The sequence below is a fragment of the Acetobacter indonesiensis genome, from assembly GCF_000963945.1.
Lineage (GTDB): Bacteria > Pseudomonadota > Alphaproteobacteria > Acetobacterales > Acetobacteraceae > Acetobacter > Acetobacter indonesiensis.
In genome coordinates this window covers 1-57671 of record NZ_BAMW01000015.1, presented here as the reverse complement: position 1 = coordinate 57671, position 57671 = coordinate 1, and the positions used below count along the sequence as shown (strand labels likewise).

The window sequence follows — 57671 nt, the reverse complement described above, 5'->3', positions numbered from 1 at the left end:
TGCGTGTGGTGGGGCCACCAACGTTGGTACCCGGGGCCATTCGCCATCTGGGTGTTGATATCTTCCACACCATGGAGGAAGGCCTGCGCGATGTTGATGTGGTCATGATGCTGCGCCTTCAGCGTGAACGCATGTCTTCAGGCCTTATCCCCAGTGCGCGCGAATATTTCCGCTTCTATGGGCTGGATAACAGGCGGCTGGCGCTGGCCAAGCCCAAAGCCTTGGTCATGCATCCCGGCCCTATGAACCGTGGGGTGGAAATTGACAGTCAGGTGGCCGATTCAGACCAGAGCGTTATTCAGGAACAGGTTGAAATGGGCGTGGCCGTTCGCATGGCCGTGCTTGATCGGCTGACCCGCAGCAGGCATTCCGCATGAGCACCCTTCTTTTTGAAAACGTCCGCCTGCTTGACCCCGCATCAGGGCTGGATGAGCCCGGCCGCCTGCTGGTGCGCCATGGTAAGATTGAAGCAACCGATAAAGCCGGAACCGAAGGCACGCCCGATGGCGCGCAGATTATCAATGGTCAGGGTGCTGTGCTGTGCCCCGGTCTGGTGGATATGCGCGTCGAAATTGGCGAACCGGGCCACGAATACCGTGAGACTATAGCCTCCGCCGCCCGTGCCGCATCGGCTGGTGGCATCACGACCATTGCCATTCTGCCAACCTGTGAGCCCGCTATTGATAACCCGGCACTGGTGCGCCTGCTCCGCACCCGTGGTGAGGAAACGGGGGCCATCACCATTCTTCCCTACGGAGCCCTGACAAAAGGCTGCAAAGGGCAGGAACTGGCAGAAATCGGCCTATTGCATGAAGCCGGGGCCGTTGCCTTTACCGATGGTGCCCGTGCCATTGATCCTGCCAAACTGATGCGCCTTGCCCTATCTTATGCAGGTGGGTTTGGGGCCATGGTTGTGCAGCACCCCGAAGACCCCTCATTGGCAGGTTCAGGCTGTGCCACTGCCGGAGAACTGGCAACCCGTCTGGGCCTTCCCGGTATTCCGCCCGTAGCCGAAGCCATCATGATTGCGCGTGACATCCGGCTGGCCGAACTGACAGGGGGCCGTCTGCATTTCGGCCATGTTTCAACCGGCGAGGGTGTTGACCTTATTCGGCAGGCCAAAGCACGTGGGGTTGCAGTCACCTGCGACACGGCCCCCCCTTATTTTGATCTGAACGAAAACGCGATTGGTGACTTCCGCACTTACGCCAAATTCTCGCCACCGTTACGGGCTGAACAGGACCGGCTGGCAATCTGCGCCGCTCTGGCTGACGGTACAATAGACGCCATAGCCTCCGACCATCTGCCGCGTGATGCCGATGATAAAAGATTGCCGTTTGCACAGGCTGCAACCGGCGGCACCGGTATGGTTACGCTATTGGGCGTTACATTGGCCCGTGTGCATGACGGCACCCTCACCCTGCCGCAGGCCATTGCGCTCCTGACACACAAACCGGCAACCCTGCTTGGTGCGACAGCGGGCACACTTGCTAAAGGCGCAGCCGCTGACCTGTGCCTGTTCGCCCCCGAACAAAGCTGGCTGGTCCGGGCGGGGAAACTTCCGGGCAGAGCGCAGAACACGCCATTTGACGGCCGCCCCCTTGAAGGCCGTGTGCTGGGCACATGGAAAGCGGGCAAACGCGTTTATGAGGCAGACGCAGCATGATGGAGTCTCTGCCGTCTTATGCGCTGTGGCTGCTGGCTGCCATGGCCTTCCTTGGTTACGTGCTGGGAAGCGTGCCTTTTGGTCTTATCCTGACCAACCTTGCCGGTGCGGGTGATCTACGCAAAATCGGCTCCGGCAATATCGGTGCCACCAATGTGTTGCGTACTGGCCGCAAAGACCTTGCTGCGGCCACATTGGGGCTGGATGCCGCAAAGGGGCTGCTTGCAGTTCTGATCGCGTGGATCATGACACCGCCTGACTTTGCCGACCGTATTACGTCTGTTACGGCATTTGCTGTGGTGGTCGGGCATTGTTTCCCCATTTTTCTGGGGTTTCGTGGTGGCAAAGGCGTTGCCACCGGGCTTGGGGCCATGCTGGCTCTGTCCCCCCTGACGGGGCTTGCAGGCTGTGCCGCATGGCTTGGTGTTGCCAAACTGACGCGCATTTCCTCCGCCGGGGCAATCGCTGCGTTTATCGCCATGCCATTGGTTATTTGGGCTCTGTTTGGCTTCAGCTTTCAGACATCGCCCAAGCCTCTGGCCACGGTCCTGATCAGTGTGCTGGTGCTTGCGCGCCACCACGCCAATATCGGGCGGATTTTGAACGGCACCGAACCACGGGTCGCCCCAAAGCAGAAATGACCCAGCCTGAATGAGTTCTCTGGCCGCCTGCCTGCGTCTGGCTCGCACCGATTCGGTCGGGCCACGAACATGGCGGCGGCTGGTTGAACGCTATCACAGCCCAGAAGCCGCCCTTGAGGCTCTGCCCCATTTACCCGCAGGCAGAGGCCGCGACACACTTTGTCCTCCTCCGCTTGAGGCCATTCATCAGGAAATAGAGGCTACTCTGAAAATAGGGGGCCACTTCCTCACCCTAATGGATCCCGCCTACCCTCCGTTATTGCGTGACTGCCCGGACGCACCGCCCGTTTTGAGTGTGTTGGGAGATGCCAGTGCTCTTGCCAAACCGGGTATCGGGTTAGTGGGGGCCAGAAATGCATCCGCCCACGGGGTCAGGCTAGCCGAAAGTCTGGCAACCGAGATGGTCGAGGCTGGGCTGGCCGTTATTTCCGGGCTGGCCAGAGGCATAGACCGTGCAGCGCATCGTGGCGCGTTGCATCGGAAGGGCCTGACCATTGCGGCCATTGCCGGAGGGCTGGACTGCCCTTACCCGCGTGAAAATACGGACCTACAGGCCGAAATCGCTGAAAAAGGTGTGGTGGTGACTGAAGCCCCATTGGGCACATTACCAACCGCCCGCCATTTTCCGCGCCGCAACAGATTGATTGCCGGGCTAGGATTGGGGTGTGTTGTGGTCGAAGCCGCCATACATTCCGGCACCCTGATCACCGCAAAACTAGTGGTTGATTACGGGCGTGAACTGTTTGCGGTACCGGGTTCTCCGCTTGATTCGCGCTGCCGGGGAAGCAACAACCTGCTGCGTCAGGGCGCTATTCTGACGGAAAGTGTTGCGGATATTCTCCCCCATATTCACCTGGAAGCCGAAGACAGGGTTTTATTTTCTGCCCACTCATCAGCACAGCCTTCACTCTGGTCAGCACCAGCAGCAACGGGGCCTACAACGCACGCCCAGATTGCACAAAACCAGAACAAAACCGCCATTCAGGCAGCCTCTGTGCCCCATACGGAAGTTGTCACGCACACGCTGCCCAACCCCGACATGACGGGCCAGACCGTGCGGGAAAAATTGCTTGATCTGCTCTCCTTTACGCCCATACCGGTTGACGATCTGGTTAGGCACTGTCAGTTCTCAGCTTCCACTGTCTTGACTGTGCTAACGGAACTAGAGCTTTCAGGCAGCGTCTCCTCTCTACCCGGAGGGCGCGTTGTTCTTGCCCCACCGCACGGAAAAGACGGCTGATCAAGTGCTGCTTCCGGCAGGTCGGAGAGAGTATGACTGACGTTGTGGTGGTCGAATCGCCCGCAAAAGCGAAAACGATCAACAAATATCTTGGCGATGGCTACACCGTGCTGGCCTCATTCGGGCATGTGCGCGATCTACCACCCAAGGACGGGTCCGTGCGCCCGGACGAAGATTTTGCCATGTCATGGCAGTCTGATGAGCGTGGTGCCAAACAGGTTGCCGCGATTATCAAGGCGTTAAAAGGCGCCAAGCATCTCTATCTGGCCACCGACCCTGACCGCGAAGGTGAAGCCATTTCGTGGCATGTCCGGTCGATTCTGGAAGAAAAAAAGGCCCTGAAAGGGGTTGAGGTACAGCGCGTTACCTTTAACGAAATTACCAAAAGCGCCATCAAGACGGCGATGGCCCATCCGCGTGATCTCGATTTCCCGCTGATTGAGGCTTATCTGGCCCGCCGCGCGCTTGATTATCTGGTGGGCTTTACGCTGTCGCCGGTTTTGTGGCGCAAGCTTCCCGGTTCGCGCAGTGCAGGGCGCGTGCAGTCCGTTGCCCTGCGCCTGATCTGTGAGCGTGAAGCAGAAATTGAAGTTTTCCAGCCACGTGAATACTGGACGGTTATTGCCGCCCTTGCCACGCCATCTGGCGCGCCGTTCACTGCGCGGCTGACCCATCTGGACGGCAAGAAGCTTGAGCAGTTTGACCTCAACAATGCTGAACTGGCTGAGGCTGCCCGCCAGGCTGTTGAAAGCGAAGACCTGTCTGTCCGGTCTGTTGAACGCCGGAAGGTAAGGCGCAACCCTCAGCCACCATTCACTACATCCACACTCCAGCAGGAAGCATCGCGCAAGCTGGGCATGGGGGCGCAGGTCACCATGCGCACAGCACAGCAGTTATATGAAGGCATTGATGTTGGCGGCGAAACCGTCGGCCTGATTACCTATATGCGAACCGATGGCGTGCAGATGGCTGGCGAAGCCATCGGGGCCATTCGCGCCCATATTGGCAAACATATTGGCGAAGCGTACGTCCCGACCCAGCCCCGCCACTACACATCAAAAGCCAAGAACGCGCAGGAAGCACACGAAGCCATCCGCCCCACGGACGTTTTCCGTACGCCTGCTTCAGTCTCGGCCTATCTGACACAGGACCAGCGCCGCCTGTATGAACTGATCTGGAAGCGCGCTGTCGCCAGCCAGATGGAATCGGCAGCGCTTGACCAGGTTGCGGTGGATATTGGCGGCCCGTCTGGCAAGACCATTCTGCGGGCCAATGGCTCCATCATTACGTTTGACGGCTTCCTGCGACTTTATACAGAAGGCCGCGACGATAGTGACAAAGCGGCGGATGATGACTCCCGCATGTTGCCACCAATGCAGGAACGCGACCCGCTGAAGCGGGAGAAGGTGGAAGCCGAACAGCACTTTACCCAGCCACCACCCCGTTTTTCTGAAGCCTCGCTGGTCAAGAAGATGGAAGAAATCGGCATTGGCCGTCCTTCCACCTATGCGTCCATCCTGACCGTGCTGCGTGACCGCAATTATGTGCAGCTTGAAAATCGGCGCTTTATTCCGGAAGCGCGTGGTCGGCTGGTAACCGCGTTTCTTGTGTCGTTCTTTGAGCGATATGTGGACACCAAATTTACCGCCAGCCTTGAAGAACTGCTGGACGATATTTCTGACGGCCGCGCTGAATGGAAGCAGGTTCTGGCCTCTTTCTGGCACGATTTCTCAAAGGCGGTTGAGGGCACGAAGGAACTGACCATTACCGATGTGCTGAACGCACTCGATAAAGATCTGGGGCCTTTCTTCTTTCCTCCACGGCCAGATGGGTCTGACCCACGCCATTGCACCGCCTGCGGCACAGGCCGTCTGGGGCTGAAACTGGGCCGTTACGGGGCGTTTATCGGGTGCTCCAACTATCCAGACTGTCAGTTTACCCGCCGTCTTTCCGCGGAAAGTGCAGAAGATGGTGAGTCCAACGCATCGCTGAAAGACGGCATGCGCGTATTGGGTCAGCATCCTGATACGGGTGAGGACATCACTGTAAAGCAGGGGCCATGGGGCCTATATGTGCAGCAGGGCGAACCTGACCCTGAAGACAAGAAAGCCAAACCCAAGCGGGCGTCTCTGCCCAAAGGGGTAGAGGGCGATAAAATATCGCTGGAACAGGCAGTCGGTCTTCTCTCCTTGCCACGGCTTGTTGGGATTCATCCTGAAACGGGCGAACCGATTGAAGCCGGTCTGGGCCGTTTTGGACCCTATGTAAAAATGGGGGCCGTCTATGGTTCGCTGGACAAAGATGATGATGTTCTGACCATCGGCATCAACCGGGCGGTCGATGCGTTGGCCAAAAAACTGGCCTCCATCCGGACACTTGGCACCCATCCGAAAGATCAGGAGCCGGTTATGGTGCGCAAGGGCCGGTTTGGCCCCTATGTGCAGCATGGTCAGGTGGTCGCAACCCTGCCGCGAGGCACGGATATGGATACTGTCACACTGGATGAAGCTGTGGCGCTGCTGGCTGAAAAGGGGAAACCCCTGAAAGCCAAGGGTGGAGCAGCAAAGAAAAAGACGGCTGCAAAAAGCACCACCAAAACGGCCGCAAAAAAGACAACGACCAAGAAGGCTACTAAAGCCGCGGCTGACGGGGATACTCCCGCCAAAGAAAAGAAAGCTGCGACCAAGAAACCTCGCGCCACAACCACGCGCAAGAAAAAGGCGGAGTAACCCCAAATGCCCAAGGGCAACGGGGCCTCTGCCCTGCCCGGGCATGACGTTCTTCGCAGTTTTCTGGAATCAGACAGCACTCCCCTTGGGCCCACGGATATTCTGCGGGCTCTGGGGTTGCCCCCGCACCTGAAAGCAGCCCTCCGCACCACGCTGCATGACATGGCGTTAGCCGGTGATTTGGCGCGTCTGCCTGCCGGACGGCTGAAAGCCATCTCTGGCCTGCCGGAAACAGCCTATGCCAAGGTCACGCGCCTGAGATCAGACGGGCACGCCTACGCACAGTTGGTGGAGGACCCCAACGCCTCCCTACTGCTGGTCGCGACCCTGCCCGATGGCAGCCTTCTGTTACCGGACGACGTGGTTGTGGCGCGCCTACGGCCCCGGACGTCCTTACGCGCCCGACGAGAAGGTCGCCCCCTTCGGCTGGTCTCAGCAGCGCCCCGCCGTATCCCAGCCAGCATCGCGCCATCAGAGCCGCCCAGCGGCTTCCCGCCCACGCTCAGCCTTATCCCCTGTGATCGAAGGCTTGATCTTACCCTGACGGCACCCCCACCTTCTGATGGTGAGCTAGAAACCGGCACAGTGGTCTTGGCTGAAGTTCAGCCTTCGTCTCCCGGCACAGCGCCTCAGGCCCATATCTGTGCGCACCTTGGGGCGGCGGATGCACCGGGCATGGCCGCACAACTCAGCATCCTGACACACCCGATGCCGACCGCTTTCTCTGTGGCAGCGGAAGAACAGGCCCGCGTGGCCTCAGCCGAACCGGTTGTGCTGATAAATGCCACGCACCCTAACAGAACAAATACGCCGCCACGGAAAGACCTGCGACACCTGCCTCTCATCACTATTGATGATGTGACAGCGCAGGATTTCGATGATGCAATCTGGGCAGAAAGGACAGAAGACGGCTTCCATCTGGTTATCGCCATAGCCGATGTGGCGCATTACGTGCCCGAAGGGTCACCTCTTGATCTGGAAGCCCGAGAGCGTGGCAATTCCGTTTATCTGCCCGGTCATACGCTTCCCATGCTGCCTCTTAGCCTTTCAGCAGGAGCCTGCTCGCTCAAGCCGAATGAAGACCGGTTTTGTGTGTTTGTTGACTTCACACTTTCATCTGATGGCCGCATTCTCTCCGGCACACTGGGGCGAGGCATTCTACGCAGTGCTGCACGGCTGACCTATCAGACTGTGCAGACCGCTCTGGACGCTTCTCTGCCATTAAATGAATCTGACCTCGCCTCTTTACCGGCTGATCAGGCTGACGCGCTAAAGGCACTCCCTGCCGACCTACTACCCACCCTTCAGGCTACGGCTATCGCCTTGCAAACCAGCGCGACCACGCGCGAGGGTGATACAGGGACAGAAACAGAGCCTGTCGTCACATTTGATGATGCCGAAAACCCCACTGCCTTCACGCCACGCCAGCGCCTGCCCGCGCATGATCTGGTTGCCAGCTTCATGATCGCCGCCAACCGCTTTGCTGCTGAAGAACTGCATCGCCGCAGGGCTCCGGGTTTGTACCGAACCCACCCGGCCCCGACCAATACCGAGCCATCTGGCCGCCTGATGGCACGCTATTCAGCCAGTCCGGGTCAGCATTATGGCTTGGGGCTGGACTACTACACACACTTCACCAGCCCCATCCGGCGTTATGCGGATCTGGTGACACACCGTGCCCTGCTGGCAACAGGTGTGCCCGCGATAGGCAGCCCCCCTCCACAACCCGAGTCAGAACACGCGTCGCGCCCGGCGCTGCATGCGCTGGCAGAGCATCTGCACTTTACAGAACGCCGTGCTGCCTCGGCCACACAGGCTTGTCTGAACAGGCTTGCAGCAGTCTTTCTGCGCTCTTTTACCGGGCAAACGCTGCAAGCCACTGTGACCGCAACAACACGGTCTGGCATTGCACTGACATTGACGAAAACCGGAACTCCGTCTTTCCTTTTCCGTAGCGCCTTGCCGGATGATTCAGGGATGTATGACGACTCGCACCACGCACGCACACGCATGCCGTCCGAAGCTATGCTTCGGGCTGGGACGGTGTTGTCTGTTGTCCTGACAACAACAAACCCTGCACAAGGCACGCTTGGACTGGCTATTGCCCCCAATGCGCGCTGAATCCGCCCTGCGCCTTGTGCCGCCCCTCAGGCGGGCGCTCCCCTATATTCTGGTTGCCACAGTATTATGCTGCCAGCCGGTTGCCCTGAAGGCTCAGTCTGCCGCGCGCTCAACACCCGATGTTGTGCCTGTTGCCCCGCCTGAACCAAAAGCGGCCGTAAAAACGGCAGATGCTGCGGCTGACAAAAACACGGCACCCAAAGCACCTTCGCCGATTGCCACACCTGCGGCCGAAGCAGTGCCCCCACCACCTGCATCATCGGCGACGCAGGCTGTTACTGCACCCGTCGCCACTGCCCCTGCCGCGCTTGCTGCCACAAATAATGCCGCAGCCCCGGCAGATGCGCCTTCTGGGGGGCAGGAAAAGCCTGCGTCGCCCGGCCCAGTGGTGGACATGCCCCTTGTGCATTCCGTTATTGCTACGGCTCTCGAGTTTCTGGGCCCGCGCACCCTTGAACATCATACCAGCCGCGAATTTGTGCTGTGGGGACTTGGGGCACTGACGGCCCTGGACCCAACCCTGACCCTTGATTCGCGTGGTGCCGATATCCGACTGCTTTCTGGCCAGACATCCCTGTTATCCCGTTCAGCCCCACCGGCTGAAAATGATGAAGGCTGGGCACAACTGGCGGTCGATTTCATTTCCGCCGCGCGAGATCACTCCGACGGTGTGCGCGCTGCCTCACGGGAAGATCTGGTTCAGGCGTTTTTTGACGAACTGTTTAATCACCTTGACCCCTACTCCCGCTATATCGGGCCGTCTTCTGCCAGCACAGACCGTCAGGCCCGTGTGGGTGGGGAAGCGGACGCGGGCCTGACGCTTGCGCGCAAAGGCCGCGATATTGTGGTTTCTGCCGTCAATGCAAACGGCCCGGCTTGGTCTGTTACCGTTGACACGGGAGACAAGCTGCTTGCCGTCAACAACCGTCTGACCGCCGGTCAATCCCTGAAAACAGTGACTGAATGGTTACAGGGGGATGAAGGCTCTCGGGTTACGCTCCGCTTGCTGACACCCGGCCAGCGCCGTGGTCATACTGTGGTCATTAACCGTGCCAAAGTGCCACCTGAAACCGTTTTTGCTTTTGCCAGTGGGTCATTGGTTGTGCTGCGCGTCACAGCCTTTTCGTCCGACACGGCGGAAGAAATGAGCCAGTATCTGGATCAGGCCACACAGGACCCTAATCTGAAGGGACTGATTATTGATCTGCGTGGCAACCGTGGTGGCGTATTACAACAGGCAGTAACAGCCGCAGCACTGCTGCTTGACCGTGGTGTGGCAGCCGTAACTGACGGGCGTGACGCACAGGCCAACCATATCTGGGCTGTGCAGGGTGGCGATATGACCAATGGTCTGCCCATTGCCATTCTGGTTGACGGCCGCACGGCCAGTGCGGCCGAAATTCTGGCAGCCGCACTGGCTGACCATCGTCGGGCAGTTGTCATAGGCAGTTCGACTCTTGGTAAAGGGTTGGTTCAAACCGTGGCGCAGTTGCCAGACCAAGGCGAACTGTTTGTCACATGGAGCCGCGTCATAGCGCCCCTTCACTGGCCATTGCAGGGCTTAGGCGTCATGCCGCAGATCTGCACCAGTCTGGGCGCATCGGACACAGCCCGACAGATGCATGATCTGGCCAATGGGCATCTTGATAACCAACCAGCGGTGCTGGCATCACGCTCTGCGCGCTTCCCGCTGCCGGTGCCGCGTATTCTTGCGGTCCGCAAAGCCTGCCCGGCAGCGTTGGGCAGCGATGGAGACATGGATGTGGCTCGCTCCGTGCTTGAAAACAAAGCCTGGTATAAAACGGCCATTACCGCCATGCCGGATGATCCATCCGCCCTGCCCGCAGCCACACACGAATGACACCGCCCCGCTTACGTGCAGATCTGGTGGCCCGCGCCATTCTTCGTCAGGCAGGCCTTGATGGCCGGTCAGCCATGCTTGTGTGCAAAGGCGATGCCGATGCCGGAAGTATTTTGGTTATTCTTTTGGAACGAGATGGCTCCGCTGTTGTTCTCAGCCAGACAAGAACAGCAGAAGGTGAAGCCGCTTGGCTTCGTGCATCAGGTGAAACCCCGCTTACGGCAGAAGAAACACAGCTTTATATTGAACGCCAGACACGCTTTGACCCGGATATCTGGGTGCTTGAACTTGAAGCACCCGGATTCAGACCTCCGTTTGAAGCAACTCTGGTCTGACATAACCTGAAGATGTGTGGCTTATGTCACACGCAGAGCCAACTGATGACACACAAAACCGGTGTGATTGTGAAATCTGCCGCCCCTGCCTGTTGCACACAACGCAAGTTTACAGCAAAGAAGGCAGGCATATGTGCTTTATACGCACCAATATCGTGATGCCCGGTCACTGCGGAACCAGTGCCACAGCAGGGAGAAGAACATGAAGCTGCGCCAAGGCCTCCTCGCGCAATCAGTGCTTGCTGCGCCGCTCGCCGCCGGTTTCCTGCTGCTAGCTGCCCCAGCCATGGCTCAGCCTGTACAAGGGCTGTACGTCGCGGGTGAAGGTGGTGCGACCTTCAATCAGGACCAACGTGTCCGTACCTCTCCCATGTTTCCTGATGGGCGCGACCGCTGGCACACTGGCGGCACCGGAATCGGGTCTATCGGTTATGGTCTGGGCAACGGCTTCCGTGTTGAAGTTGAAGGCGATTACCGCTCCATGGCGTATTCGCGCTTTGTTACCAACACGCTGAACAGCCGGGCCGATGGCCGCCGCCAGACTTATGGCGTCATGGCCAATGCCCTGTTCGATATGGACATTGGTAAGCCGTGGCTGTTTCCCTACTTCGGTGCGGGTATTGGCTATGGCTGGACTCACCTGAACACCACGGTTACGGCACCGGGGAACCAGCTTAACCAGCATATTGGCGGCACGTTCGGCAATTTTGCCTATCAGGGCATTTTCGGTCTGGCTTTCCCGACCCCGTGGGTTGTCGGTCTGTCCTTCACGGCCGAATATCGGTTCTGGACCATGCTTGGCCCGCAGTCGCACAAGGCATCTGCCTGGGGGACCATTGGCGGTGCCAACGAAGCAAAGCCTTACAGCTTTGCAACCGGCAACCGTGACACCAAAACAGACTTCAATCATTCTTTGATGCTGGGTCTGCGGTATGAGTTCAATCCGGCTCCGCCGCCTCCGCCTCCACCGGCTGAACAGGCCGCGCCCGCACCGCAGGCTGCCCGCAGTTATCTGGTGTTCTTTGACTGGGATAAAGCCGACCTGACTGACCGTGCCCGTTCCATTGTTTCAGTCGCAGCACAGGCTTCTACGCACACCACGCTGACGCGCATTACGGTGTCTGGCTACACCGATAATTCCTCGGCCCATCCCGGTCAGAAGCGTGGTGAAGCTTACAACATGAAGTTGTCGCTCCGCCGTGCGGAAATCGTGAAAGCGGAACTGATGCGTGATGGTGTGCCCGGCGCAACCATCGATATTCATGGCTATGGTGAAAGCAACCCGCTGGTGCAGACCGGCCCGAACACCAAAGAGCCACAGAACCGCCGGGTTGAAATCGTCTTCCGTTAATCTGCGGTTTTGCTGCATTTTTTAACCGCTCTGGCTTTCTGTCAGAGCGGTTTTTTTATTGCCCAAGCCTTTCGGGCCTGCTGACGTTGCCCTTTTGACTGCTTCCTGCCATTCAGACGCCATGACAAAACCTGCGGATTTCGAGATTTTTCTAGCAACCACACCCGGTCTTGAATCCGTGCTGTGCTCTGAAGTGCGGCTAAAGGGGTTCAAGAACGTCAAAGCCGTGCCCGGTGGCGTGACGCTAAAAGGTGGCTGGCCAGAAGTCTGGCGGGCCAATCTATGGGTTCGGGGCGCAAGCCGTGTGCTGGCGCGCCTGACCAGCTTCCCCGCACTCCATCTTTCCCAACTTGAACGCCGCACCCGTCAGATGAACTGGGCCGATATTCTGCGCGCTGACGTGCCGTTCCGGGTTGAAGCATCTTGTACCGCTTCCCGCATTTATCATGCAGGTGCTGCGGCCGAACGCATTGGTAACGCGATTGAAAAAGCGCTGGGTGCACCACAAGCGGCAGATGCCAACGTTATGCTGAAAGTGCGCATTGAACAGAATATCTGCACGATCAGCGTTGATACATCTGGTGATCTTCTCCACAAGCGTGGGCACAAGGAAGCCGTAAACCGTGCCCCCATGCGGGAAAGCATGGCGTCACTTTTCCTTCTTCAATGCGGGTTTAACGGGTCAGAACCGGTGCTGGACCCAATGTGTGGTTCTGGTACTTTTGTTATTGAAGCCGCTGAAATTGCAGCCCGCCTAAACCCCGGTCGGTCACGCCATTTTGCCTTCGAGGATTTAGCCACCTTTGATCCGGCAGCATGGCAGCAGATGCGCGCAGTCAAAAGCCGCCGCACACCTGCTGTCCGCTTTTACGGTAGTGATCGGGATTCCGGTGCGATTGCCATGAGCACCGCCAATGCACAACGGGCCGAAGTCACAGCGTTTACGGAATTTACGCAGAAGACCATTAGCGAATTGACTGCCCCCGCCGGGCCGCCAGGGTTGATCATAACCAACCCCCCTTATGGCACGCGTTTGGGCGATAAAGACCAGTTGGCCCCTTTATATCGTGCGCTAGGTCAAACCCTTATGGAGCGTTTTGCCGGATGGCGTGTTGGGATTGTCACCAGCGAACCTACTCTGGCCTATGCAACACGTCTGCCTTTTCTGCCAACGACAGCACCCGTTCCACACGGCGGATTACGGATTTCATTGTACCAGACCGCACCGTTGCCACAGCCGTAAAAGCAGCCGCAGATTTCGACCAAAACCGACCGAGAACACAAAAAACGCTGGCCCCAATAATCAGGGACCAGCATTTTTTAATTTGCCAGTCTGGGACGAACCTTACAGACCGTTGAACAGGGACGTTGACAGATACCGTTCAGCAAAGGACGGTGCGATTGCTACAATCGTTTTGCCTTTATATTCCGGCTTTTTTCCCAGTTGCAGGGCTGCATGCAGGGCTGCGCCAGACGAAATCCCAACCGGAATACCATCCAGACGCGCACACCGCCGGGCAGCGGCAATTGCCTCACGTTCAGACACGGTCAGCACCCCATCCAGAGATTTGGTATGCAGTGTTGCGGGGCAGAAGCCCGGGCCAATCCCCTGAATACCATGCGGGCCGGGTTCATCTCCGTTCAGAATCGCGCTTTCAGCCGGTTCCACGCCAAAAACCTGAAGCCCTTTCCGACGAGGCTTCAGGGCTTCTGCAATTCCCGTTGCCGTACCGCCAGTGCCTACCCCTGCGACAATAACATCAATGTTACCGTCAGTATCCGCCCAGATTTCTTCAGCCGTTGTTGCCGCATGTACTGCCGGGTTGGCTTCATTATCAAACTGGTCCGGCATCCAGGCATCTGGTGTTTCACGCAGAATTTCGTTCGCCCGCGCAATAGCACCGGCCATACCCAGACGTGACGGCGTGAGTTCAACCTGCGCATCCATCAGACGCAGCATACGGCGGCGTTCAATTGAAGCCCCTTCCGGCATGGTGACAATCAGACGGTAGCCGCGGGCAGCCGCCACAAAAGCAAGGGATATGCCCGTATTTCCTGATGTCGGCTCAACCAGAACGGTCCGTCCGGGCGTGATTCGGCCTTCCTTTTCGGCTGCCAGAACCATCGCCGCGCCAATCCGATCCTTGACCGAACCTAGCGGGTTGAAAAACTCCAGCTTCAGCAACACACGCGCTTTGATTTTATCTTCCTGCATCAGGTGCGGAACAGCCACCAACGGCGTCCCGCCCACCACGTTGACAATCGACTCGTAAACACGCCCACGGGGGGCGGCAAAACCGTAATTGTCACCCGAAAGATCAGAAGCTGTCATAAAACCGCCTTTTCGTTTGTCAGCACATATGGCAACACTATAATACGAATTAATAGCGTAGATAAACTGATAGGCTGCTGCTATATGTCAGCCCAGCCTAGATGTAACATTATATGTGCCTTTTTTTGAGGTGAAAGGAAACCGGATCATGATCCTGCGCCGAGACAGAGCCATGACAGCCGTTCTTATTATGCTGGATGTTGCTTTCCATGCTGGTCGTTCAGGCACTGTCAGTGCTGCGGATATCGCTGAACGGTCAAACCTGGCACGCCGAGGCATTGAACCCCTGCTACAGGCCCTGTCACGCACAGGTCTGCTTGAAAGTATCCGTGGCCCACGCGGTGGTTACCGCCTTGGCCGCCCGCGGCGTGATATTTCCTTGGTCGATATTATTGCTGCTGTAACGCAGGATGATCAGAACCCTGAAGATGGTCCGCAGGGGCCACTGTTTTCAAAGGTTATTGAACCAAGCTGGAAGCTGTTTGACAAAGAACTGACAGCCCAGATGAAAAAAACCAGTCTGGATGATCTGGTGAAAAAGGCTGAAACATCTGGCCTGAAGCGTCCGCTTAGCGAACCTATCACCTTTTCAATCTGATCTTCTGCAACAAAAAAACGCGCTGTCACCGGATAATGGCGGACAGCGCGTTTTTTGTATGAATACGCCAAAAATTACTCTGTTATTCACCAATACTGTGAATAACAGAGTATTCCGTGCTTATTTCTTTTTCTTCGCAACGACACGACGACGTGTGGTGGTTGCGGCCTTTTTGGTGGTTGTCGGTGCGGTAACCGCAGGGACAACTGCTTTCGGCAGAACGACACCTGTTGCATCTACCTGCGCTGTCACGGTCAGGTTTGTGCGCTTTTCGCCCGGACCGGGAACCAGAATAACCGTAAACGTGTCGGTACCTGCATAGCCCATGGTGGGGGTGTAGGTAACATGCGTGTCGTTATCCAGATTATACAGGAACGCCTTGCCGTGCTCTGGCGCGGGGGTCACACCGAAAGAAGCGTAGGATTTGCCAGAAGGCTGAGAGATTTTCAGCTCACACAAACCATCATCAGACCGCACCGTCATAGTGGTGGCCAACTGGCCATTGGCACCAGCTTTTACAGGCGTTGTGCTACAGACGGCAGATTTCTTCATATACCCAAACGGATTGGGTGATCCGGTCTGGATGGGGCCGCTTGTTGTCGCACAGCCGGCAAGCATACCACCAGTTAGCGCCAGAACGGCAATTCCTTGCAAGCGCACTCGTCAGCTCCGCTAATGTTTATAAATAAAGGACGAATCCCTCTACGCCCTCAGGCAAACCGGCAGGCAGAACGCCAGCACAACTTCCTTGCGCATCATGATTCGTCTCTGCCTTTAGAACATCCGTGGCAAGGAAGAAAGGGGGGCAGAACGCCCTGCACCACTGCACGCACAAACATGGCAGATCCCTGCCTTTCAAACCATTATTTTGCCCCAAATATGGTGTTTGGAAACAGCACGTATGTGATCCTGCTGCGGGGAATGTGGTTCAACAGGTTCAAAGCCGTTGAAAACGCTAAGACGCGGTATGAAAAAATACCTGTATCTTTCTGTGCTGAATACGCTATTTCGTTTCGTCAAACCTTGAAGAGACCGTTTTATACGCTGGCTGAAGGGACACCTTAACGTGATAAGGAACACCCGCTGCAGCATGTATCGGAGGAACCGTATGTCGTCTTTTTCCCGCCTTCTGGCCGCCGGTGTATTTGCTGCGGGCGTGCTGCAAAGTTCTTATAGCCTGGCCGCGCCCTGTGGTCATTCCTCCGCACATGAAGCTTTTGCTGTGCAGGCCCTGAAAAGCGAACTGATGGTAACGGCCCTGTCTTGCAGCGCGCAGGACCGCTACAATGCGTTCGTTGCCAAATTCCGCTCAAACCTGTTGAGCGAAGAACAGACCCTGAACTCCTATTTCCGCACGACATACGGCCGCAGCGCCCAGCGCGAACATGACGATTACATCACGCAGCTTGCCAACGTTCAGTCTGAAAAGGGTCTGTCAGCCGGCACCATTTTCTGCCAGCAGCGTATGGCCATGTTTGACGAAGTAAACGCGCTTGAAACATCTGAAGATCTGTCAAACTACACAGAAGCCAAGGACGTAACGCAGCCCGCGTCTTTTGAAACCTGCGCCGCACCGGCAAGCACCAGCAGCCGCCCTGCTCGCCCGGCCCGTCGCGCAACGCGCACAACTCGCCGCGCCTAAAAAATATTCTGCTTAAAGCAGGGAAATGGGGCCGCTTCTTGCGGCCTTATTTTTTGCCTGCTTTATGAAATTAAACCTGCCAGCAAGAAGCGCCAGCGCTTTATCCCACACATATCCGGCAATCCTGCTAATGCTTCTGCTTGACGAATCATCGGCAAAGCGAGACAGACCTTAACCATGAGCGACCTGTTTTCCGAGCCACCTCCGCCCCGTAAACCTGCTGCAAAACCAGCAGCCGCTTCGGCCACAAAGCCAGAGGCCGGGAACACGCAGGCTTATGACGCCAGCGCCATTGAAGTTCTTGAAGGACTAGAACCCGTTCGCCGCCGCCCCGGTATGTATATTGGTGGCACGGATGAAACTGCGCTGCACCATCTGGCCGCAGAAGTGCTTGATAACGCGATGGATGAAGCGGTGGCGGGCCATGCCTCCACCATTGATGTGGCGCTGGAACCGGGCAACAAACTGACTATCCGTGACAACGGGCGTGGTATTCCGGTTGACCCTCACCCCCGTTTTCCTGACCGCTCCGCCCTTGAGGTCATTCTGACCACGCTGCACGCGGGCGGTAAGTTTTCGGGGAAAGCCTACGCCACGTCAGGCGGTCTGCACGGGGTTGGGTCGTCTGTTGTCAACGCACTTTCTTCCCGCATGGATGTCGAAATTGCGCGTGACCGGGCTATCTGGCAGCAAGCATATGAACGCGGTATTCCCGTCACGCCGCTTGAAAAAACAGGCGCGACACAGAACCGTCGTGGCACCCAGATTTCTTTTATCCCCGACACCCAGATTTTTGGGACGCACGCTTTTGTGCCGGCCCGACTATATAAGCTGTGCCGCTCAAAGGCGTTTCTGTTCCGGGGCGTTACAATCCGCTGGTCATGTGATCCATCCCTGATCAAAGCGGGCGATGACACTCCAACAGAAGCCGTACTGCACTTTCCCGGTGGGTTAGCCGACAGCCTTACCGATGAACTCGGCCCCAAGGCGCCGCTGCTGACCCCCCTGTGGGCTGGCGACGCTGCCCTGCCACCCGCTGCCGATGGCACGGATAATGGGCGCGTTGAATGGGCTGTGGCGTTCCTGGAAAGTGGAACAGCCGCGTTGGCGTCGTACTGCAATACCATTCCCACCCCGCAGGGCGGCACACATGAAACAGGCTTTCGCAATGCGCTGGTCAAAGGGCTGCGCGCATGGGGCGACCAGCGGTCCGCCAAGAAAGCCTCCAGCATTACGGCTGAAGATGTTCTTGGCAGCATAGCCGCCAAACTGTCCGTCTTTATTCGTGACCCACAGTTTCAGGGCCAGACCAAGGAAAAACTGACCTCCAACGAGGCCAGCAAGCTGGTAGAAACAGCCCTGCGGGACCGTTTTGACCACTGGTTGGCGCAAAACCCGCCACAGGCCGATTCGCTTCTGGCATTTGTCATTGAACGCGCTGAAGAACGTATCCGCCGTCGCGAACAAAAAGACACACCGCGGAAAAGCGCCACCCGCCGCCTGCGTTTGCCCGGCAAATTGACCGACTGCACGCGGGAACGGGCAGAGGAAACTGAAATTTTCCTGGTCGAGGGCGATTCCGCAGGTGGTTCAGCCAAGCAGGCGCGTAACCGCGAAACACAGGCCGTGCTGCCGTTGCGTGGTAAAATCCTGAACGTTGCCAGCGCCACCACGGAAAAACTACGCGCCAATCAGGAACTGAAAGACCTGATTGAAGCACTTGGGTGTGGCTCGGGTGATCGATTCGATCTAAGCAAACTGCGTTATGGCCGCGTTATCATCATGACCGATGCTGACGTTGACGGGGCGCATATTGCATCGCTGCTTATGACGTTCTTCTACCGTGAACTGCCAGAACTGATCCGTAACGGGCATCTTTATCTTGCACAGCCGCCACTCTATCGGCTGACGCAGGGGGCTCGGTCCGTTTACGCGATGGATGACGCAGACCGTGAACGCAAGCTGAAGACCGAGTTCAAATCCAAGGGAAAAATTGATGTCTCCCGCTTTAAAGGTCTGGGGGAAATGCCCCCCGCTGACCTTAAAGAGACAACAATGGACCCTAACCGCCGCACTCTGCTGCGTGTGGTTGCCCCGCCAGAAGACAGACTGGCAACGCGGGAGCGTGTTGAAAGCCTGATGGGGCGTAAACCAGAATTGCGTTTTGCCTTCATTCAGGAACATGCCCAGTCTGTTGGCGAATTACTGGATGTTTGATCCTCCCTCCCTGACCTGAAAAGCATGCCGCCATGCGCCGTTTTTTCACCCTGTCATGAGCCTTGATATTAGCCCCCAGACAGGCGTGCGGGACCGTGTGCTGGCCCTAAGCCAGCTGATTGGCAGCATGGTCTGCCTTCAGTTCGGCTCCTCAACGGCCAAATATCTTTTCCCGGTTTTTGGTCCGCTGGGCATGGTTGGTCTGCGAACCTGCTTCGCTGCTGTTATTCTCACATGCGTATTCAAAAGCTGGCATGTGCTGTCATGGCGCACTATTCGGCTGGCGTTACCTTATGGGCTGTCAACCGCGGGTATGAATTTGTGCTTCTATCTGTCGGTTGAGCGCATACCGCTGGGTATGGCCGTTGCCATTGAATTTACCGGTCCATTGTTGCTGGCGTTTTTTGGCTCCCGCCAATGGAGTGACCTTGGCTGGCTTACCCTGACCATCGGGGGGCTGGCCCTGCTGCTGAAACCCACAGCATCTGGCCATCATCTTGATACGCTGGGTGTTCTGTTTTCTGTTGCAGCGGCCATATTCTGGGCACTTTACATCCTGTTCGGAAAGCGCCTGACAGGGAAAATTGCGCCGACGCATGCTTCTGCTCTCGGCCTTATGTGCGGTAGCATGGTGCTGTTTTTGCCCGGCTTTGTGCCGGCAATCGCCATTGGGGTGTCACAACCGCTGATGTTGGCGCTTAGCCTGCTGGTGGCCATTTTTTCCTCAGCGCTGCCTTATGCGCTTGAAATGCGCGCCATGCACAGACTCCCCGCCCGAGATCTGGGGGTGCTGTATAGTCTGGACCCTGTTTGTGCGACTGTTGCCGGTATTCTCATTCTGCACGAAACACTCTCGGCTCCCCGCTTGCTCGGTATTCTGCTGATCGCAACGGCCTCTGCCGGTACCGTTCTGACGCCATCAGCCAAGAAGCGTCCTCTCACGGACGTTCCTGAAGCACCGCAATAGTCAGCCGCCTCATTGCTCGCTTGGACGACGATATGGTTTTGCGAGATCTATTTGTCTGGAAGCCGGTGGTGCGCTCGCCGCCCACAATAGGTCTAAAGCCTATGCAGCACCACGGTAGCTTGTGCGGCGCTGTGAAGAAAGACCGTGTTCGTCGTTACAAGATATAACTTACTAACGGTCATAAAAAATGGTGCCAGCTTTACCTGCTGGCACCATAAACCTAATCAGACCAAGCTTGCGTCTGCACGATCACTGGAAGGCAAATGCTTAACGCGCCTCCCCGTTATCTTAACGAGAGGCCAGATGCGTTACAGCCTGATGTGACGTGGAGGCAACAGCATCCATCCCGCCATGAAAGGCCTGCATCACCACCGGGTCAAACAGACGGGTGAAGCTACCCGGATGCACACCCATCCACACTGTCACAATGGCCAGCGGGGCAAGAACAGCAATTTCGACAGGGGTCAGGTCACGCAGCAGCCCGACTGTTCCCTTCACGCCGCCAAACAGCACCCGCCGATAAAGCGTCAGCATATACACCGCACCCATAATCATGGTGCTACCAGCCAGCAACGCTACCCAGAATGAGACATGGATAGCCCCCATCAGCACCAAGAGTTCCCCAACGAAGGAACCTGTGCCCGGCAGGCCAATATTCGCCATGGTGAACAACATGGTCAGCAAAGCCAGAACCGGCATCTGTCGCGCAACCCCACCCAGCGCGTCAATTTGCCGGGTTTCAGACCGCCACGCGACGGCAGAAACACAGAAGAACAGAGCCGCAATCACCACCCCGTGCGACAGCATCTGGAAAATAGCGCCATCAATGCCTTCTGCCGTCAGGGTAAACAGCCCCACAGCAATCATGCCCATGTGTGAAAATGAGGAATACGCAACAACCCGCTTCATGTCTGTCTGAGCAAAGGCAATGAAGGCGGCGTAAATAATAGCCACAACACCCAGCGCCAGCACATAGGGCGCAAACGTATGAGCCGCATCGGGGAACATCATCACCCCAAACCGCAGTAATCCGTAAGCCCCGGTTTTTGAGAGCACACCCGATAGCATGGCAGATGCCGGTGTCGGGGCTTCCGAATACGCATCTGGCAACCATCCATGCAGCGGGAAAAGGGGCAGCTTGACGCCAAACGCCAGCACGAAAGCCAACAGAAGCCACACCTGCGACTGCCAGGAAAAACCAGCCTGCATCAGCGCTGGAATATCAGTCGTACCCGCATGCAGCCACATGGCTATCAGGGCGATTAGCATGAACAGCGAACCGCCAAATGTGAACAGAAAGAACTGAAGCGACGCCCAAACCCGTTTCGGGCCACCCCAAACGCCTATCATCAGACTGGCCGGAATAAGGGTTGCTTCATAAAACACGTAGAACAGCACCAGATCCTGTGCGGAAAACACGCCAAACAATGCTGTTTCCAGCATCAGCATGGCCACCACAAAATCGCGCGCCTGTGTCTGCACCGTGCGCCAACCAGCCGCCATAGCCAACGGGGTTAAAAACGCCGTCAGCAGAATGAAGGCCAGAGAAATACCATCGACCCCGGTATGATAGGAAATACCGTAATCAGACAGCCAGCTTAACCGCGCCTGATACTGTAAACCGGGTTGGAGTGGGTCAAACCCGCACCACATCACAACGCTCAAGCCCAGCACGATGATGCTGGTCCATAATCCCAGCCATTTGGCAGTACGGTCTTGGTCAGCACCGCGACCACCGCACAGGAAAGCCAGTAACGCCCCGGCCAGAGGAAGATAAGTTATTAGGGAAAGCAGGGTGGAGTGCACGGCGTTCTTACCATCCGGGTTGCATCACATCGGCCATAACCTGCGCCTTTTTGCGCGGGCAGACCAGACAAAGCCCGTTCACGTTCCGCCGAGCGAGCGTTTTTATGCTTCCCTGCCGCCTATTAACTGTCTGCTTAGTCTTTGGCTGTTTTCAACGCCGACCGAACAGTTTTTCCAGATCCTTTTTGCTCAATTTCAACCAGGTCGGCCTGCCGTGTGAACAGGTGCCAGCACGCGGGGTGGCTTCCATCTGCCGCAGCAGAGCATCCATTTCCTCCCGAGTCAGGCGTCGCCCAGCCCGGATACTGCCGTGACAGGCCATGCGGGCAATCACAGCATCCAATCTGCCATCAAGTGACGGCATTTCATCCGGGTTGCCGCTATCATCGGCTTCCAGTTCGTCTGCCAGATCACGCAACAGGGTCACAGCGTCACTGGTGTTCAGCATGGCGGGCAACGCACGGACCAGAACGGCGTCTCCCCCAAAGGCTTCTATTTCAATCCCTAACGTGGCCAGCATCTTCTGCCGGGCGACCAACAGATCAACCTGTAAGCGTGGTAATTCAACGACATCGGGCACCAGCAGGCGCTGTCCCTGAACTTTACCGGAAAGAAACTGCTCGCGCAGGCGTTCATGTGTCAGGCGTTCATGCGCAGCATGTTGATCAACCAGAACAAGGCTGCCATCGGCCGCAACCGCAATAACGTATGTGTCCAGCACCTGCGCTACAGCCGCCCCTAACGGATGCTCGCTTAAGCCCTGCGGCTCCTCATAAGGCGTTGCGCCAAGGCTAGAGCCGTCACCATTCTGTACGCCCGCTACACCACCAGGACTTTGACCGTAAGCATCCCAGCCCGCTATACCGCCTGCCTGCGGCAAAGGGGGCAACATGCGGGCGGTAGGGGAGTCGCCCAATCCTAACCGAGGTTCTGAAAACCCTGCCCCATGCCGCAACGGCAACCCGCTTCCCCCACCATGCGGTGACGGAGCAGGAATAATCGGCGCTGCGTTTTTTTCGGGCGGATACCAGATGCGTCCCGGCTTAACAGCAGAAAACGATGGCCTGACCCCGGCATTCCCTGCCCCGCCCTCCAGAGCACGGGTCAATGTACCAATGACGAGGGACCGCACAGCCGCTTCATCGGCAAAGCGCAATTCAGTTTTGGCAGGATGGACGTTTACATCAACCCGATCTGGCGGAATTGTCAGCATCAACGCCACAACCGGGTGGCGTCCCGGTTCAATCACGCGCCGATAGGCCACGCGCACGGCGGTACGCAGCACAGGATCAACCACCGGGCGACCGTTTACCAGCATGAACTGACCGGCCGCAGTGGCGCGATGCACCGACGGCCCACACGCAAAGCCCGACAGCACCATGCCGTCACGCTCGCCATGAATACTTAGAAAACCATCTGCCTCATTCGCACCCAGCAGGGCGGCCGCACGAGCGGCCATATCCTGCGCGGGCAGATCAAACAGAACACGGTCATCCATCGTGAAGCAAAAAGCTGTTTCCGGCACGGCAAGTGCTAGTCTTCTGACAACGCTTTCGGCATGGCTGCCTTCAACCCGCGCACTTTTCAGAAATTTGCGGCGTGCGGGGGTCGCGAAAAACAAATCCTCCACCACAACACTGGTGCCTTGTGCCCCCGCGCTGGGTTCAGGTGGTGTAATTTTGCCGCCCGCAACATGAATACGCCACGCCCCACTTTCGCCCTGCGTGCGGGATGTAATGGTCAGCCGTGCCGCCGCCCCGATGGATGGCAGCGCCTCGCCCCGAAACCCTAGGGTGCGAATATGCACCAGCGATTCGTCCTGCAATTTTGATGTACAATGCCGCTCAACCGCCAGCATCAGGTCGTCCGGTGTCATGCCGCATCCATCGTCAGTGACGATAATACGGTCGATACCCCCGCTTTCCAGACTGACATCCAGCCGGCGCGCACCCGCGTCTATGGCGTTTTCGACCAGTTCCTTCAATGCCGCTGCCGGGCGTTCAATTACCTCACCCGCGGCAATGCGGTTGACCAGAACTTCCGGCAAACGACGCAGCTTGGGGCGTAACGGCAGCATTCCGGACGTTTCAGCTGTCTGATCTGAAGACGAAAAAAAAGGGTCTGACATCATCAGACCCTTTATAGCAGACTATCCTCTTATTTGTGAGGATGCTGTGTGGGCGTAACGCCCTTTGTCGGCTTGTTGCCCAGTGCGGCATTTGTTTTCAGGCGGCGGTTTTCTTCATCCGCATCCACCACGGACCCGGCCTTCCCGCCTTTCCAGAACATAAGCTGTTCCACAAAGCCTGAACCAGCCTGCCCCAGTTCGCCTTCATCAGGTGCATCTGCTGCTTCGGTTGCTGCACTGACCAGCATGCTCTGGCCATCGCTGGTTGAGCCACCTTCGCCATGCAGCGCCACATCAGGGGAAAGTGTTTCAAGCGCCTGCAGGCGTTCACTTTCATCCTGCGGGCGTTCCGCACCGCGTACCGGCTTGGCCAGCTCATCCATAGGCGGCATGGAAAGCGGTGCACGTGTGGTGACGGTATATTCATCTGGCATGCTGCGTTCCAACCCGAACGCACGTGCAGCTTCAGACCCGGAACATCCGGTAAGCATCACACACCCGCCAAGAAGAAGCAGCGGAGAAATCAATGTCGAGACCCGGCGCGCCATCTTCTACCTTTTATCCTTCCTGCCCAGCCTGCCGGAGTGGCAGGTAGCTTCTGTTCATGTTGCCTGCTGCTGTTTGCCTGCAAAGGCATTCTGTAGCAGCAAAGCACAGACCGCGCATACTATAGCGGAATCAGCAACGTTGAATACATACCATGACCATCCAAAAGCATGGGCATGAATAAAATCGACCACGGCACCATATCTTACCCGGTCAATCACATTTCCAATGGCCCCGCCTGTAATAGCCCCGACGCAGGCGGCTGTCAGTTTACTGGGGGTGCGCGCCATCCAGACCAGCAGGCAGGCCGCCACGGCCAGCGCAATGACTGAAAACAGAATACGGCCTGCATTCCCGACACCGCCGAACATGCCAAACGTCACAGCATGGTTCCAGACCATGGTGAAGTTCAGAAACGGCAGCACATAGACCGACCCTTTTTCCGGCAGGTTCAGCCCATACAGAATCCAGTATTTGCTCACCTGATCAACCGACAACGAGAGCATAAGCACCAGCAACCCCAGTCCGAACGGGCGCAGCATGAAGGGTTTGCTCACGCGCCCTCCTGCCCTGCGACGCCAACCGCTGGTGTGGTCTTGAACGTGGTTTCAACCACATCCGCACACCGCAGGCACAGGCCGGGAAATTCTGGGCGAGAGCCTGTTTCAGGCAGCACTTTCCAGCAGCGGACGCATTTCTCGCCCTCGGCCACACGCACAATCGGCGCGCCATGAAGCGTACCGCCTTCAGAGCCTTCCACGTAGATGGAACTGCTTTCCGGGTCGATCATCACCTCAACATGCGAGACAATGGCCAGTTCGCTCCAGTTAACTGTCGCAAACTGCGCGGCTTCTTCCTGCGACAGGGTCAGTTCAACCTGTGCCTGAAGCGAGGAACCCACCGTACCATCACGCCGGGCCCCTTCAATTTCAGTGGTGATGATACGGCGGACAGCGCGCAGGCTGGTCCAGCGTTCATCAAGCGCAGGGTCGTTCCATTCTGCGGGCAGATCAGGGAACGGCTGAAGATGCACGCTTTCTGCTTCACCAAAGCGGGCGGTCCACGCTTCTTCTGCCGTAAAGACCAGAACCGGGGCCAGCCATGTGGTCAGACAACGGTGCAAATGGTCAAGAACCGTGCGGGCAGACTGGCGCAAATGGCTGTCCGGGCCATCGCAATACAGTGTATCCTTGCGGATATCAAAATAGAACGCAGACAGATCGGTTGTGCAGAAGCCATGCAGGGCGGGGTACACCCCAACCCATTCATGCGTTTCAACTGCGCGGGAAATCAGGCCACCCAGATCTGTCAGGCGATGCAGAACCCACCGTTCAAGTTCTGGCAGTTCAGCGTAAGGGACCGCTTCTTCCGGCGTGTACCCATCAAGCGCCCCCAGCAGCCAGCGCAGGGTGTTGCGCAGACGGCGGTAGAGTTCGCCCTGCTGCTTTAGAATTTCCTTACCAATGCGCAAATCTTCATTGGTGTCAGAATTCATGACCCACAGACGCAGAATATCAGCACCCAGACTGTCATTCACATCTTGCGGAGCAACCACGTTGCCCAGAGATTTGGACATTTTGCGGCCCTGCTCATCCAGAACAAACCCGTTTGTCACAACGGCCTTGAACGGTGAAACACCCCGCGTGCCCACGCTTTCCAGCAATGAGGACTGGAACCAGCCACGATGCTGATCTGACCCTTCCAGATACAGATCAGCCGGGAAGCTCAGACCCGGTTCTCCCAGAACGAAGGAATGGGTTGATCCGCTTTCAAACCAGACATCGACAATGTCGAACACCTGTTCATAGTCGTCCGGGTTGCGGTCCGGGCCAAGGAAACGGGAAGCAGGCGCACTATACCAGACATCCGCCCCTTCCTCACGGAAGGCATCGACAACGCGCTGCATGATTTCGGCATCACGCAGCACTTCGCCCGTACGCTTTTCCACAAAAACAGCAATCGGCACGCCCCAGGCCCGCTGACGGCTGATGCACCAGTCCGGCCGGTTCTGAATCATGGATGTCAGACGGTTACGGGCCTGTGCAGGAACAAATGTTACATCCGTTAGCGCATCCAGCGCTTTCTGACGCAACGCCCCTTCACCATCCATGCTGATAAACCATTGCGGGGTCGCACGGTAAATAACAGGCGCACGGGACCGCCATGAATGAGGATAAGAATGCACAAGCTCACCGCGTGCCACCAGTCCTGCGGGAGCCTGCCCTCTGGCATTGGCCTGCTGCATCACATCTGTCAGGGCGGCGCAGACAACGTCCGCCGCCTTGAACACATGAACAGCGGCAAAACCGGGAACCCATGGCGCATATGTGCCATCATCCTGCACAACTTCCGGCACTTCTACGCCGTAGCTGCGGCAAAGCCGGAAGTCGTCCTCACCATGCGCTGGGGCCATATGGACAAGCCCTGTCCCGGCTTCCGTCGTGACAAAGTCACCCGGCAGCATGGGCACATCGAAATCATACCCAGCCCCACGTAGCGGATGAGCACACACAGCGCCTTCCAGCGCGCTACCGGGCAAAGTGTAAAGAATGTGATGGGCTGTAACGTGCGCTTCCTTGCAGAACGCATCGACCAGTGCTTCGGCCACCAGCACTTTGGCACCGGGTTCAAGCAGCGCGCCCTCTGCCGTGTCATCCACGCGCAGCACCACATAAGTAATCTCCGGCCCGTAGGCTAGCGCCCGGTTACCGGGGATGGTCCACGGCGTGGTCGTCCAGATAACAACAGACACATCTTCCAGCGCCTGAGCCGGGGTCGGGTCTTTTACAACCGGAAAGGCCACCAGAATGGTGGTGGATTTGTGGTCGTGATATTCAATTTCAGCTTCAGCCAGAGCCGTCTTTTCAACCGGGCTCCACATAACCGGGCGCAGGCCACGGTACAGGCCACCGTTCAGCAGAAAACGGCCAATTTCGGCAACAATCGCGGCTTCGGACGAGAAATCCATGGTGGCATAGCGATTGGCCCATTCAGCCTGCACGCCCAACCGTTTGAATTCTTCCATCTGGATGTTCAGCCATTTACCGGCATAAGCCCGACATTCGGCCCGGAATTCCAGCACAGGCACGGAATCCTTGTCCCGTTTGGCCTTGCGATATTCTTCTTCAACCTTCCATTCAATCGGCAGGCCGTGGCAGTCCCAGCCCGGCACATAACGCACAGCATAACCCGCCATACGATGCGCACGGTTGATCACATCCTTATTAATCTTGTTCAGCGCATGGCCAATGTGCAGGTTACCGTTTGCGTAGGGTGGGCCATCGTGCAGCGTAAAGGGCTGACGGCCTTCCGCCTGCTGCTTAATCTGCGCATCCAGCCCGATTTCCGCCCAACGGGCCAGCCATTCAGGCTCACGCTTGGGCAGGTTTCCCCGCATGGGGAAGGATGTGCGGGGCAGAAAGACCGTATCGCGATACAGATCGGCGGGAGAGGTCTTTTCTGAGTCGCTGCTGGATGTAGACATGGAACGGCAGGTGTCACTCTGGTTCGGGTTCAGCACAACACGCAACAGGCCGCCACAACGGCACACCTGCGCGAACGAGTGTTATCAAAGCGCAAAGGCAAAGGGTCAAGCAGCAAGGCCACATATCAGGCGGATTTCATAGTCCGCCCAGCAGTTTTTTACAGGTGCCCCTGTTATTTACCGGCAAGTTCAGCCGTCAGCACCGTGCGGGCGTCCTGCGCGTCCAGCCCAATCTGGGCCTTCAGTTCATCCAGACCACCAAAACGCTTTTCGGCCCGCAACATGCGGTGCAGGGCCACGGAAAGCGTCTGGCCATACAGATCGCCCTCAAAGTCAAAAAGATTGACCTCCAGCCGGCTTTCCTGCCCGTCATCAATCGTGGGGCGACGGCCTATATTGGCGACGCCCGGCCGGGTCTGGCCATTAGGCAGACGCACAGTAACAGCATAAACGCCACGCGCAGGTTCAAGATGCCGGCCCAGCGGGATATTGGCTGTGGGGAAACCAAGCAACCGGCCGCGCTTGTCACCATGCTGCACCGTGCCGCGAATAAACCACGGACGCCCCAGTTCTTCCGCTGCGCGCTCCGGGTAGCCATCCTGCAACAGCCGACGAATACGGGTGGAGGAATAAGGCCCACTGGCATCTGCCAAAGCCGGAACCGCCGTAAAGCCTATTCCCAGTTCTGCCGTTCGCTCTGCCAGAAACGGAACCGAGCCCCCCCGCCGATGCCCGAATGCAAAATCAGGGCCACAGGCAACATGACGCAGGCCCAAGGCCTCATGCAGCACGTCTTCCACAAAATGCTCGGCTGTCATTTGGGAAAAGGCTTCATCAAAATGAATCTGAAACACATGCTGCACACCCAGTGCTGCAAGGGCTGCAAACCGTTCGTCAGATAATGTCAGACGGAATGGCGGGTCTTGGGGGCGAAACATTTCGCGTGGGTGCGGGTCAAACGTCACAACGGCCAGAGGTAAATCGGGGCGTGTTGTCTGCAATGTATGCACCAAATGGGCATGGCCCAGATGCACCCCGTCAAAATTGCCCAGTGCCGCAGCACACCCACGGGCTTCAGCCGGAATATCCCGCCAGTTCTGATGCAACCGCGCCCGCATGGTTACGCCTGCCCCGTACCCGGCAGGCCAAATAGCGCCCCCGCTTCCGGTAACGTTCCTGCAACGGGGAAGATACTGCCAGCGACTGTACCATCTTCAGGCCGCACAATCTGGCACACCCGCAAACCGGCCTGGGCTGCGGCATCCAGCTCAGCCGTCACGTCTGACAGAAACAGCACATCGTCGTTCTGCCAGCCTGTTTCACGCAGAATGGCGCGATAGCTTTCAGCGTCTTTTTTGCCGCCGACCCGCAGATCAAAAAAGCGGCTGAAAAGCGGTGTGACATCGCCCTGTGCCGTATGGCCGTAAATCAGCTTCTGTGCCGACTCCGAACCAGACGAATACACGGCCAGTTCAATCCCTGCATGCGCCCATGCTTCCAGCGTCGGGACAACATCGGGGTAGAGGGTCGCCAGCAATTCGCCCCGTTTATAGCCTTCGGCCCATGCCATACCCTGCAACGCCTTCAGCGGCGCAACCTTAGCGTCCTCATTCATCCAGCGTTCAAGCTGTTCCAATGGCGACACACCGGGGGCCAGACGTTCGGTTTCGGCCAGCGCGTCTTTAACAACCGGATCAGTCCGCCGTTCCTCAATCAGGCGTGGCAGATGGGTGCGGGCGTATGGAAACAGAACTGTATGCACAAAGGAAATGGGGGCCGTCGTGCCTTCAATATCCAACAGCACAACACGGGGGGCAGGAGAAGCACTCATAGAGGATACGCCAGAAAACGGTGGGCCAGATCCGTGCCTGTATAATCGGCAACCCAGCCTTCCTTGTGGGTGAAAATGCGCAATGTCACAAAATCGGGCTCGGGGCCGCCGTCAAACCAATGCTTTGTGCCCTCTGGCACGGAAATCAGGTCTGTCTGGGTGCAATGCACATCATAAATACGCGGCCCTACGTGCAGAATGAAGTGGCCACCGCCATGCACAAAAAACCGGACTTCGTCTTCGCTATGGATGTGCTCTGACAGAAACTTGCCACGCAGGGCTTCACGGTTAGGCGTGTTTTCATCAACACGCAGCACATCCGCCGAGCCTGCGCCCGTTTCGCCCATCAGTTTGTCAAGAAATGGGCGATAGGTTGCCAGAACTGTTTCTTCATCCGCATCACGCGGCGGTATGGACGGGCCATCCCAGCGTTCAAAGCGCACACCCAGCGCTTTGAGTTCTGCCGCAATTTCCACAGGATCATGCGTTTTCAGAACAGGGGTTTCAGGTACCGTATCCTGAAAGATAGTCAGTGTGCTCATACACCCAGCTTCCTTCTTTCCAGCGCGCAAGCCAGCAGAAACTCCAACCCTTCCAGACGGGCCATCGCGGTAGGCATATCTTTGCCCCACACATACACGCCATGACCACGGATAATGTAGCCAGCGGGCATTGCACCAAACGCAGGCTCAACCTCACGCGCCAACCGGGCTATATCCTGATCGTTGTCAAACAGCGGCACGGGCACGGTTGTGGCGTGGGTAGTCTGACCTTCAAACACTTTTAACACTTCGTAATCGGCAAGCTGCAAAGCGTTGGTTTTTTCGATCATGGACAGCACGGTAGATGCCACGGAATGGCCGTGCAAAACCGCCCCGGCCGTAGGGTCCTGCCGGTAAATCTGGCAGTGCAGCAGGGTTTCCGCACTGGGTTTGTCTTCGGCGCGATGGGGCTTTCCGTTTTCATCAACGGTAATGACATCCGCTGCCTGCAAAAAGCCCTTGTGGCCGCCCGAGCGCGTAATGGCGATGCGCCCGTCGGCCAGCCTGCGACTGATATTCCCGGCCGTAGCGGGCACCCACCCACGGCTATCCATTCGCTGACCCGCCGTCAGGATATCCTGTACGGCACGCGCAAAATCCGTCATGCTTTCGCTCATACCTTTATACCCTGACCTGCTGCGGCCAGTTACACACCCTGACAGGCAGATAACGGCCTGACCGTCTTAGGGCTGGGGCGTTTTGTCACGCGCGGCGGGAACGGGCTCAACCGGGGTTGAGGCTGGTGGCGGGGCAATATGACCGTTGGGGCGGCTTGCGCTGTCATCCATCGGTTCATCATCAGCCATATGCTTCTTGAAGGATTTAATTCCCTTCGCGAAGTCACCCATCATGGAGCTGATTTTGCCGCCACCGCCAAAAACCACCAGCACAACCGCAAGCACAATCAGCCAGTGCCAGATGCTCAAGCTACCCATTCAACAGTCCTCTGTTTACATGCCGACACAGGCTGGATACCCCAGACAACCCTGCGTCTGTCTTTAGTTCACATGGCGGCCATTGCCGTGTCATGCAAGCCCGATCTCCCGCAACTGGTGCGAAATCTAGGACCTAACCACCCTATATGTCTGGCCCGGTTACCAGATTTCAGGTGCTGCCAAGCACAATAGGCTCGATAAACCCATACGCAGGGTAGACGGTTTTCCCCATACCGTGAATAGGCGACCACCAGACGCGCACGCGGCTCCAGTCATTTGCAGGAGAAACATCTTCAACCGGTGCCTTGCGGGTAACGCGCCCCGGTTCCCAATTCGCATGATCAACCAGCACAAGCCGCGAATTTTGTACCTGCCTGACCACCGAAACATGCCCGGATGGAAGACGGCGCGTTGAGCGAAAAACCAGCACATCCCCCTGATGCGGGGTGGATGAACGCGTATATTGCCCCCGCGCCTGCCCCCACCAGCTGGCAGCCGCTCCGCGTAAGTTAATGGCTGAATGTTCACGCGCATAAGGCGCACACTGCACAGACCCATTCCACCCGCCACCACAGGCAGCCAGAAACAGGGGCAGCAGCAGATAAACGTATCGTTTCACGATTCGGACCTCAACCGTTCCATCCACATTCCTGCTTCCTCGGGCTCCATATCAAGCACGCGTTCCGCAATATCGCGCCCGTAGCCTGACCGGGCAAAGACCCCTAACGCCTTCTGACGGTCAGCAAGCTGCTTCAACCGGCTCTCTTCCCCCTCGGCATCGTCCGCACCAGAATGCCGCAGGGACGGCAGACCTGCAAACGGCCCCAACCGCCTTTTGCGTGCAAGAACCAGTGCCGCCGAGAGTTCGGTTTCCGTGGCAGAAAATCCTTCCACCACATCCTGTAACGCGCTGTCACGTACCTCGGCATCCACGCCCCGGGCGGCCAGATGTGCCTGCACGGCTTTGCCCGAGCGACCGGAGCGAACAAGCCGTTTGGCGCGGGCGCGGGCAAATGCCTCATCATTCACAGCGCCAAGCTGCACCATATCCGCAGCCACAGCCTGTATAACAGATTTAAGGGCAGCAGCCGTTGCGTTCACATCTTCGCTTTCAGCGCCGGCTTTCAGCGCAGCGCGCTCCCACCGGGCAACACGGCGGGCCAGAACCTGCTCAAGCGATTTCTGGGTTGTGGCGAAACGGGCCAGATGCACCAACGCGGCCTCTCGCAACACAGCACGATCGGGTGGAGAAGGCGGCGTGTCAGAGCCGGGTGAGGATGAGGACGTCATGTATTATAGTATGCCTTAAAACAGGCATCTGTGACCATTCATGACGTCAACGTGCCCACGCACGCAAGAAATGTGACAGTTTCATGGATGAATTTCGCACTCGGCGTTTGACTCTGGCTGCACAACGCAGTCATCATTGCGCTGCAACGGGTCGCCCGCTCCACCACAGGCAGCGGGCGTTTTTCGTTTTGCATTAATTTGTTTTCTTTTGGTCAATGACAGCAACACAAAGATAGCGTCCATGATTCCAGCCCTGACACCGACCTACAACCGCGCCGACCTTGCCTTTGAGCGGGGCGATGGCGCATGGCTGTACACCACGGACGGGCGACGATTCCTGGACTTCGCTGCTGGCATTGCCACATGCTCGGTCGGCCACGGCCACCCGCATCTGGTCGAAACGGTGCAGCAGCAGGCCGCCAAGGTCATGCATGTCTCCAACCTGTTCCGCATTCCGCAGGCTGAAAAGCTGGCACAGCGGCTGGTGGATAACAGCTTTGCCGATACCGCATTCTTCTGCAATTCAGGCGCAGAAGCCAATGAAGGCATGGTCAAGTTTGCGCGCCGTGCACAGGCTTTATCTGGCCACCCGGAGCGGACCGAAATCATCTGCATGAACGGTGCGTTTCATGGCCGGACACTGGCCATGCTCTCCGCCACGGGCAACCCAAAATATCTTGAAGGGTTTGGTGAGCCTGTACCCGGCTTCCTGCATGTGCCGTTCAATGACATTGACGCCGTCAAAGCCGCCATTGGCCCCCGTACAGCCGCCGTCATGCTGGAGCCCATTCAGGGCGAAAGCGGCATCAAGGTTGCCTCGGTCGAGTATCTCCGCGCCCTCCGCGCGCTATGTGATGAAACTGGCGTGCTGTTGGCAATGGATGAAGTGCAATGCGGCGTAGGCCGAACAGGCAAGCTCTTTGCCCATGAATGGGCCGGGATTACGCCTGATGTGCTTTCAACTGCTAAGGGATTGGGTGGGGGCTTTCCCATCGGGGCCATTCTGGCAACTGAAGCCGTTGCCAAAGGCATGACGGCCGGAACCCACGGCACAACATTTGGCGGGAACCCGCTGGCCTGTGCTGCGGCCAATGCCGTGCTTGATGTGCTACTGGCGCCCGGTTTTCTGGAACAGGTGCAGGCCCGCGCCAAACTGCTTGATACCCAGCTTGATAAACTGGTGCAGGAAGCCCCCGGTGTCTTTTCCGAACGCCGTGGACTGGGCCTGCTGATCGGCCTGCGCTGTGTAGAACCTGTTGGGGATGTGCAGGCTGCCGCCCAGAAAGCGGGGCTGCTGTGCGTTACTGCCGGTGACAATGTTCTGCGGCTGGTGCCGCCCCTGACCATTACCGAAGAAGACTGCATGGAAGCTGTCTCCCGCTTGCGGCAGGCTATTTTTTCCAACAGCCACAACGACAAGACAGTTCTGGAGCCAACCCCGTGAGCGCTGCCCTTTCCACCCTTTCCGCCACCCAGAGCATCGCCGGGCCGCGCCATTTTCTTGACCTGAAAGATCTGGACGCAGCAACCCTGCGCCAGATTCTGGATGTCGCCCGCAGCATGAAAATCATGCAGCAGGGCCGCCGCTTTCCTCTGCACCCTCACCTGCCGCTGGCAGGCCGGATGCTGGGTATTATTCTGTCCAAGCCCTCAACCCGCACACGCGTGTCTTTTGAAGTGGGTATTCGGCAGCTTGGGGGCGATGCAGTTATTCTGACCCCTAATGAAATGCAGTTGGGCCGAGGCGAAACCATAGCCGATACCGCCCGCGTTCTGTCACGGTTTGTCGATGCGTTGGTGCTGCGCACGGGCAAGACAAACTCGCTCCTGGATCTGGCAAAATGGAGCAGCGTTCCCGTTATTAACGGGCTGACTCCCAGTTCTCATCCTGTGCAGATTTTAGCCGACATCCTGACATTTGAAGAACATCGCGGCCCCGTGCAGGGCCGCACCTTCGCGTGGACGGGTGATGGCAATAACGTGCTGGTGTCCCTGATTGAAGGGGCGGTTCGTTTTGGCTTCAAGCTGCGGGCCGCAACCCCTGCTGACATGCGCCCGCCGCAGGACGTCCTTGACTGGGCCAAACGGGAAGGCGGTGCCGTCGAATGGACAGCAGACCCGCGTGAAGCCGTGGCCGGGGCAGATTGTGTGGTGACCGACACATGGATCAGCATGTCTGACTCTGAAGAAGAAGCGGCCACACGCATGGCAAAGCTGGAACCGTATCAGGTCAACAGCAGCCTGATGGCGCTTGCTGCACCAGATGCCCTGTTCATGCACTGCCTGCCTGCCCATATTGGCGAGGAAGTAACCAAAGACGTGTTTGAAGGCCCACAATCCGTTGTGTTTGATGAAGCCGAAAACCGCCTGCATGCCCAGAAAGGTGTGTTGGCATGGGCCATGGGCGGCACAGACTGGCTTTCTTTCGGGAAGGAATAAGCAATGAGCGGCACGGACAACATTCACCCCACCAGCACGGAAGACACCCCGCCCACCCCCGGCTGGGTTGAAGGGTCGCTTGACAGTATTCTGGCAACGCTGCCTGTTGCGGCTGAAAAACTGGCTCCGTTCCGGGCATCCTATCTGGATTGTCTGGCCGGATGTGGCCGTGCGGCAGATCTGGACAGTGCACATGATGCCTGCCGACAGGGCCTGCTCCGGGCGCTGAAAGATGGGCTGGAACTGGATGCTGAAACCTGCCGCGCGCTGGAACAGAAACTGGAGAAGCTTGAACTGGATATTTCAAGCGCCATCTAAAGCAGACCGTTTGTCATGCGGGCCAAGCAGCGCCGCCATCTTGGGTGCCTTTGACTACTGGGGCACCTGACGTTGGCTTTCACGCTGCCTTGGCCCGTTTTCTTTTTCCAAGGCCCCCTATGATGCAAACCCCCGCTTTTCTTGACCGCGACCGCCCCGATGTGCCCGATCTGGTTGTACCCGGTGGCGTCACACCATTCTTTCTGCAAGGCCGTCCCGTGCGCGGTCGGCTTGTGCGGCTTGGCGTGCTGGCTGACGTTCTTCTGACACGCCATGACCACCCAGCCCCTGTCACACGGCTGGCTGGGAAGGCACTTGCACTGGTTGCAGCTCTTGCCTCTGCCCTGAAATTTCAGGGGTCTTTTTCCCTCCAGATTAAAGGCGATGGGCCAGTTCCCCTTCTGGTGGCTGACAGCACGGATACTGGCGCTTTACGGTTCTATGCCCGGACTGATGAAGACGCACTGGCGGCGCTTCTGGCCGAAACACCCAACCCCACAGACCGGGAACTGCTGGGCAACGGCTATCTTGCCCTGACAGTTGAACAAGGTGCGGAGACAGAACGGCATCAAGGCATTGTGGATCTTGCCGGGGATGATCTGTCAGCCATGGTCTCGCACTATTTTGCGACCAGTGAACAGCACGCCTGCTGGATTTACTTAAGCTGCCGCATGACAGATGCTGGCTGGCGCGCTGGCGGCCTTGTGCTTGAACGGATTGCCGGTGAAGGCGGCCTACACGTTGTGGGCGAAGATGATGCTGACGCCAGTTGGGAAACAGCCACCATTCTGGCCACAACCCTGACCAGTCGTGAACTTCTGGATGATGCGCTCCCTCCGTCTGATCTGCTTTATCGCCTGTTCCATCAGGAAGATTTGCATATTGGACACGCCCGCGCTCTGGCCTATGGCTGCCGCTGTTCCCGTGCACGGCTGGCCAGTGTGTTACAGGGTTTCCCGGAAGATGATCTGGACCACATGATGCAGGATGACGGATTGATTGTCATGACCTGTGAGTTCTGCAACACCGATTTCCGCTTTCCTCGTAAGGATATTTCATCACCAGCGACCTAATGTCGTAGGATATCGACACAGGGTTACGCGACAGGGGCGGGCTTCATTTTGTTGCCTGCCTCCACACCGGACTGATTTTTACAACTACAGGTTGTATTTCTCTTGTTGCTGGATCCTCTTATGCGCGCGTCTTTATGGTCACACCGCAGCCCAGTAATTGCCTGCACTAACAGGAACACTTGTAAAATAGGCTGCGCCACGGCACATGCTGGCTTATGTCCAATGCTGTAAAATCTGCGCGTATGGAGCCTGATAATCGTCAACAGCAGATTATTGCCGTTGCCGCGACGCACTTTGCGCGTGACGGATATGACAGGGCCTCCATGGCCCGTATTGGGGCAGATGCTGGCGTGACGCGCGCCCTGATTTACCATTATTTTCCTAGTAAAACCGCTTTATTTGAAGCAGTTTTACGGCATGAAGCCGATACCCTGCTAGCTCTGACTCAGTTTGACCCGATGCAGGACGTGTTTCAGAACATCCGTCAGGCCATATTCCGGTATCTGGAACATTTCTCCCCGGCCAATAACCACGCCATCAATTTGCATCTTCAAGCCAATCGACTACCCGATATGGTCGAGCGTATCAGTCGTAATTATCATGAAATTATGACAGCACAGATCATGATGGCGCTGAACCTGAATGAAACCCCGCTTTTGCGCGGGGCCTTGATGGCATGGCTTGATTTTGTCTCGACCCTGTCACGCGAAGTGCCAACACCTGACGCACCATCCCGCCAGAATGCGGTCGAATTATGCGTCACCGCCCTTCAGGCCATTATCCCCAAAAACGCGACTTAAAGAGACAGGGCAAAACAACCCACGTCATGTGCTGATAGAAACGCCCGGGGTAACTGGTCGTTTAATCTCCAGCAAGCGCATCAAGCCAAGTCTTTGTCTGTTTGTTTCAGTCATTTCGCCATGCCGTGAACTATAAAAGACGGTTCTGAAATCAACGTTCATACGTCATAGACGCATTAAAAAAAGCGTACCCAGAACGAATGCGCCTTTTCAACAGAGCACTTTGCCGGATAGCTGTGTCTGGTCCCCACTATCAGGACTTCTTCACAAATTCCGACTTCAGGTTCATTGCGCCAAACCCGGCAATCTTGCAGGCAATGTTATGCCCGTCTGTGCCATCAATCAGGCGAATATTCTTTACCTTGGTGCCACCCTTGACCGCCTGTGATGACCCTTTGATTTTCAGATCCTTGATAACCGTCACAGTATCGCCGTCGGCCAGAACATTACCGTTTGCGTCCCGGATGTCACCCTGCCCTTCTGCCGCACCGGCTGCATCATTGGCAGCATCCTGGCTCCACTCGTTCCCACATTCCGGGCAAATCCACAGACTGCCGTCAGGGTATACGTGCTCACAGCCGCAGGTTGGGCAGCTCAGATTACTCTCCACGCACTCTCTCCTTGTTTATGGCGGGGAACTTACTGCATGACTGCTTTGTTAGGAAGGGCAGTCCTGTTATGGCCCGTTGACCATACTCACCTCCGCAGGCAGGATTTCGCCGGGCAGAGTCCCGGATCCTGCCCTATCCGAATTTGATCCAGGATCTTTGACTAGAAAGGGTCCGCGCCATGCCGCTGTTCTCTCGCCCGCTTCGCCTGTCGTTAACCGCCGCCATTGTCCTGCCTGCGTTGCTGGCAGGGTGTGCGGGCGAACAGCAGCCTACCCACTTCGCCCCGCTCCGGTATGACTACCTCAGCCAGATGAACCTGAATGTCAGCACCCTGTCTGTAGTGGACAACACGGTGACACACCCGGTTGAAGGCGATATCGGCTATCGTGCCCCCACGCCCCCGGTTCAGGCCCTGCGTCAGATGGCGGAAGATCGGTTAGCCGCAGCAAGCAATAATGGCAGCACGGCACAGTTCGTTATTGATCGGGCTTCCATTCTGCATAATTCGGGTGGCACACTGAATGGTCAGATTGATGTGCACCTGAACATTCTTAATCCCGGTGGTACACAGGCTGCGCATGCGGAAGCACACGTCACCAGCACGGTGCATCCTGACCTGTCAAAAGGCGATGCAGACAGCCCTGCTAATCTGTATGAAGTCACGCAGACCATGATGCAGCGCATCAATGTGGAACTGGAATATCAGGTTAGACACACCCTCAGTGCCTGGGTGGTGGATGCCGGAGGCACTCCCGTTGGGTCTGCCATACAGACACAGCAACTGGGTAAACCCGGGGACGCAGTGCCTGCAACGTCAGCCGTTCTTCCCGCCGCAGCGGCTGTTACAGCACCCGTCACCACACCAGACCCGACATCGCCCACAACACTGCCTGCCAACGCACCCGTAACGGTTGAGACACCCAAGGTCGATGTGCCGACAATTACAACACCGACGGTCACTGTGCCCACTGCCACTGATACTCCGGCAGCCACCCAGCCCAAAGCTGCGCCGGTCAGTAGCGAACCTGATGCCATTTTCCCCGCCGGGGAGGGAGATGATACAGCATCAACAAAGCAAAAAGTTTTGTCTCCCAAGGCAGGTTTTTTGAAAGCTCCCACCAAGAAGAGCGCAGCGGCAACAAAATCCGTTTCTTCAGGTAACTGATAAAACACCCCATGGCCCGTTATTTTCATGACGGGCCATTTTTTGTGCAGCAAGTCTATTTTTAGAAAACGCTTTGCACGGTCGCCATGAAATTTCGTGGCTCACCATAATAATTATAATAATTAACATTCCCCAACCGCTGATAATAGCGCGTGTTGGAAAGGTTATTGACGTTTACAGTAATATTCAATTCTGGCCGCAACTGGTATCCTACCTGCGCACTTGCAACGACGTAGCTACCCTGCGTAACGGTTCGGGTCGTACCAAACGTGCCACTCTGCGCCGTCACGCCACCGCCGACACTCCAGACATTGCGTGTGACTTCCGGCGCAGCAAACCGATAATGCGTCCAAAGTTTAAAAAGATGCTTGGGAAAGTTTGGCGTATAAGCCTGTCCAACTAACGACGCATCGCTGTTTTTCAGGATGACGTTATCATTATAGGTATAGCTGGCATTGATATCCCACCCGGGCAATAGGCGACCTATCATCTCAATCTCCGCGCCTTGACTACGCACTTTCCCAGCTGCGCGATAACAGGTGCTGGTATGCGAACGGCCGCAGATTGGCTCCAGATCACCATCCTCAATAGCCTTGTTACGCTCGATCACGCGATAACCAGCCAAGGTGACATTCAGCTTGCGATTGAAAAAATCGCCTTTCAGCCCGCCTTCAATCTGCTGCCCCAATACCGGCTTCAACCGGCCAGAAAGACTGTAAGCAGATTGTGGCGTAAACGTATCCGTAAAGCTGACATAGGCCGCAATATTAGGCACAAAATGCCACACAAGACCCAGATACGGGGTAGGAACCGCGTTGTTCTTCTGACTGACAACATACGAACCGTTGGTTGAGAGATTACGATATTTATACTCGTAAAAACTTAACCGTCCGCCGAGCATCAGGTCGAGAGATTTCAGAATCTGGATGCGCGCAGACCCATATATGCCTGCCTGTTGCGTTGGCTCCCTATACATCGTGGTGATGGTTGGTTCGATAGTGCTTGAAATAACCGGTGCGAAAATATCCAATCCCGCCAAAGACGTATTGGTTCGTGAATTCACTGTTGCTCCACCATCGGTCATAACGTCTGAATCGTAATTGGCACCAATCAGCAGATCATGCTTGCGGTTTAGAAGATGAACTGGGCCCGTAAAATACAGATCTGCACCATCATACACATCGCGGATAAGGGATTTCGCAACAACGAAGTTTCCCTTTTTCTGCGCTGCCGTATAGCTGTTCAGATAAGCATAATGCATACTGGTATCTGTCACGCGGTGTCGGCCGCTTAGCCGCACACGCCATCCACCACCAAAACGGTGTTCCAGTTCGCCCCCAAGTTCATACATGGGTGAACTTGTCTGCCCCCAGTCTGCCCCCACAAAACTGTTCCGGCTTAAATGAAGATCGGCCCCGTTCGCCGCACGCGGCAACCCCATGAAGCGGGTCGTATCATTCTTCTGCCCGATAGCCATAAGCGATAATGTTGTGTGGTCCGTAATATGCACATCAATGTCGGCATAAGCTGTCCAACGACGGTCATGCGCATTCTGGTAGAAGTAATCACGATCCGTACCCGCCAGCACAAAGCGGCCAGTTACGCGCTTTGATGCGGTTAGCGGACCAGTAACATCAGCATCAGCGTGAAAATTATTCCACGACCCACCGCTGAAAGACCCCTGCGCCTTGAAATGGTCAAGCGGACGCTTGCGCACAAAGTTCACACTCCCGCCCGGCGGGGCAGACCCCTGAAACATACCGTTGGGGCCGCGTAAAACTTCAAGCCTGTCATAAATAGCAACATCAAATTGCTGGCTCATTTGCAGGCCACCCGTTGAGGGCACGCCGTCAAACTGCGGGGTGACAGCATACCCGCGAGATGTAATTCCCGCTGTGCCATCCCCATACAAATTGACGTTGATACCCGGCACCTGCTTCAGGGCGTCATCAACCGTATTCAGGTTCTGGTCCCGCATTTGCTGACGGCTGAGCACCGACACAGATTGTGGAATTTCATCCAGCCGCATCAGCATCTTGCTCATGGAGACAGCTTTTACAACGTAGCTGCCGGTGCCGTCAGTCGTGGCATTTTTATGCCGTTCACCCTGCACAACCAGACTTTCCACGCTATCGGGCACATCGTTTTCAGGGGCAGACTTGTCCGTTTTGGTCTGGCTGGCCTGATGCTGCTGGGGTTTTTTCTTGGCGGCATCATCCGTATCGGCAGCCTGCGCGGCAACAACCGGCAGACCTGCTGTGACACTCCATAGAAAAACACCGTAGCGGCAGAGTGCGCCTGCCGTCAGTCTGGATTTTTCCTGAGCTTTCACCCGCCCTGCTGTCTGTTTGACGCGCACCGTACCCTCTATCTGCATTCAGTAAATGAGAATCAATCGCATATCACCTTCCTGTGAAAAACCACAACTGTTTTTAGTGAGTTGAGACCCGTTTTCTTCAGCCTCGCAATTATTGCGACCGCCAGACATTGCCGCCACCAGTGCTGATCAGCCATAACGCCCTTATGCCAACACCGTCTTTTCCGTCAGATCTGTTTGCCCTGGCCGATGGCCTTCCCGTGCAGGAAGCCTTGCCGAACCTCTATGCGGCACTCGCGCATGATCCATCGGCTGACCATCCGGCATCGGCTATTCTGGTTGCCCCACCGGGGGCCGGTAAAACCACCACAGTGCCCCCTGTGCTGGCAAAGGCACCATGGCGGCGTGAAGCAGACCGCATCATCATGCTTGAACCACGCAGGCTGGCGGCCCGTGCCGCAGCCCAGCGTATTTCAGCCGTGATGGGGGAAGATGTGGGCGGCTTTGCTGGCTACCGCACCCGCCTGGACTCTGCCATTTCAGACCGAACACGTATTGAAGTGCTGACCGAGGGGCTGTTTCTGCGTCGCCTGCTGGGTGACCCCATGCTGGAAAATGTGGCCTGCGTCATTATAGACGAAGTCCATGAACGGTCGCTGGAAGCTGATCTGGCTCTGGCGTTCTGTCTTGATTTGCAACGCACGCTGCGGCCCGACCTACGACTGGTCGCCATGTCTGCCACAGCAGAAACAGACCGCCTTGCCGCCCTGATGAATGCGCCGGTTATCACCAGCGAAGGCCGCATGTTTCCGTTAACGGTGCATCATGCCAAACGCGATATCACCCATGTGCGTGATCTGGCCCCCACAACAGCCAATGCTGTCAAACAGGCTCTGGGTGATACTGAAGGCGATATTCTGGTTTTTCTCCCCGGTACGGGTGAGATACGCCGCACCACGCAGTTGCTGGAAGGCTGCGGGGCAACCGTTCTGCCTCTGCACGGCGAACTCCCCCCGGCGGAGCAAGCGCGTGTGCTCCGTCCCGGCAATGCGGGCGAGCGTCGCGTTATTCTGGCAACGTCCATTGCCGAAACCTCGCTGACTGTTCCGGGCGTCAGAGTTGTGATTGATGGTGGTTTCCGTCGCGCTCCCCGCTTTGACGCGGGGGCGGGTCTGTCCCGGCTTGAAACTGTGCGTATTTCAAAAGCCGCAGCCCGCCAGCGCGCTGGCCGCGCCGGGCGAGAAGCCCCGGGCACCGCCATATGCCTCTGGACAACTGCTACGGAACGCGGCCTGCCCCAGCACGACAGACCTGAAATTCTGGAAGCCGATCTGGCCGATTTCGTACTGGCGACCGCATTATGGGCCGATACCGTTGGCGCTAATCAGACCCCACTTCCCCTGCCAGACCAGCCGCCAGGCAGCGCCATTGCTGCGGCGCGTGATCTGCTGACCATGCTGGGCGCGCTGGATGAGTCGGGCACGATCACAAAACTCGGCCACAACATGGCAACCCTTGGGACACACCCGCGCCTTGCCGCCATGATGCTGGCGGCCAACACGGAAGAAGAAGCTGCACTGGCAGCGGACCTCGCTGCCCTACTGGAAGAGCGAGACCCCCTCCGCCCCCGTGCCGTCGGGCGGTCTGGGCCACCGCCCATTCCTCCGGCTGACATTTCCCTTCGTCTTGATCTGATCGCGGGCGGTGATCATCCAGATGCAGACCGGGGGGCTCTGGCGCGTATTCGGCAGGCAGCTGGCCGTTTTCGGCTTCGGCTGGGGTTAAGTGCCCGCCACCCTGCCGCAGGCGACCCAGCCGCACTCCTCTCCGCCGGCTTTCCTGACCGGATTGCCCTGTCACGCGGGGAGGCTGGGAATTTCCGGCTTTCCAGCGGCACAAACGCCCGCTTGCGGCGCGACGACCCATTGGCTGAAAAAAAACTGTTGGCCGTCGCTGGCCTGCACTTACGCACATCAGCCGAAATCAGACTGGCAGCCCCACTTGATCTGAACGCGCTGCCACCCGCATTGCTTGACCGCACGAAAGAGCAGGTCGAGACGTCGCTTGATTCCGTATCAGGCAATATTCTGGCCCGCCGCCGCACGCGTATCGGTTGCCTGATACTGCGTGACCGCACGGAAAAAGTGCAGAGCGGCGACGCTGCATCCCTTCTGCTGGCGCAAGCCAAAGCCACACCTGAAACCACGTTGGACTGGACCAACGCCGCCCGCCAACTTCAGGCGCGTGTAGAACTGGCCCGTACCCTGCCCGGTGGCACACACGGCGTTGAAGAAGACTGGCCAGATTTTTCAACAACCGCCCTGTCCGCCACCATGGATGACTGGCTGGCCCCTTGGCTGGATGGACTAACATCCGTCGCAGATTTGAAAGGGTTAGATGTGCTGATGCTTCTGCGCACCTCTCTGGGCTATGCCCGCACGCAGTGGCTTGATACCAATTTACCCACCACGCTTGCGTTGCCGGGCGGAACCGCCAGTGTTGACTACACACAACCCGTGCCGGTTGCTGAAGCTCGGGCACAGGTCTTTTATGGCACGGACAAAACACCGCAACTTGCCGCAGGCCGTGTACCTTTACGGCTTGCGTTGCTTTCCCCCGCTGGGCGACCACAGGCTATCACGGCAGATCTGGCGGGCTTCTGGCAGGGTGGCTGGGCAGATATGCGGCGTGATATGCGGGGCCGATACCCCAAACATGAATGGCCCGAAAACCCAGCCTTGGCTCCGGCAAAACCTCGCGGCCCCAAGCGTTAAGGTTTCATGACATCTGTCGAATTTACGCCACAGATTGCTGAATTTGTTACAACAAATCCATACTCCCATTGCACAAATGGCGCAAACAAGGGCACAAGTGAGCATGATGGGATGTAACACCACAGCACGATGAAGACTTTCCTGCGCAGCCTGCCGGTTCTCGCGGTCACATGCCTCCCGGGTGCCGAGGTGGCTGCCGGGCCAGCACGTGCTCAACCCCTCCCTGCCTTTGCGCCTGCGGTGCCCTTGGTTGCCCCTCCTGGCCCCACATCCTTCGCGCCGCTGGTTCGTAAAGTTGTGCCCGCTGTGGTGAACATTGCCGTCACGCGAGATTCGGATTCAGGCAACCGGAAAAAACTGCCCTCCGCCGTTAAAGGCACGCCGCTTGAACGACGTTTCCGGGAAAGAATGCGCAAGCACGGAGATGAAGTTCTGGGCGCAGGGTCGGGCTTTATTCTCGACCCATCAGGTATCATCGTTACCAACGGGCATGTGGTAGAAGACGCCGATAAGATTACGGTCGCCCTGATGGACGGAAAGGAATATTCAGCCCAGCTTGTGGGGATAGATGACCTGACTGATATTGCGGTTATCAAAATCAAAAGTGCCACGCCCCTGCCTTACCTGGAATGGGGTGACAGCCGTCTGGTACAGGTTGGTGACTGGATTGTCGCGGCGGGCAATCCTTTCGGGCTAGGGTCCTCCGTAACTGCTGGCATAGTGTCAGCCCGTGGGCGGGATATCGGCACCGGCCCGTTTGATGATTTCCTTCAGCTTGACGCCCCCATTAACCCCGGCAATTCTGGCGGCCCGACCTTTAATCTGGCAGGGCAGGTCATTGCGCTGAATACGGCCATTGTCTCCCCCACGGGTGGGTCTGTGGGTCTTGGGTTCTCTATCCCGTCTGAAATTGTTATCCCTGTTGTAGAATCTCTGCGCCGCGATGGTCACATCGACCGGGGATGGCTAGGGGCCACGCTAGAAGATATCATTACCCACAACGGCACACGCGTTGCCGAAGTTGACCACAACAGCCCAGCGGCGCGCGGCGGCTTGAAAAAAGGCGACGTCATTACCGCCATGGCTGGTGAACACATGGACACCGCCCGCAGCATGATCCGTGCTGTAGCAGCAGCACGGCCTAATACTGATGTGCAGGTGACAGTACAACGCCAGAATCAACCTATTACTCTGACAGTACATATCGGCCGCCGCCCACGTTCCGAAGACTGAGCGGGCCCCCCGAAAGTTCAGAAGAGAGAGCTGGCAGAATTGTTCTGCCTCCCTCTGCCGCACATCACCAGTATATGCTTCCGTTTGCAAAAAATAGGACAACATGCGGCGGTTGGGTTTCTTTTTAAGGCTCCACCAAAACTATTTGCCTAGCATCTCGGCCAAATCAAACCATTTTTGCACCGCTGCATATTTCAAAATTTGAAGAAATTACGCCTATTATCAGCCTTACACACAAATCTTTCCAACAACGCCTCGTCAGATCATTTCCAACGAGACCTTTCTGGAAGGTGGAGCAAATGCCTGATCAAGATCTGTCAGGTCAGCCTCTGTCAGTTCAATGTCCTGCGCTGCAATATTCTGTTTCAGATGCGCCACTGTTCCCGCCTTCGGGATAGCCAGCATATTCCGCTGACGCAGCACCCAAGCCAATGCAATCTGCGCGGGTGTAGCTGGCCCTGTTGAAGTTTTGTGGCGGGCAGCAACAGCCTTCAATGCTTTATTCTGCAACAAGGCACCGCCCTGACCAATCGGGGAGTAAGCCATTGTGACAATATTCCGATGGCGGTCTGCATCCAGCAGGTCATATTCAACACCGCGATGCTCCAGACTATATAAAATCTGGTTCACCACACACTCGCCGGGGCGGGTATATTCTTCCAGTTCAAGAATATCTTCCACGTCAAAGTTTGAAACACCCCAATGGCGAATAAGTCCTTCCTGCTTCAATTTACGAAATGCCTGTATGGTTTCCCCCAACGGCACCCCACCCCGCCAGTGAAGCAGATACAGATCCAAGCGGTCTGTTCCCAATCGGCGCAAGGAATTACGGCATGCTGTGGCAACACCGTCTGCTGAAGCATTGGATGGCAGGACCTTTGAGACAAGAAACACCTTGTCCCGCTGGGGGAAAATGGCTTCTCCCACCAAACTTTCTGACCGGCCATTGCCATACATTTCTGCGGTATCAATCACCCGCAACCCGGCATCCAGCCCATAACGCAGGCTGGCGACCTCGTCCTGAAAACGTGTCCCGCCGGTTTCACCCATGTTCCAGGTACCCATCCCCAACGCAGGGAGAACGGTACCATCAGCAAGTGTTACTGTTTTCGTCATGGCGTTGCTGCCTTTCATTACTCACCTGTATGGCGGTCAGTCTATCGACTGCCCATCCATGCCACCTCTTCAGCCTCTGTGCGGGGCTGCATCATCAGCCTTTCTGACCTATGCTACACCCAGCGCACGGACTGAACGATCGTTCCCCTCTGCGTCTCTTACATGCGTTCATGACATACAAGAAAACGTATTATTCAAAAAATCTCTATTTTCTGAATTGATAATCTAAAATTCTATCAGGCAATAATGAATAACAATTCGAGCTCACTTTAAAACAGAGGACGGACCAGTAGCACTCTTTCAAAGCGCGATCTTCTTGCCCCGTTCAAACGTGTTATAGTCCACACGCCTGAAGACGAGGACGACGCCCAGCATGACGCAGATCGGCTTTTATCATCTGACCCGCACCACTGTGACGGAAGCACTGCCGCAACTGCTGTCACGCACATTGGCCAGCGGTCAGAAAGCTGCCGTATGGTGTGCGACCAAGCCAGTGCTGGAAGACGTGGACAAAGCGCTCTGGAAGGTTTCTTCACCCTCTTGGCTGCCCCATGGTAGCGAAGGCATTCTTATGCCTGACTTACAGCCCATCTGGCTTGCGCTTGACGAAAGTGTACCAAATAAAGCCCCGTTTCTCTTTTTACTTGAAAACCGATCCTGTTCTGACTGCACACCTTTTGAGCGTGTGTTTGATCTGTTTGACGGCCACGACGAAAACGCCGTTGCCGCTGCGCGCACCCGTTGGTCCACCCTAAAAACAGCAGGCCATGAACTGGCCTACTGGCGACAGGAAGACAAAGGATGGAAACGGGCGCGCTAATCACCCGTTAATTGCGACGGGCGGCCCGGCTTGCATCACGAATACTCGCAAATTCAGAATCCGGCTTCCATTGCGGCCATTTTTGCGAAAACGCCAGATTTTTGCCTACAGTGTATAGTAGCGCCACATCTTCTGCCGCACCCCGCACATCCCAGTTCGGGTTCCATGCGTCACATGCCTGATGGTAACAGGCCATATAGCCCTGCAACCAAGCCTTACCAGCAGCCACACCACCGTTTATCAGGTCAGGGTAACCTGCCATGTCCATCATGGCCACGACTGGTACGCCTGCACGGGCAAACGGCAGATGGTCTGCGCGGTAGAATGCACCGCGTTCTGGCATGGCTTCTGCCACCATGGTGCGCCCCTGCTTCTTAGCAACCGCGGCAACATCATCCTGCACCGTATTCTGCCCTGCCCCTACCATGAAGGCATTACGGGCCGGGCCAGCCATCTGCAAAACATCCATCGTGAAATTAGCTGCCGTTTTTTCCAGTTTGACCAGTGGATGCGCGGCATACCAACCTGAACCAAGAAGACCACGTTCTTCTGCCGTCCATGCTGCAAACACCACCGTACGGTCAGGTTGAGGACCAGCTTTAAAGGCACGGGCAATTTCCAGAACACCCGCAATACCAGAGCCATCATCAATCGCGCCGCGGCGCATTACCATTTGACCACGCGCATCAGTGCTGGTGCCATACGCATCCCAATGTGCGCCAAACATCACGCTTTCATCTGGCGTTTTGGCCCCGGTTATTTTGGCCAGCACATTCTGACTTTTAAGGTCTGTTTTCTGTACTGGCACTTTCAAAGAAAATGCAGCGTTCTGTAACGTGACAGGGGCAAAATCAGTCTGTCGCGCCTTAACCCGTTGTTCAGCCAGATCAAGCCCAGCCGCAGAAAACAGCCTGTTAGCGGCATCGCCTGAAAGCCAGCCCTGCATCAAAACAGACTGGTCTTTAGCACCATGCACACTATCAAATGCTTCCCCGCCGGGGGCAATGACCGTTTCCCACCCGTAGGATGCTCCGGGCGTGTCATGCACAATCAGAGCACCAATCGCCCCGCGTCGGGCTGCTTCTTCATATTTATAGGTCCAGCGCCCGTAATAGGTCATGGCGCGGCCATTGAAACGGCCGTGGGCAGCATCTTCAGGCTTGGCTTCAAAATCGGGATCATTAATCAGAAAGACCGCAATTTTGCCTTTCAAATCCACGCCCTTGAAATCATCCCATCCGCGTTCAGGCGCGTGAACACCATAGCCCACAAATACCATGGGTACTTTTGTAATATCAATCTGTGTGACAGGCCTTACCGTTGCAAAATAAATATCCTTATTCTGCACCAAAGGAACAGTTTTTCCTAAAAAACTGACTTGCGATACACTTGGTTTCCCAACACGGGTCCGCAAAAGTGGTACGGTTTGCGTCCACCCACCATTGTCGCCCGCAGGCTCCAGGCCCAGTTTCTGATACTGGTCAATAATCCATGCCACAGTGCGTTCTTCGCCTTGTGTGCCCGGTGCGCGCCCTTCAAATGCATCTGATGCCAGAACCCGCATGATGTCTGACATTTTGTGCGGATCAATCGGTGCATAAGGGTCAGATGCCGCATCCTGCGCTGTAGCCGCATCTGCCTCTGCGGCAAATGCTGCGGCTGGCACTGTACACGTTACCACCGATGCAAGCAGCAGCGAGCGCACCCATTGGCGGGCAAATGTACCTGTGTAAGAATATGATGGTCTGTTTTTATAGAACATTACACGGCACCTTAATTTTTCAAGACATTTAACCTGTCTTAGGCAAAGAGATTTTCAAAAGAGAACCAGACTAGCAGTTTTTGTCTTCTGAAGAAGAATAAACCTTTCGCCAGAAGGCTTCTGTGCACAGTTTCCGTCCGTTCTGCTGATAATCCTTGGCAAGAGTGCGATAGCGTAGTGTGAATGACACCCCATATCGGCCAAATTCAAAAAGGTTTGTGAAAAATGTTTTCCGGTTCACATCCCGACTAAAGACCTTATTCGTCTCATATTTCTGGTAAACCACACGCCGGGTCATAAACACTTTTGACAAAAGACCGCGTGCATATTCGCTGGTGTATAAAGGATTTTTCTTCATTATCACTGACGGAATCAAGTGACCGTTTAATGTGATGGCCCTGATAATCTTCCGCAGCCCAGTTTCCGGTGCGGCGTCCGTGCTAAAAGCATGCTCGGCAAAATAAGAGGGAAGCTCGTCATGACTATTCTCGCGCTCAATTTCCTTAAGAGACGGCGGATAGGCGAGGTCACGGCCCCAGAATGATACCCCCTTCCCCACATCCCGCACGGCCAACGCCACAGCGCGTGCGCTTTCATACCGATAAGAAAACGCACACCACAGAAAACTTGCCCCAACTCGTTTCAGTGCAGGCACAACACTCCCCCGACCCTCCATCAGATAGGCAGCAAGCGATGCGCGGAACCCCAGATAACGGGTCAGTGCTGTTTCTTTCGATAAAAAATGTTCTGAAAAACAGGCAATCCCATTCATGGTAAAAATAGTGAACTTGTTGATCAGTCCAAACAGGGCATCATCCCCCCGAACAAAAAACGGAAAAGGGTAGTAATCAACAGCATCAAGCCGGAAAGCAAAAAACCACCACCCACCGTACACAGGATGACCTGCCGTTTTTTCAAGCCCCAGAAGGTTCTGCACAGTCCGTGCATCTGCATTTTGATGCAGTGGTCGGAAAACCCCGCCGCTAAATTCGGCTCCTTTTTCCTGAACATGCCATGGCTTGGCCGCATCAAGCAAAACACCAGCCAAACCAATTTTCGGGTCAGTGCTATAGGACAAAACGGTATAAGCCCGTTTAATGGACTCAACTTCGCAGGAAATATCATCGTCCATAAACAGGCAATGCGTGTAGCTGTTCTGGTCTTTCAGATAAAGCAATCCACGCGCGAAGCCCCCACTGCCCCCGTAATTACGGTTGGGAATAACAGATGCGCCCTCAAGTTCATCCGCATTCAAATTGTTTGAGTTATCAACAATAATAAAATCTATCGCTTTTTTATAATACGCATTATTCAGCAGTTTTTTACGAACGCGCGCAATTGACCGAACAACATAGTCCTGCCGGTTGAAATGCGTAATGACTACCCCAAGTCTGGGCCGCATGACAGGTGCCGTTTCTGTCACCAGACGCATTGTTTTTACGGCTGTCTTTTCCCTGCCTTCAATGCGCAGAAAAAGCATGCCTTCTTTCAAAGCCGACCATGCTGCAACCGGTATTGTTGTGCTTTCAAAATCTACACAATTAACAGTGACACTCTGTAGACACGTAACGGCCCCGTCAGCCCCGTGATGCATGATGCGCAGGGTAAACTGTCCACTGGCCTGCATATGCAGGAACAGGTTTTCAATCGTGCCAAGGCTCTGCCATTTTTCGACAGAAAACCCATTATAAAATGTATCAAAGGAAACGCTGCCACCGTCTGGCACAGAAAAACCGTTAGCGTCTTCTAACGGCTGGAGAATAGCACCACGGGAATAAAGGTCTGCACACTGTTCGATCTCTGCTTCGGGCAGAATGATGGAATGCAGAACAGTTAGCATGAATTATTTTTCCCTCAAGTGGCACATCTTCTACGCGCAACAAAACGCCCCTGTTTATCGCACAGGCAGAAAAAGCACACGTTTTCAGATGATCAAGGGAAAAAGAAATGGCGCGCCCTGCTGGATTCGAACCAGCGGCCCACAGCTTAGAAGGCTGTTGCTCTATCCAACTGAGCTAAGGGCGCGCAATCTGCGTTTCGAATACCGAGGAATCGGTCGAAAATCAATGGGTCCAGTTCTGGAGACGATCAAACGCGAAATTATCCGCATACACTTTTGGGGTGCGGATACGGGCAACCGTTTTTTCGACTTCAAATGCAATCTGTTCACGCTCTGCGTAAGCAACTGCATCTTCACAGGATGAGAAATATAATTTGAGCTGAGACTGTGTGTCTCGGCTACCTGTCCACCCCATCAGGCTATCCTGATGCCGTGGAGCAGTCTGTCCATATTCAAACACCCATTCACGCGTGCCAGCCAAACCTGACTGCCCCGCAGCTTTAGGCTGCCTGTAGATCCGTGCCGGCATGGTTATGCCTCCAGATGAATATGTGGTCGGGGCGCCCGGAATCGAACCGGGGGCCTCTTGTACCCAAAACAAGCGCGCTACCAGGCTGCGCCACGCCCCGAATGCAGCGGAACCTAAGCGCCATTTGTTCCGCTGGCAACCCCCTAAAAGTAAAAAATCAGCTATTGTTTTCAATCGGCTTGCTGGCCAGCGGGGGCACGAACAGCGGCGCGGTATCCCACGGGAACAAAACCCAGGTTTCCTGTGGCACTTCCACCACAAAACGGTCAGTCAGGGATTTACCGGCTGGCTTGGCATACAGGCAGGCAAAATACGCTTTGGGCAGGCGTTCACGCACAACGCGGGCAGTGACGCCAGAATCAACCAGATCATCAATCACCAGAAAGCCTTCACCATCCCCCGCTGCTTCGGGAGATTTGATGATACGAGGCTCACCGCGTTCTTCCTCGTCATACGTCACGACAGAAATACTTTCGACCAGACGGCAATTCAGTTCGCGCGCAATAATGGCCGCCGGGATCAGACCACCACGGGTCACGGCAACAATACCTTTGATCGGCATGTTCGCAACAAGCTCTTCAGCCAGAAGGCGTGCATCCCGATGCAGTTGATCCCATGTGACAGTCGCGTAGTTTACGGCCATCTGGCTCTATCCCTATTATCTATCGTGTCTTTGACCAGCTTATCCGGCCTTATCCGCGGCCCTTCTGCCACTATTGGCGTGCTAGCTGCAAACCTGTTTGCGTTTGAAGCGCATTTTTATGCGCCAAGTGCCTGCTTCACCACATGCACGGCGCTGCTCCACGGTACGGCTTTGAAGCCTGCCTGAATAGCCGCTTCCTGCTCCCACAGTTTCTCCGGGGAATCCAGAAGGCTTTTTATACGTTCCAGCAAATCAGACCCGTTATCCGGGTCAAAACTCTCCGCCAAACCAGCTCCGGCTTCTGGCAAGGAAGAGCGATCAGAAATCAGACAGGCTTTGCCCCATGCCAGACTTTCCGTAACAGGCAGTCCCCAGCCTTCATAAAAAGACGGGAGCACAGTAAACAGGCATCTCTGATACAATGCCGCGACCAGCGCATCTGACGGCGCATCAATCCAGACCAGATGACCATCCAGAAAAGCACTATTACGGATCTGCTGCACAAGGTCATCAACCAGCCAGCCCTGGCAGCCTGCAAAAACCAGCTTTGGCACGGCAGATGCCGGACGCTCCTGCAACAGGCGCCTCCATGTCCGGAACAACACGGCATGATTTTTCCGCGCTTCTAACGTGCCCACGCATAATATGTAGGGGCCTAACCCATCCACGATAGTCTTTATCGCCGGGTCTGATCGCTGAGGAGGAAGTGTTACAAAACCGCTGCCCATAGGCACGGTCACAACCGGAATTGTGAGGTCCAGCTTCTGGCGCACGGCATAATTCAGCACATCCTGACGCGTTGCTTCAGAATTGGTGAAAATGACGTCACATTCGGGCACAACAGCCGAATACCATCGTTTGAAGACAGACGGCAGGCCGGGGCGGCACCATTCAGGCCACAATAGCGGCACCAGATCATGCACCAGCACAGCGACCTTGACCCCATGCCGTGCCTTGCACTGCCGCAGTAATGCACCATACGTGGCATGCGTCCATGACGCACCCAAGGTCAGCAGTACGTCCCCCGGCAATGGCGCAAAAAACTGCGCCTCCCCGGTGCGCGAGGGCGTTTTCTGCTGCCACTTCGCTTTGGCTACGTCGCTTACAAAGTCAGCAGCCGCAACACTTAATGAGGCTGTTGCCTGTGTAAGCCCCAGAACATTCCTGATCATCTGCCCGGCGGGAACACGCAGAGACGTCGGAACCGACCGCCCTAGGCGTTGCAATCGTGATTCGCCAAGGGTTGTGTCCTTTTGCCCCCGCACTATTCCCGTCGATGTCTCATGCCCGTCTCCAGCCAGACGGGCACTTATTTCCGACACTGACGACCAATCGACGGGCACGAAATCTGTCCCTGTAGCGGAGTGTCTGACAAACCGAACACGCGGCCACAGATCTGCGTCATCTTGCATTGCCTGACAGATTTCCAGAACAACGCGCTGAATACCGCTGGGACGGGACGCCGTGCGCGCATAAACAAACAGATCTTCAACATCTATCCAGATATGCCGTGTGCCCTGCTGCATAAAAATCTCGCCCATAAATGTGATAGCAGTGCCAAATGCCACACTGAATGGCACACCTGCTTAATCTCTTGTTCCGCAAGACATAGCCGCCCACAGACCAGAAAAAAAGCATGCAGACTGACAGCTTCTGCAAACACAGATTTAATGGAAACGTTTCAATTAGAAAAAACGTTATATAAGGTAGATATAAAATATACCTTATGGAGCATATCGATGGCTGCCTCTCTAACAGATTTTCTGCCCCGCAATTTTCCGGTCATTCAGGCTCCCATGGCCGGAGTGTCTGATAGTCAGGTTGTCATAGCGGCAAGTCATGCCGGTTTTCTGGGCAGTTTGGGCGCGGGCATGATGGAACCCGATGTCATGCGCAAAGAAATACAGGCTATCAGGGCGGCTACCCCAAAACCATTTTGCGTCAACCTTTTCGTTCTGGATGAAATTGGTGACGCCGCACCAGACCTCGGTTCCATTCCGTGGCTAACTGAGCTTTACGAGCATTATAATGTAGCGTTCACGATGCCCACAAAATTTGCGCCTTCTTTTGAGGCCCAGTTTGCTACGTTGCTGGAAGACGCACCGCCTATGGCAAGTTTCACGTTTGGATGCCTTTCGAAAGAACAGGTAGCGGCCTGCAACGCACGCAACATTTATGTTGTCGGCACAGCCACCAGCACGTCTGAAGCTCTGGCATGGATTGATGTGGGGGCTGACGCCATTTGCGCGCAAGGCATTGAGGCTGGGGGCCATCGTGGTAGCTTTCTGACCTCGGCCGAGCACGGCATGGGGCTCATTGCGCTTTTGCAGGAAATTCGTTCCGAAACGGACCACCCGCTTATTGCTGCGGGGGGAATTGCAACAGGGCAGGCCGTCTTAGCTGCGCTGGCTTTGGGGGCAGATGCTGTGCAGATTGGCACGGCCCTGTTGCCATGCCGGGACGTCCTTCTCCCAGCCCCCTACCGTCGCGCGCTTCTCAAAAAGCCTTTTGGTGAAAAGACAGAATTGACTCAGGCTTTTTCCGGTCGGCACGCACGGGGCATTCAAAACGGTTTCCTGATCGCGGGGCGAAAACAGGTGGCTTTACCCTACCCCTTACAAAACGCCGTGACGCAACTACTGCGGAAAAGTTCCAGCCAGACAGACGGCGAAACGCTTTCCCTGTGGGCAGGCCAAGCGGTGCATCTGGTGCGCGATGTGACGCTGACAGATCTGGCTAATGACATAAAAACTGAAATCAAACAGACCGCACAAAACTTGCAGGAAAACTGGCTCCCTTGTTTTTCGTAAAAGGACTGCGGGTTACGCAGAACTCTTCTTCAAACGAGAACCAGAATGCAACTTTTGCATGCGTCGCGATTTATACCCTCACCTATTGAATTTTGGTTTATTTAGTCACTTTTTGCCTGAATTTGTCACAATCTGCCCATGGGGCAGCCGTAATCGGCTTTCAGTTTTGCTGTGGGCATAGATGGCCAACTGGCTCTCTGTGCCCGGCAGAAAAAGGAACAATACTTATGAATGCGATCTCAAAAAAAGTTATGACCGCTGGCGCGCTGACAGCCCTTCTTGCTTTTTCTGGATGCGGAGACCGCTATAATACTGGTGCCCGTGCTGGGTCCGGTGCTTTGATAGGCGCAGGTGGTGGTGCGGCCATTGGCGCGATTGCGGGGGGCGGCGGTGGCGCAGCCATTGGCGCTTTAGCTGGGGGGGCGACCGGGGCCGCAGTCGGGGCTGCCACAACCCCACAGCGCCCGCGGCATAGGCAGGGATATAATTACTAAAAACCGATTCGGCTGACATTAAGCTGGGTGATCTGTTGAACCCCGAAATGAGCAGGCTTCAAAAACCAGCCTGCTCATTTAGTCTTTTCCTTATCGAAACGGTGGAGCACACACCTGCGGTAAAAGAGTAAGTTTTCTTCCATGGCGCAGCAAAACTTCTGACGCTAAGAAAGAGGCTATGACAACACAGCCTTCTCCTTTTGCATCCTCCCCTATCGTGCTGGATCATCCGCTTATCCGGCACAAACTGACACGCCTTCGCCGGTCTGATACATCGACTGCTGGCTTCCGCCGTCTGGTGCGCGAATTAAGCCTGCTGATGTGCTATGAAGCCACACGCGACCTACCGATGGAAACGGTTGAAATCACCACTCCGCTGGAAACCATGCAGGCTGAACAGCTTGCGGGGCCAGATGTGTGCTTCATTTCCATTCTGCGTGCCGGTAATGGCCTGCTTGATGGTATGCTTGATCTGGTTCCGTTCGCGCCGGTTGGCCATATTGGCCTATACCGTGACCCGGAAACACTTGAAGCTATTGAATATTACCTGAAACTCCCCAGCCAGATTTCATCGCGCCGGTGCGTGGTGGTTGATCCCATGCTGGCAACCGGCCACAGCGCTGCCGCTGCCCTTACCCGTTTGAAAGAAAAAGGCGCAAAACGGCTTCTGTTTGTCTGCCTGCTGTCCACGCCTGAAGGCATTGCCTGCCTGAAGGAAAAGCACCCCGATGTGCCTGTCATTACCTGCGCCATTGACCGGGGGCTGGATGACCACGGCTACATCCGCCCCGGCTTGGGTGACGCAGGTGACCGGCTGTTCGGCACCAAATAACGCCTGACTGTTTACCGTCTGTCTTTCCGCACAAAAATCTCAAACAGCGGGAAGACAGGCCGACTTGCATAAGCAAGTCTCACTGCGGTTTGCCATCATATGTCAGACGATACAAAGCCCCCGCTTTGTCATCACTAATCAGCAAACTGCCATCCGGCATTGGCTGCACATCTGCCGGACGCCCCCATGAGTGTTCATTTTTCTGAAAACCACTGACAACAACATCCGGTTGCTGTGGTTTTCCGTCTGGCCCAAAACGCACCACGACAACCTGATACCCAGCAAGCTTTGATCTATTCCATGACCCATGTTCGGCAATAAACAGGCTGTTTCTGTAAATATCGGGAAAGGAAGTTCCTTCGTAAAATCGTAGCCCTAGTGCGGCCACATGCGCCCCCAGTTTGACCGCAGGTGGCACAAACTCGGCACAGCTTTTCTGTTTGCCAAATTTAGGGTCCGGTGTATCGCCCTGATGGCAATACGGAAAACCATATGACTGCCCATTATGCGTGACGGTATTCAGTTCGTCCGATGGAAGATCATCCCCCATCAGATCGCGCCCATTATCCGTAAACCACAGGGCATGCGTCTGGGGTTGCCATGTAAAACCCACCGTATTGCGAATGCCATAAGCAACGTTCTGCTGGTCAGTGCCGTCCGGTTTCATGCTGACAATACGACCAAAATCATGGCCCACATCACAAATATTGCAGGGAGACCCTATAGGCACATACAGTCTATCATCTGGCCCAAACGCCAGAAATTTCCACGAATGGTCTCCATCTTCGTAAGGTAGATTATCCACAGCTATTTCTGGCTGAGGGGGAGCATCAAGATGCTTCTCAATATCACGCAAAACCATGATACGGGTTGTGTCTGAAACGTATAAATCACCGTGATGAAACGCAACGCCCACGGGCATATTCAGCCCTGATGCAATAATACGCACACGTTCGGCACGGCCTGATGCCGCCTGCCCCGTCAGGGCATATACCGTCCCTGTGCTCATTGACCCGACAAAGACGGTGCCTTCTGCCCCAAGCGCAATTTCCCGCGCACTCGGCACCTGATCTGAATAAACAGAAATATGAAACCCTGGCGGCACTTTTAATTGCTCAATCTGTGGGGCCGCTTGTGCAAATTTTAACGGAAGGAGAAAAAACGCACCATAAATACAGACTTGCCAGCAATACCGCATAACTGTCTTTTCCACCGTCATTGAGCCTGCACATCATAGATGGTGAAAAGGCCTAATATGCCACGCCATTCACCTTTGTAACAAAATAGACATGGTCTGTATTTTTCTATGGTCAGAAAAACGTGAGCAGCGGAGCCTCATTTTTTATTTTTGGTCATCATCTTGATATAAAACAGGAAATCTCATTCTCAATTTTTATCCATCTTTCTTAGAGATGAATCCGCATATGATCGCGTAGATCATTACACCGCTTGGCATAGGAAGACGCCTTTGACGCCGTAAAGAAGTTAATCAGAAACGCGCCAATTAACGAACAAAAAGACACAACAATCGACACTTCACCCAGAAGATGAATCTCATCATTATAATGAAGTGCTGAATACCAAAGCAGGCCGATACTGATAACAGCCCCGAAAAAACCAAACACCCCGGTCGATTTCATAAGGGAATCTTCAATACTCTCAAACGCTGACGTTTCGCGCCATAAATCGAATAATTGCCTATCCACCAACCCCACAGCCTCAGTATGAGCCTGACGCTCTGCATCTGACCGTTTGTGGGGGTTTTTGCGATGAATATCCAATTCCTGCCGGGCCTTGGCAAAAACCCTCCGCCGCTCCTTAATGGCGGGGAGG

At 56.0% G+C, this 57671-nt stretch carries 51 protein-coding genes and 2 tRNA genes (1 of these 53 running past the window's edge); 26 read left to right on the top strand and 27 right to left on the bottom strand.

Annotated features, from left to right (window positions below; genetic code table 11):
• From Abin_RS05195 to Abin_RS05150, 10 genes are all read left to right on the top strand, one after another.
• Nucleotides 1–377, top strand: the 3' end of a protein-coding gene (locus Abin_RS05195) for an aspartate carbamoyltransferase catalytic subunit (protein ID WP_048845300.1). 565 nt of this gene lie to the left of the window's left edge; 377 of the gene's 942 nt are visible here — the last part of the coding sequence; its start codon lies beyond the left edge, outside the window; its stop codon occupies nucleotides 375–377.
• Nucleotides 374–1666 (top strand): dihydroorotase, encoded by a 1293-nt coding sequence (locus tag Abin_RS05190; RefSeq protein ID WP_048845299.1) that lies wholly within the window; start codon nucleotides 374–376, stop codon nucleotides 1664–1666. The genes Abin_RS05195 and Abin_RS05190 overlap by 4 nt, the downstream gene beginning before the upstream one ends.
• Nucleotides 1666–2307, top strand: coding sequence for a glycerol-3-phosphate 1-O-acyltransferase PlsY (gene plsY, locus Abin_RS05185; protein ID WP_084593478.1), 642 nt, complete (start codon nucleotides 1666–1668; stop codon nucleotides 2305–2307). The genes Abin_RS05190 and plsY overlap by 1 nt, the downstream gene beginning before the upstream one ends.
• 10 nt (nucleotides 2308–2317) lie before the next feature.
• Nucleotides 2318–3547, top strand: coding sequence for a DNA-processing protein DprA (dprA, locus tag Abin_RS05180; RefSeq protein ID WP_048845297.1), 1230 nt, complete (start codon nucleotides 2318–2320; stop codon nucleotides 3545–3547).
• Nucleotides 3548–3579: 32 nt separating this feature from the next.
• Nucleotides 3580–6276: a type I DNA topoisomerase gene (gene topA / locus Abin_RS05175; protein WP_048845296.1), complete on the top strand. Its 2697-nt coding sequence runs from the start codon at nucleotides 3580–3582 to the stop codon at nucleotides 6274–6276.
• Nucleotides 6277–6282: 6 nt separating this feature from the next.
• The gene (locus tag Abin_RS05170) at nucleotides 6283–8397 is read left to right on the top strand and encodes a ribonuclease R family protein (protein WP_048845295.1); all 2115 of its coding nucleotides are present in this window, start codon (nucleotides 6283–6285) and stop codon (nucleotides 8395–8397) included.
• Nucleotides 8387–10258 carry a S41 family peptidase gene (locus Abin_RS05165; protein ID WP_146867614.1) on the top strand — a complete coding sequence of 624 codons (1872 nt, stop codon included), beginning with the start codon at nucleotides 8387–8389 and terminating at the stop codon, nucleotides 10256–10258. The genes Abin_RS05170 and Abin_RS05165 overlap by 11 nt, the downstream gene beginning before the upstream one ends.
• Nucleotides 10255–10593, top strand: a complete 339-nt coding sequence (locus Abin_RS05160; protein ID WP_048845294.1) for a DUF1491 family protein — start codon at nucleotides 10255–10257, stop codon at nucleotides 10591–10593. Before Abin_RS05165 ends, Abin_RS05160 begins: the two co-directional genes overlap by 4 nt.
• A gap of 202 nt (nucleotides 10594–10795) precedes the next feature.
• Nucleotides 10796–11944, top strand: coding sequence for an OmpA family protein (locus tag Abin_RS05155; protein ID WP_048845293.1), 1149 nt, complete (start codon nucleotides 10796–10798; stop codon nucleotides 11942–11944).
• A gap of 121 nt (nucleotides 11945–12065) precedes the next feature.
• Entirely contained in the window at nucleotides 12066–13187 is a 1122-nt protein-coding gene (locus Abin_RS05150; protein WP_048845292.1) for a THUMP domain-containing class I SAM-dependent RNA methyltransferase, read from the top strand.
• Between the two features lie 102 nt (nucleotides 13188–13289).
• Here the strand turns inward: Abin_RS05150 and cysK are convergent, their stop codons facing one another.
• Nucleotides 13290–14276: a cysteine synthase A gene (gene cysK / locus Abin_RS05145; protein WP_048845291.1), complete on the bottom strand. Its 987-nt coding sequence runs from the start codon at nucleotides 14274–14276 to the stop codon at nucleotides 13290–13292.
• Between the two features lie 148 nt (nucleotides 14277–14424).
• Here cysK and Abin_RS05140 point away from each other — a divergent pair, with 148 nt between their 5' ends.
• The gene (locus tag Abin_RS05140; RefSeq protein ID WP_048845290.1) at nucleotides 14425–14874 is read left to right on the top strand and encodes an RrF2 family transcriptional regulator; all 450 of its coding nucleotides are present in this window, start codon (nucleotides 14425–14427) and stop codon (nucleotides 14872–14874) included.
• 120 nt (nucleotides 14875–14994) lie between these two features.
• On the opposite strand, the gene Abin_RS05135 is transcribed toward Abin_RS05140, so the two are convergent.
• Nucleotides 14995–15534, bottom strand: coding sequence for an Ig-like domain-containing protein (locus Abin_RS05135; RefSeq protein WP_048845289.1), 540 nt, complete (start codon nucleotides 15532–15534; stop codon nucleotides 14995–14997).
• 448 nt (nucleotides 15535–15982) lie between these two features.
• Between Abin_RS05135 and Abin_RS05130 the strand changes: the two genes are divergently transcribed.
• The 3 genes from Abin_RS05130 to Abin_RS05120 all read left to right on the top strand — a co-directional run bounded on the left by Abin_RS05130 (nucleotide 15983) and on the right by Abin_RS05120 (nucleotide 19700).
• Nucleotides 15983–16516 carry a hypothetical protein gene (locus Abin_RS05130; protein ID WP_048845287.1) on the top strand — a complete coding sequence of 178 codons (534 nt, stop codon included), beginning with the start codon at nucleotides 15983–15985 and terminating at the stop codon, nucleotides 16514–16516.
• Nucleotides 16517–16693: 177 nt separating this feature from the next.
• A complete protein-coding gene (gene parE / locus Abin_RS05125; protein WP_048845286.1) occupies nucleotides 16694–18733 on the top strand; it encodes a DNA topoisomerase IV subunit B in 2040 nt (679 codons plus the stop codon).
• Between the two features lie 55 nt (nucleotides 18734–18788).
• Nucleotides 18789–19700, top strand: a complete 912-nt coding sequence (locus Abin_RS05120) for an EamA family transporter (protein ID WP_048845285.1) — start codon at nucleotides 18789–18791, stop codon at nucleotides 19698–19700.
• Between the two features lie 288 nt (nucleotides 19701–19988).
• Here Abin_RS05120 and Abin_RS05115 read toward each other — a convergent pair whose 3' ends face one another.
• The 13 genes from Abin_RS05115 to Abin_RS05055 form a co-directional block, all read right to left on the bottom strand.
• Nucleotides 19989–21506: a complex I subunit 4 family protein gene (locus tag Abin_RS05115; protein WP_048845284.1), complete on the bottom strand. Its 1518-nt coding sequence runs from the start codon at nucleotides 21504–21506 to the stop codon at nucleotides 19989–19991.
• Between the two features lie 151 nt (nucleotides 21507–21657).
• Entirely contained in the window at nucleotides 21658–23583 is a 1926-nt protein-coding gene (gene mutL / locus Abin_RS05110; protein WP_048845482.1) for a DNA mismatch repair endonuclease MutL, read from the bottom strand.
• Between the two features lie 80 nt (nucleotides 23584–23663).
• Complete coding sequence (locus Abin_RS05105; protein ID WP_048845283.1) at nucleotides 23664–24182, bottom strand: DUF3035 domain-containing protein; 519 nt, start codon at nucleotides 24180–24182, stop codon at nucleotides 23664–23666.
• A gap of 54 nt (nucleotides 24183–24236) precedes the next feature.
• On the bottom strand, nucleotides 24237–24722 hold the full coding sequence (lspA, locus tag Abin_RS05100; RefSeq protein WP_048845481.1) for a signal peptidase II: 486 nt from the start codon (nucleotides 24720–24722) through the stop codon (nucleotides 24237–24239).
• A gap of 11 nt (nucleotides 24723–24733) precedes the next feature.
• On the bottom strand, nucleotides 24734–27664 hold the full coding sequence (ileS, locus tag Abin_RS05095; RefSeq protein ID WP_048845282.1) for an isoleucine--tRNA ligase: 2931 nt from the start codon (nucleotides 27662–27664) through the stop codon (nucleotides 24734–24736).
• A gap of 173 nt (nucleotides 27665–27837) precedes the next feature.
• Nucleotides 27838–28782: a bifunctional riboflavin kinase/FAD synthetase gene (locus Abin_RS05090; protein ID WP_048845281.1), complete on the bottom strand. Its 945-nt coding sequence runs from the start codon at nucleotides 28780–28782 to the stop codon at nucleotides 27838–27840.
• A gap of 2 nt (nucleotides 28783–28784) precedes the next feature.
• Nucleotides 28785–29495 (bottom strand): acireductone synthase, encoded by a 711-nt coding sequence (gene mtnC, locus Abin_RS05085; RefSeq protein WP_048845280.1) that lies wholly within the window; start codon nucleotides 29493–29495, stop codon nucleotides 28785–28787.
• Complete coding sequence (locus Abin_RS05080; protein ID WP_048845279.1) at nucleotides 29492–30037, bottom strand: 1,2-dihydroxy-3-keto-5-methylthiopentene dioxygenase; 546 nt, start codon at nucleotides 30035–30037, stop codon at nucleotides 29492–29494. Before Abin_RS05080 ends, mtnC begins: the two co-directional genes overlap by 4 nt.
• Complete coding sequence (locus tag Abin_RS05075) at nucleotides 30034–30654, bottom strand: methylthioribulose 1-phosphate dehydratase (protein ID WP_048845278.1); 621 nt, start codon at nucleotides 30652–30654, stop codon at nucleotides 30034–30036. Before Abin_RS05075 ends, Abin_RS05080 begins: the two co-directional genes overlap by 4 nt.
• Before the next feature lie 66 nt (nucleotides 30655–30720).
• Nucleotides 30721–30972, bottom strand: coding sequence for a twin-arginine translocase TatA/TatE family subunit (locus Abin_RS05070; RefSeq protein ID WP_048845277.1), 252 nt, complete (start codon nucleotides 30970–30972; stop codon nucleotides 30721–30723).
• A gap of 169 nt (nucleotides 30973–31141) precedes the next feature.
• Complete coding sequence (locus Abin_RS05065; protein ID WP_048845276.1) at nucleotides 31142–31591, bottom strand: CHAP domain-containing protein; 450 nt, start codon at nucleotides 31589–31591, stop codon at nucleotides 31142–31144.
• Nucleotides 31588–32262: a regulatory protein RecX gene (locus Abin_RS05060; RefSeq protein ID WP_048845275.1), complete on the bottom strand. Its 675-nt coding sequence runs from the start codon at nucleotides 32260–32262 to the stop codon at nucleotides 31588–31590. The genes Abin_RS05065 and Abin_RS05060 overlap by 4 nt, the downstream gene beginning before the upstream one ends.
• Before the next feature lie 81 nt (nucleotides 32263–32343).
• Nucleotides 32344–32505, bottom strand: a complete 162-nt coding sequence (locus Abin_RS05055; protein ID WP_158319890.1) for a hypothetical protein — start codon at nucleotides 32503–32505, stop codon at nucleotides 32344–32346.
• On the opposite strand from Abin_RS05055, the gene Abin_RS05050 reads away from it, so the two are divergent.
• The 5 genes from Abin_RS05050 (at nucleotide 32504) to Abin_RS05030 (ending at nucleotide 36892) form a co-directional block, all read left to right on the top strand.
• Entirely contained in the window at nucleotides 32504–33706 is a 1203-nt protein-coding gene (locus Abin_RS05050; protein ID WP_048845274.1) for an aspartate aminotransferase family protein, read from the top strand. The two genes, Abin_RS05055 and Abin_RS05050, sit on opposite strands and share 2 nt — an antisense overlap.
• The gene (gene argF, locus Abin_RS05045) at nucleotides 33703–34701 is read left to right on the top strand and encodes an ornithine carbamoyltransferase (protein ID WP_048845273.1); all 999 of its coding nucleotides are present in this window, start codon (nucleotides 33703–33705) and stop codon (nucleotides 34699–34701) included. The genes Abin_RS05050 and argF overlap by 4 nt, the downstream gene beginning before the upstream one ends.
• 3 nt (nucleotides 34702–34704) lie before the next feature.
• Nucleotides 34705–35019, top strand: a complete 315-nt coding sequence (locus Abin_RS05040; protein ID WP_048845272.1) for a hypothetical protein — start codon at nucleotides 34705–34707, stop codon at nucleotides 35017–35019.
• A gap of 122 nt (nucleotides 35020–35141) precedes the next feature.
• On the top strand, nucleotides 35142–36092 hold the full coding sequence (gene hslO, locus Abin_RS05035; protein WP_048845480.1) for an Hsp33 family molecular chaperone HslO: 951 nt from the start codon (nucleotides 35142–35144) through the stop codon (nucleotides 36090–36092).
• Nucleotides 36093–36307: 215 nt separating this feature from the next.
• Nucleotides 36308–36892 carry a TetR/AcrR family transcriptional regulator gene (locus Abin_RS05030; RefSeq protein WP_048845271.1) on the top strand — a complete coding sequence of 195 codons (585 nt, stop codon included), beginning with the start codon at nucleotides 36308–36310 and terminating at the stop codon, nucleotides 36890–36892.
• A 253-nt stretch (nucleotides 36893–37145) separates the two neighbouring features.
• On the opposite strand, the gene Abin_RS05025 is transcribed toward Abin_RS05030, so the two are convergent.
• Nucleotides 37146–37502: a zinc ribbon domain-containing protein YjdM gene (locus Abin_RS05025; RefSeq protein WP_048845270.1), complete on the bottom strand. Its 357-nt coding sequence runs from the start codon at nucleotides 37500–37502 to the stop codon at nucleotides 37146–37148.
• Nucleotides 37503–37681: 179 nt separating this feature from the next.
• Here Abin_RS05025 and Abin_RS05020 point away from each other — a divergent pair, with 179 nt between their 5' ends.
• Nucleotides 37682–38668, top strand: a complete 987-nt coding sequence (locus Abin_RS05020; RefSeq protein WP_048845269.1) for a hypothetical protein — start codon at nucleotides 37682–37684, stop codon at nucleotides 38666–38668.
• A gap of 61 nt (nucleotides 38669–38729) precedes the next feature.
• On the opposite strand, the gene Abin_RS05015 is transcribed toward Abin_RS05020, so the two are convergent.
• The gene (locus Abin_RS05015; RefSeq protein WP_084593477.1) at nucleotides 38730–41045 is read right to left on the bottom strand and encodes a TonB-dependent siderophore receptor; all 2316 of its coding nucleotides are present in this window, start codon (nucleotides 41043–41045) and stop codon (nucleotides 38730–38732) included.
• 146 nt (nucleotides 41046–41191) lie between these two features.
• Between Abin_RS05015 and hrpB the strand changes: the two genes are divergently transcribed.
• Nucleotides 41192–43759: an ATP-dependent helicase HrpB gene (hrpB, locus tag Abin_RS05010; RefSeq protein ID WP_048845478.1), complete on the top strand. Its 2568-nt coding sequence runs from the start codon at nucleotides 41192–41194 to the stop codon at nucleotides 43757–43759.
• Between the two features lie 129 nt (nucleotides 43760–43888).
• Nucleotides 43889–44992 carry a S1C family serine protease gene (locus tag Abin_RS05005; protein ID WP_048845268.1) on the top strand — a complete coding sequence of 368 codons (1104 nt, stop codon included), beginning with the start codon at nucleotides 43889–43891 and terminating at the stop codon, nucleotides 44990–44992.
• 258 nt (nucleotides 44993–45250) lie between these two features.
• Here the strand turns inward: Abin_RS05005 and Abin_RS05000 are convergent, their stop codons facing one another.
• Nucleotides 45251–46108 (bottom strand): aldo/keto reductase, encoded by an 858-nt coding sequence (locus tag Abin_RS05000; protein ID WP_048845477.1) that lies wholly within the window; start codon nucleotides 46106–46108, stop codon nucleotides 45251–45253.
• A 373-nt stretch (nucleotides 46109–46481) separates the two neighbouring features.
• On the opposite strand from Abin_RS05000, the gene Abin_RS04995 reads away from it, so the two are divergent.
• Nucleotides 46482–46928 carry a DNA polymerase III subunit chi gene (locus tag Abin_RS04995; protein WP_048845267.1) on the top strand — a complete coding sequence of 149 codons (447 nt, stop codon included), beginning with the start codon at nucleotides 46482–46484 and terminating at the stop codon, nucleotides 46926–46928.
• Between the two features lie 7 nt (nucleotides 46929–46935).
• Here the strand turns inward: Abin_RS04995 and Abin_RS04990 are convergent, their stop codons facing one another.
• From Abin_RS04990 to Abin_RS04960, 7 genes are all read right to left on the bottom strand, one after another.
• Complete coding sequence (locus tag Abin_RS04990; protein ID WP_084593476.1) at nucleotides 46936–48690, bottom strand: M28 family metallopeptidase; 1755 nt, start codon at nucleotides 48688–48690, stop codon at nucleotides 46936–46938.
• Between the two features lie 70 nt (nucleotides 48691–48760).
• On the bottom strand, nucleotides 48761–50530 hold the full coding sequence (locus Abin_RS04985) for a glycosyltransferase (RefSeq protein WP_048845266.1): 1770 nt from the start codon (nucleotides 50528–50530) through the stop codon (nucleotides 48761–48763).
• 108 nt (nucleotides 50531–50638) lie between these two features.
• Nucleotides 50639–50715, bottom strand: a tRNA-Arg gene (locus tag Abin_RS04980).
• A gap of 38 nt (nucleotides 50716–50753) precedes the next feature.
• Complete coding sequence (locus tag Abin_RS04975) at nucleotides 50754–51059, bottom strand: ETC complex I subunit (RefSeq protein WP_048845265.1); 306 nt, start codon at nucleotides 51057–51059, stop codon at nucleotides 50754–50756.
• A 23-nt stretch (nucleotides 51060–51082) separates the two neighbouring features.
• A tRNA-Pro gene (locus Abin_RS04970) sits at nucleotides 51083–51159 on the bottom strand.
• 57 nt (nucleotides 51160–51216) lie between these two features.
• A complete protein-coding gene (gene gpt, locus Abin_RS04965; protein WP_048845264.1) occupies nucleotides 51217–51702 on the bottom strand; it encodes a xanthine phosphoribosyltransferase in 486 nt (161 codons plus the stop codon).
• A gap of 116 nt (nucleotides 51703–51818) precedes the next feature.
• Entirely contained in the window at nucleotides 51819–53270 is a 1452-nt protein-coding gene (locus Abin_RS04960; protein WP_255319250.1) for a glycosyltransferase family 4 protein, read from the bottom strand.
• A gap of 171 nt (nucleotides 53271–53441) precedes the next feature.
• Between Abin_RS04960 and Abin_RS04955 the strand changes: the two genes are divergently transcribed.
• The 3 genes from Abin_RS04955 (at nucleotide 53442) to upp (ending at nucleotide 55838) form a co-directional block, all read left to right on the top strand.
• Nucleotides 53442–54512: an NAD(P)H-dependent flavin oxidoreductase gene (locus Abin_RS04955; protein ID WP_048845263.1), complete on the top strand. Its 1071-nt coding sequence runs from the start codon at nucleotides 53442–53444 to the stop codon at nucleotides 54510–54512.
• A gap of 227 nt (nucleotides 54513–54739) precedes the next feature.
• Nucleotides 54740–55006 carry a hypothetical protein gene (locus Abin_RS04950; RefSeq protein WP_048845262.1) on the top strand — a complete coding sequence of 89 codons (267 nt, stop codon included), beginning with the start codon at nucleotides 54740–54742 and terminating at the stop codon, nucleotides 55004–55006.
• Between the two features lie 178 nt (nucleotides 55007–55184).
• Nucleotides 55185–55838, top strand: a complete 654-nt coding sequence (upp, locus tag Abin_RS04945; protein ID WP_048845261.1) for a uracil phosphoribosyltransferase — start codon at nucleotides 55185–55187, stop codon at nucleotides 55836–55838.
• 79 nt (nucleotides 55839–55917) lie between these two features.
• On the opposite strand, the gene Abin_RS04940 is transcribed toward upp, so the two are convergent.
• Both Abin_RS04940 and Abin_RS04935 read right to left on the bottom strand, forming a co-directional pair.
• Entirely contained in the window at nucleotides 55918–57036 is a 1119-nt protein-coding gene (locus Abin_RS04940) for a PQQ-dependent sugar dehydrogenase (RefSeq protein WP_218026265.1), read from the bottom strand.
• Nucleotides 57037–57244: 208 nt separating this feature from the next.
• Nucleotides 57245–57671: hypothetical protein (locus Abin_RS04935; protein ID WP_048845259.1), on the bottom strand; the 427-nt coding region annotated here is incomplete at its 5' end.

Bases quoted from the DNA above. Each gene is read 5' to 3' on its own strand.
- Abin_RS05190 (WP_048845299.1), top strand. From the start codon at position 374: ATGAGCACCCTTCTTTTTGAAAACGTCCGCCTGCTTGACCCCGCATCA.
- plsY (WP_084593478.1), top strand. From the start codon at position 1,666: ATGGAGTCTCTGCCGTCTTATGCGCTGTGGCTGCTGGCTGCCATGGCC.
- dprA (WP_048845297.1), top strand. From the start codon at position 2,318: ATGAGTTCTCTGGCCGCCTGCCTGCGTCTGGCTCGCACCGATTCGGTC.
- topA (WP_048845296.1), top strand. From the start codon at position 3,580: ATGACTGACGTTGTGGTGGTCGAATCGCCCGCAAAAGCGAAAACGATC.
- Abin_RS05170 (WP_048845295.1), top strand. From the start codon at position 6,283: ATGCCCAAGGGCAACGGGGCCTCTGCCCTGCCCGGGCATGACGTTCTT.
- Abin_RS05165 (WP_146867614.1), top strand. From the start codon at position 8,387: ATGCGCGCTGAATCCGCCCTGCGCCTTGTGCCGCCCCTCAGGCGGGCG.
- Abin_RS05160 (WP_048845294.1), top strand. From the start codon at position 10,255: ATGACACCGCCCCGCTTACGTGCAGATCTGGTGGCCCGCGCCATTCTT.
- Abin_RS05155 (WP_048845293.1), top strand. From the start codon at position 10,796: ATGAAGCTGCGCCAAGGCCTCCTCGCGCAATCAGTGCTTGCTGCGCCG.
- Abin_RS05150 (WP_048845292.1), top strand. From the start codon at position 12,066: ATGACAAAACCTGCGGATTTCGAGATTTTTCTAGCAACCACACCCGGT.
- cysK (WP_048845291.1), bottom strand. From the start codon at position 14,276: ATGACAGCTTCTGATCTTTCGGGTGACAATTACGGTTTTGCCGCCCCC.
- Abin_RS05140 (WP_048845290.1), top strand. From the start codon at position 14,425: ATGATCCTGCGCCGAGACAGAGCCATGACAGCCGTTCTTATTATGCTG.
- Abin_RS05130 (WP_048845287.1), top strand. From the start codon at position 15,983: ATGTCGTCTTTTTCCCGCCTTCTGGCCGCCGGTGTATTTGCTGCGGGC.
- parE (WP_048845286.1), top strand. From the start codon at position 16,694: ATGAGCGACCTGTTTTCCGAGCCACCTCCGCCCCGTAAACCTGCTGCA.
- Abin_RS05120 (WP_048845285.1), top strand. From the start codon at position 18,789: ATGAGCCTTGATATTAGCCCCCAGACAGGCGTGCGGGACCGTGTGCTG.
- mutL (WP_048845482.1), bottom strand. From the start codon at position 23,583: ATGCTGCCGTTACGCCCCAAGCTGCGTCGTTTGCCGGAAGTTCTGGTC.
- Abin_RS05105 (WP_048845283.1), bottom strand. From the start codon at position 24,182: ATGGCGCGCCGGGTCTCGACATTGATTTCTCCGCTGCTTCTTCTTGGC.
- lspA (WP_048845481.1), bottom strand. From the start codon at position 24,722: ATGCTGCGCCCGTTCGGACTGGGGTTGCTGGTGCTTATGCTCTCGTTG.
- ileS (WP_048845282.1), bottom strand. From the start codon at position 27,664: ATGTCTACATCCAGCAGCGACTCAGAAAAGACCTCTCCCGCCGATCTG.
- Abin_RS05090 (WP_048845281.1), bottom strand. From the start codon at position 28,782: ATGCGGGCGCGGTTGCATCAGAACTGGCGGGATATTCCGGCTGAAGCC.
- mtnC (WP_048845280.1), bottom strand. From the start codon at position 29,495: ATGAGTGCTTCTCCTGCCCCCCGTGTTGTGCTGTTGGATATTGAAGGC.
- Abin_RS05080 (WP_048845279.1), bottom strand. From the start codon at position 30,037: ATGAGCACACTGACTATCTTTCAGGATACGGTACCTGAAACCCCTGTT.
- Abin_RS05075 (WP_048845278.1), bottom strand. From the start codon at position 30,654: ATGAGCGAAAGCATGACGGATTTTGCGCGTGCCGTACAGGATATCCTG.
- Abin_RS05070 (WP_048845277.1), bottom strand. From the start codon at position 30,972: ATGGGTAGCTTGAGCATCTGGCACTGGCTGATTGTGCTTGCGGTTGTG.
- Abin_RS05060 (WP_048845275.1), bottom strand. From the start codon at position 32,262: ATGACGTCCTCATCCTCACCCGGCTCTGACACGCCGCCTTCTCCACCC.
- Abin_RS05050 (WP_048845274.1), top strand. From the start codon at position 32,504: ATGATTCCAGCCCTGACACCGACCTACAACCGCGCCGACCTTGCCTTT.
- Abin_RS05055 (WP_158319890.1), bottom strand. From the start codon at position 32,505: ATGGACGCTATCTTTGTGTTGCTGTCATTGACCAAAAGAAAACAAATT.
- Abin_RS05040 (WP_048845272.1), top strand. From the start codon at position 34,705: ATGAGCGGCACGGACAACATTCACCCCACCAGCACGGAAGACACCCCG.
- hslO (WP_048845480.1), top strand. From the start codon at position 35,142: ATGCAAACCCCCGCTTTTCTTGACCGCGACCGCCCCGATGTGCCCGAT.
- Abin_RS05030 (WP_048845271.1), top strand. From the start codon at position 36,308: ATGTCCAATGCTGTAAAATCTGCGCGTATGGAGCCTGATAATCGTCAA.
- Abin_RS05020 (WP_048845269.1), top strand. From the start codon at position 37,682: ATGCCGCTGTTCTCTCGCCCGCTTCGCCTGTCGTTAACCGCCGCCATT.
- Abin_RS05015 (WP_084593477.1), bottom strand. From the start codon at position 41,045: ATGCAGATAGAGGGTACGGTGCGCGTCAAACAGACAGCAGGGCGGGTG.
- hrpB (WP_048845478.1), top strand. From the start codon at position 41,192: ATGCCAACACCGTCTTTTCCGTCAGATCTGTTTGCCCTGGCCGATGGC.
- Abin_RS05005 (WP_048845268.1), top strand. From the start codon at position 43,889: ATGAAGACTTTCCTGCGCAGCCTGCCGGTTCTCGCGGTCACATGCCTC.
- Abin_RS05000 (WP_048845477.1), bottom strand. From the start codon at position 46,108: ATGACGAAAACAGTAACACTTGCTGATGGTACCGTTCTCCCTGCGTTG.
- Abin_RS04995 (WP_048845267.1), top strand. From the start codon at position 46,482: ATGACGCAGATCGGCTTTTATCATCTGACCCGCACCACTGTGACGGAA.
- Abin_RS04990 (WP_084593476.1), bottom strand. From the start codon at position 48,690: ATGTTCTATAAAAACAGACCATCATATTCTTACACAGGTACATTTGCC.
- Abin_RS04985 (WP_048845266.1), bottom strand. From the start codon at position 50,530: ATGCTAACTGTTCTGCATTCCATCATTCTGCCCGAAGCAGAGATCGAA.
- Abin_RS04975 (WP_048845265.1), bottom strand. From the start codon at position 51,059: ATGCCGGCACGGATCTACAGGCAGCCTAAAGCTGCGGGGCAGTCAGGT.
- gpt (WP_048845264.1), bottom strand. From the start codon at position 51,702: ATGGCCGTAAACTACGCGACTGTCACATGGGATCAACTGCATCGGGAT.
- Abin_RS04955 (WP_048845263.1), top strand. From the start codon at position 53,442: ATGGCTGCCTCTCTAACAGATTTTCTGCCCCGCAATTTTCCGGTCATT.
- Abin_RS04950 (WP_048845262.1), top strand. From the start codon at position 54,740: ATGAATGCGATCTCAAAAAAAGTTATGACCGCTGGCGCGCTGACAGCC.
- upp (WP_048845261.1), top strand. From the start codon at position 55,185: ATGACAACACAGCCTTCTCCTTTTGCATCCTCCCCTATCGTGCTGGAT.
- Abin_RS04940 (WP_218026265.1), bottom strand. From the start codon at position 57,036: ATGCGGTATTGCTGGCAAGTCTGTATTTATGGTGCGTTTTTTCTCCTT.